Source organism: Gilliamella sp. Nev6-6, assembly GCF_001690605.1.
Taxonomy (GTDB): Bacteria; Pseudomonadota; Gammaproteobacteria; order Enterobacterales; family Orbaceae; genus Gilliamella; species Gilliamella apicola_C.
Genome location: NZ_LZHP01000100.1, coordinates 1 through 57,671, shown reverse-complemented (window position 1 = coordinate 57,671; position 57,671 = coordinate 1). Strand labels below are relative to the sequence as shown.

Genomic DNA, 57,671 nt, shown 5'->3' with positions numbered 1-57,671 from the left:
TTCTTTTAGCGTTTTACAACGTTCGCCAAATAGCTTAATGATTGTAATGAGATCGGGACCGTTAGCTAAATCATAGCCTTGTTGATTCATATGCCAAACTAAATGCTGAGCAACATAATCTGCATCTAAATGATTAATATAATGGTGATTTAACCAAAGTAGTTTTTCAGTATTAAATGCACTGGCTGATTTACTCACCGCATCTAATGAAAAATAACTAATCATTTCGGGTACTGAAAATATCTCTTGATCGCCATGAGACCAACCAAGGCGCACTAAATAGTTAAGTAGAGCTTCAGGCAAATAGCCATCATCACGATATTGCATTACACTTACCGCACCATGACGCTTAGATAATTTTTGTCCATCATCTCCTAAGATCATCGATACATGTCCATATTCAGGAATCGGTGCACCTAACGCTTTTAGAATATTAATCTGACGAGGTGTGTTATTAATATGATCTTCTCCACGAATAACGTGAGTAATTTCCATATCCCAATCATCAACAACCACACAGAAATTATAAGTTGGTGAACCGTCAGTGCGACGAATAATAAGATCATCAAGCTCTTTATTGGCAATCTCAATCGGTCCACGAATTAAATCATTAAAGATAACGGTACCATCAATAGGATTAGCAAAACGAACAACATGAGGTTCATCATGAGAATGTTCTTTTTGTACCGAATCACAACGGCAATGGCCATCGTAACGCGCCTTTTCACCTTTTGCCATTTGTTCTTCACGCAATTTTTCAAGGCGTTCTTTAGAACAATAACAACGATAAGCGGTACCTTTGGCTAACATTTCATCAATGACCTGATGGTAACGATCAAAACGTTTAGTTTGATAATAAGGACCTTCATCCCATGATAATTTTAACCAATTCATACCCTCCATAATCGCTTCAATCGCTTCGGGTGTTGAACGCTCAAGATCGGTATCTTCAATACGTAATACAAATGTACCTTTTGCATGGCGAGTATAAAGCCAAGAATAAAGTGCAGTACGAGCACCACCTACGTGTAAATAGCCTGTTGGGCTGGGTGCAAAACGGGTTTTGATTTTCATGAAATAATCCTAAAAATAACAAAAACGAGCGCCTCATTAACCAGACTGTGGCTTACGCTCCCTTTTCTTATTCTGCCTGTTGCTCTGACAGAATAACATTTTGATATAAATTTGATTTAGTTACCTATTCTAACACGCCGAAAGGTTTCGGCAATAGTGCCATTAATGTTAGAAAGTTAAACCATGCTGTGTAAAAAAGTTTCAGAAAAGCATGTGTTTCAGTATAAAATTAACATTTAGCCATTTTATTTAAGTTAAAGCTAATTTATTTAGTACTGATCTAGCCTCATTAGTGTGCTTCATCCCAATTATCGCCCACGCCGACATCCACTTTTAATGGTATAGATAGCTGATAACAATTTTCCATAATTGATTTTATTTGAGTTTGATACTGTTCAATCAATTCCTCTTTTACTTCAAATACGAGTTCATCGTGGACTTGCATCACCATCCTAATATTACCTATAGGCAGGCTTTTAATCCATTCACTTACTTTAATCATCGCTGTTTTGATGATATCAGCCGCCGTACCTTGCATTGGCGCATTAATGGCGGCTCGTTCAGCTCCTCGGCGTTCAATGCCACTTCCTGATTTAATTTTAGGTAGATATAATCGTCGACCAGATAGCGTTTCAATATAACCTTGTTCTGTCGCTTGTTGGCGGATTTCGTCCATATACGTTTGAACACTTGGATAGCGTTCAAAATAGCGATCGATATAAAATTGGGCTTCTTTTCGAGCAATATTAATTTGTTTTGATAAGCCATATGCACTCATACCATAAATTAGCCCAAAGTTAACGGCTTTTGCTCGTCTTCGCTCTTCAGAAGTTACTTCAGATTCAGATTTTCCCAAAATTTCGCTAGCTGTGACACGATGAATATCTTTGTTGTGAGAAAAAGCATCAAGTAAACTTTTATCTTGCGATAAGTGTGCCATGATACGCAATTCGATTTGTGAGTAGTCGGCAGAAATAATCTTATAACCTGTTGGTGCAATAAATGCCTGTCGAATTCGACGACCTTCTTCATTGCGAACAGGAATATTCTGTAAATTAGGCTCATTTGAAGACAATCGTCCTGTTATCGTACCAATTTGGTTATAATTAGTGTGTATCCGATGATCAACTGGGCTAAGCATTAATGGTAATTTATCAGTATACGTATTTTTCAACTTAGCTAAGCTACGATAAAGTAAAATCATGCGTGGTAGCTCATATTGATTAGCTAGCTCTCTCAAAACCTCTTCACTAGTTGAAGGATCGCCTTTGGGCGTTTTTTTGAGTACTGGTAATTGATGCTTATCAAATAAAAGGACTTGAATTTGCTTAGGTGATGCTGGGTTAAATTTTTCACCTGCTAACAATTGTAACGTTTCTTGAATTTCGTTCAATTTGTTATTCAACTCAGCTGAATGCTTATTTAATAATTTAGCATCCACCAGAACGCCTGTTCTTTCCATTTCAGCTATTACAATAGCAAGTGGCATTTCAATATCAGTGAATAGTTTTTTTAATTTTTGGTTTTTTTCAAGAGTTGGCCATAACTTATGATGCAATTGCAATGTAATATCGGCATCTTCCGCAGCATATTGTGTGGTTTTTTCTACCTCAATAGCATCAATAGTAACTTGAATTTTATCAAATTTAGTTAATTCATCATAAGTAATCGTCTTGTGGTTCAAATAGCGATTGGCCAAACTATCCATATCATAACGTTCAGTACTGTTTAGTACATAAGATTCAAGCATAGTGTCAAATGCGATACCTTGAACGGTTATGCCATAGTTGGCCAATACGCTGTAATCAAATTTTGCATTTTGAGCGATTTTTTTTATTTCTGGATTTTCAAGTATTGGTTTCAATTTAGCCAGAACATCATTGAGAGGAAGCTGTTTTGGAACACCTAAATATTGGTGAGCAAGTGGAATATAAGCCGCTTGGTAAGGTTCAACACTCAATGAGATACCAACTAATTTAGCGTGCACATGATCAACATTATCCGTTTCGGTATCAAAAGCAAATTGCTTGCTGTTGCTTAATTTGGTTATCCATTCATCGAGTTGTTCATTGGTTAATATACACTGGTAATCGGTTTCATTTTTTTGCAAAGTTGCTGTAGGTTGTTCTTGAGAAAATAAATCATCTTCAATCTCGACAACCATATTTTTTTGTTGCTTTAGGAAGGTACCTGCAATTAATTCTTTTTGCCAACGATGAAAACCATAATAACTAAATAACTCAATTAACGCATTAACGTCAATATTTCCGATCAATAATTGTTCATTGGTAAAATCTAATTTAACATCCGTTTTGATTGTTGCTAATAGATAAGAAAGTTCAGCATCATTCTGATTATCAATCAATTTTTGTTTTAAGGATTTAGCTCCTCGAATAGCCAATTTTTCAACATCATCTAATCGATTATAAATATCTTTTACGCCATCAAATTGGGATAATAAACTTTGTGCTGTTTTTTCACCTACTCCAGGCACACCAGGAATATTATCGGAAGAATCACCTCTTAACGCTAAATAATCAATCATCTTTTCTGGTGGAACACCAAATTTTTCCATGACACCTTTTGAATCAAGAATGGTATTATTCATGGTATTAATAAGTGTAATTTTATCGCTTACTAACTGCGCCATATCTTTATCGCCAGTACTAATCAAGACTTCAAGATTTGCCTTTTCTGCTTGCCTAGCCAATGTACCAATTACATCATCTGCTTCAACACCTTCAACACAAAGCAGTGGTAGTCCCATCGCTTTTAAAATGGTATGAATAGGCTCAATTTGTGGGCGAAGATTTTCAGGCATCGCTTCACGAGTAGCTTTATATTCACTATAAATTTCGTTACGAAACGATCCGCCTTTAGCATCAAATACAACAGCAATATGTGTCGGATCGTATTGATTTAACAAGCTACGAATCATATTAATGACGCCAAAAATAGCGCCTGTTGGTTCACCTTTGGCATTAGTTAACGGAGGGCATGCAAAAAAAGCACGGTAAAGATAAGAAGATCCATCAATTAAAATAATTGGTGTGTTATTTGGCATTATAGTTACCTAAACGTTATGCTATATAATAACTGACAGTATAACCTAATTAGTCATAATATTCTTATCATCATAGATAATATAATGTAAAGATATTTCAGGTTAGTTAGACGTTTCAGCAAAAAACTATGTATTGCACAACAAGTGTTATATAATATTGTATTCAATTTCACCTGAGTATTTGATAAATGACAGTATTAAGTCTTGCCGCGCAAAAAGTCAAAGATGCACTAGCAGCCAAAAATCTTGAAACTCCATCATGCCATCTAGCTATGAATAATAATGAGCGTAAAGCAAAAATCGAGGCTCATTTTCGTGAAATTATGAAATTAATGGAACTTGATTTGATAGATGACAGCCTTGCTCAGACCCCTCATCGTGTGTCAAAAATGTATGTTGATGAGATTTTTTCTGGCCTTTATTATGAAAATTTTCCGAAAATTACGTTAATCGACAATAAAATGCAAGTGGATGAGATGATTACCGTTCGTGACATTACATTAACTAGTGTATGTGAGCACCATTTTGTAACAATAGACGGTAAAGCAACGGTTTCTTATATTCCAAAAGATAAAGTAATTGGCCTGTCTAAAATCAATCGCATTGTTGAGTTTTTTTCACAGCGTCCCCAAGTACAAGAACGGTTAACCCAGCAAATTTTAGTGGCTCTACAAACTTTGCTTGGTACGGTCAATGTTGCTGTTTCAATTGACGCCACCCACTACTGTGTAAAAGCAAGAGGAATTAAAGACTCTAGTAGCATCACAACAACTACTGCGCTTGGTGGTGGATTTAAAACTAATCCAAGCACAAGACAAGAGTTTTTACGGGCACTTAATCATTACTGATCTTACTAATGGTTATATTTGGCTAATTAAGTTTTAGACACTGGTCAACAATCAAGCTGTTGCCAAAACTAGTACAAAAAGCTCGATAGAAAACCGCAATACCTAGCTTTATATTTCGTGCATCTTCAATAAAGATTGGTATAATTCTTGGTTACTTAATATAAATAACATTGTTTTCATGAAGATTATCCGTGGTATAACTAATTTAAAAAATCAATTCTCTCAATGTGTTTTAACCTTGGGAAATTTTGATGGCGTTCATTTAGGGCACCAACAGTTAATTAACCATATTATTAAACAAGGTAAAAAACGAAACTTGCCTACAGTTGTGATGTTGTTTGAGCCACAACCGTTAGAGTTTTTTACACAAAATAATGCGCCCTCACGGTTAACTTCATTTCAGGAAAAAGTCATTTTTATTGAAAAATTTGGTGTTGACTATATTCTCGCAATTCCATTTACAAAAAAATTTGCTCACATGTCAGCGAATCATTTTATTCAAGATTGGTTGATTAATGAGCTACAAGCTAAATATATCGCCATTGGTGATGATTTTCGATTTGGATTTGACCGTAAAGGAGATATAAACCTTTTACAGCAATATGCACATACCAACGATTTTATCGTCGAAAGTATGCCAACATTCGTTTGGAATAATTTTCGTATTAGTAGCACTGCTGTGCGCCAAGCACTTTTAAATAACGACTTTAAATTGGCTCATTGTCTTTTAGGTCGAGATTATACCATTCAAGGTCGCGTAATACATGGTAATGCTTTGGCAAGACAATTAGGTTTTCCAACCGCAAATATTCACTTACACCGAAAAAAGCCTGCACTACAAGGCGTCTATTTTGTTAAAGTTAGAAATATTTGTAATAATCAACTTTATGATGGCGTTGCCAATATTGGTTTAAGACCAACCATTAATGGAAAAAAGGCGATTTTAGAAGTGAATATATTTGACTTTTCGGATGATATTTATGGACAATATTTAGACATAACATTCATCGAAAAATTACGCGATGAGAAAAAATTTGATTCATTAGCAGAATTAAAACAACAAATTACACAAGATGTTTGCACTGCGAAAAATATCAGTGCACAATTAACCAATTAAAAGTAGTATCAACAAATTTAACTGGAATAAATCAGCATGACAGACTATAAAAATACATTGAATCTACCTGAAACAGGGTTTCCTATGCGAGGCGATCTTGCTAAGCGCGAACCAGCAATGTTACAAAATTGGTACGATAAAGAACTTTATCGCAAAATTCGCTCTGCGAAAAAAGGCAAAAAAAGCTTTATTTTGCATGATGGTCCTCCTTATGCCAATGGGAAATTACATATTGGTCATGCCGTTAATAAAATCCTTAAAGACATTATTATCAAATCAAAAGGATTGAGTGGCTATAATTCACCTTATATCCCTGGGTGGGACTGTCATGGTTTACCGATTGAGCAAAAAGTTGAGGAGCAAGTTGGTAAACCTGGGGTTAAAGTTTCGTCTGCTGAATTTCGCCAAATTTGCCGTGATTATGCGGCTTCACAAGTTGAACTACAAAAGGCGGATTTTATCCGTATGGGTGTATTGGGTGATTGGCAAAATCCTTACCGTACAATGGACTATAATACGGAAGCAAATATTATCCGCACTTTAGGTAACGTTATAAAAAATGGCCATTTAGTAAAAGGTGCCAAACCCGTCTATTGGTGTACGGATTGTATGTCATCTTTGGCTGAAGCTGAGGTGGAATATTATGATAAATCATCGCCTGCCATTGATGTGAGATTTAAAGCTGTTGATAATCAAGCCGTAGCAAATAAATTTGGTATCAATACTAATTTAACCATTTATGCTGTTATTTGGACAACCACCCCTTGGACATTACCAGCTAGCCGAGGGATAGCTTTAAATGCTGATTTTGAATATCAACTTGTTCAAATCAATGATAAAGAGTGCTTAATTTTAGCAACTGATTTAGTTGAGTCTGTGATGCAACGCGCCAATATCAGAGAATGGAAAGTGTTAGGTAACTGTCATGGTGATGCCCTTGAGTTATTGCGTTTTAAACATCCATTTCTTGATTTTGATGAGCCAGTTGTACTTGGTGATCACGTTACTATTGATGCTGGTACTGGTGCAGTACACACCGCACCCGGACATGGTACAGAAGACTTTATGGTCGGTCAAAAATATGGTCTTGAAGTGGCAAATCCAGTTGGTGGTAATGGTTGTTACTTGCCAGGAACAGGTGCAGGCTTAGACGGGTTATTTGTATTTAAAGCGAATAAAGCCGTTGTTGAGATCTTAAAAGAACATAATGCATTATTACACTTTGAAAATATTGAACATAGCTATCCATGTTGTTGGCGCCATAAAACACCCGTTATTTTTCGTGCGACACCGCAATGGTTTATTAGCATGGAAAAACAAGATTTGCGCTTGCAATCATTAAAAGAAATTAAACAAGTGCGTTGGATCCCGGATTGGGGGCAAGCGCGCATTGAAACTATGGTTGCTAATCGCCCAGACTGGTGTATTTCTCGTCAGCGTACGTGGGGTGTACCTATGACATTGTTTGTACACAAAGAGACTGAGGAACTTCACCCAGACACATTAGCTTTAATTGAAAAAATAGCTAAGCTAGTGGAAAAAGATGGCATTCAAGCTTGGTGGGATGCGGACATTAAAGATCTTCTCGGTCCAGATGCTGATGATTATCGTAAAGTTCCTGATACGTTAGATGTTTGGTTTGATTCGGGATCTACTTTTTCATCGGTGGTTCGCGCTCGTCCAGAATTCGAAGGTCATGATACCGATATATATTTAGAAGGTTCAGATCAACATCGTGGTTGGTTTATGTCTTCGTTAATGTTATCTACTGCAATTGATAACAAAGCACCTTATAAGCAAGTACTTACTCATGGTTTTGTGGTTGATGGGCAAGGCCGTAAGATGTCTAAATCTCTCGGTAATATCGTTACCCCACAAGAAGTGATGAATAAGCTTGGTGCTGATATTTTACGTTTATGGATTGCATCTACCGATTATTCGGGTGAAATGAGTTATTCAGATGAAATTATCAAACGAGCGGCGGATAGCTATCGTCGTATTCGTAATACTGCTCGCTTTTTGCTAGCGAATTTAAATGGATTTGATCCAGTGACCGATATGGTTAAGCCAGATGATATGGTTGTACTTGATCGCTGGGCGGTGAGCATGGCGAAAGAAGCACAAGAACACATTATTCAGGCATATGAAAATTATGATTTCCATAAAGTTGTACAACGCATTATGCAATTTTGTTCAATCGAAATGGGATCATTTTATTTAGATATCATTAAAGATCGTCAGTACACAGCCAAAAGTGATAGTATTGCACGCCATAGTTGTCAAACCGCTTTATATCATATTGCTCAAGCGATGGTTCGCTGGATTGCTCCGATCTTATCATTTACTGCAGATGAAATCTGGCAATACTTACCAGCAGCAGAAAAACAAGAATTCGTTTTTGAAGATGAATGGTATAGCGCATTATTTGCATTATCGGATAATGAAATCTTGAATAGTGAATACTGGTCGAAAATTTTAACAATTCGTAGCGAAGTGAATAAAGTACTTGAGCAAGGTCGTAATGATAAAGTAATCGGTGGTGCTCTTGAAGCGGCTGTTACTCTTTATGCTGATGAAGAGATTGCTACAACATTAGCTAAATTAGAAAACGAGTTACGTTTTGTTTTACTTACATCACAAGCTAGTGTTAAACCATTACAAACAGCACCAGAAAACGCGGTACAAAGTGATATTCAAGGACTGAAAATTGAGTTGGCCAAAGCACAAGGCGATAAATGCCCTCGTTGTTGGCACTACACAACAGATAATGAACCAACAACACATTTATGTAAGCGTTGTGAGGAAAACATCCATGGCAATGGCGAGATAAGGTATTTTGCATAAGCAATAATAAAGCCATTTAACGCACAAAATCAGCTATAGCGATCCCTATAGCAACTTAGTACCTTTCCCGTCGACGATTGTCGGCGGAAATATAATAATGAGCATAAATTATATGAAAAAAGATAACGGACTTTACTGGTTATTATTTGCAATCATTGTTTTTATCATTGATATAACAAGTAAATTTTGGATTATAAATAACTTCTCGTTATTTGAATCAGTGAACCTTCTACCCTTCTTCTCGATCACTTATGTCCGCAACATTGGGGCTGCCTTTAGCATTTTTGAAGGTCAACGTACAATGCTTGCTGTTTTTGCTTTGATAATCAGTGCCGTAGTTATGCACATGTTATACCGCAATAGTCGTAAACAAAAATTAGAAAACCTTTCATTATCACTGATTCTGGGAGGAGCATTTGGTAATTTATTTGATCGTATTTACCATGGTTTTGTGGTTGACTTTTTAGATGTCAACTTTGGTAATTGGCATTATCCAACCTTTAATATTGCTGACTGTGCAATTTGTGCTGGTATTGGCTTATTTATTTTCTGTAGTTACAAAAAACCGAAGAAGACGGCATAAAATGCAAATTATTTTAGCTAACCCGCGTGGATTTTGTGCAGGTGTTGATCGTGCTATCACCATTGTTGAACGTGCACTAGAATTATTTGGCGCACCCGTTTATGTCCGCCACGAGGTTGTACATAATCGTTACGTTGTCAATCGCCTAAAAGAATTAGGTGCTATTTTTATTGAAGATATTAATGAAGTCCCCGATAACACGATTCTTATATTTTCAGCGCATGGTGTATCTAAAGCCGTTCGAGAAGAAGCAAAACAACGTAAATTGCGTGTTTTTGATGCGACTTGCCCACTTGTGACTAAGGTACATATGGAAGTTGCTCGATCTAGTTATCGTGGCGAAGAAGTTATTTTAATCGGTCATGCTGGTCACATTGAGGTTGATGGGACAATGGGGCAGTATAATAATCCTGAAGGTGGTATTTATTTAGTCGAATCGATCGATGATGTACAAAAACTACAAGTAAAAAACGAAAATAACCTTTGCTTTACCACTCAAACAACTTTATCGGTTGATGATACTGCCGAGATCATTGTCGCTTTAAAAAAACGTTTTCCTGATATTCGTAGTCCACGTAAAAATGATATTTGCTATGCCACAACCAATCGCCAACAAGCGGTAAAACAACTATCCTCATGCGCAGATATTGTTTTGGTCGTCGGTTCTAAAAATTCATCTAATTCAAATCGTCTAGCAGAGCTTGCTAGACGCAACAGTAAACAGGCTTATTTAATTGATTTTGCTTCAGACATCCAAAAAGAGTGGTTAGTAAATGCGCATACGATAGGGGTAACCGCTGGTGCTTCTGCCCCCGATATCTTAGTGCAGCAAGTTATTGATCACTTAAAAATTCTTGGTTGTACATCACTCATTGAAACGGATGGCATTTTAGAAAATATCACGTTTGAAATTCCTAAAGAATTACGCATCGATGTTAAATCTAGCTGATTATTTAGTAATAGCTTTAAGCCGCTCAAATTTTACGAGTAATTGCTCTTGTGTTTCAACGTGTTGAGGATCGGCAATAATTGCATTTTGAATAGGGCAAACACACTGGCATGTAGAATGATCATAATAACCCACACATTCCGTACATTTATTCGGATCGATTTCATATGTGTCAAAGCCCATTGAGATAGCCTCGTTTGGGCACTCAGGCTCACACATATCACAATTGATACATTTTGATGTTATTTTTAGTGCCATTGCTTTGTTATCTTCATCAACTCTAGAAATTTGCGCCATTATAGCGCAATCGCGAATAAATCAGAATAAAGATCACATTATGGCTGATTGGGTCGTTTAATTATTGTAAAAAAGTTTCAGAAAAATATGCGTTATAGTATAAAATAGATAATTTATATTAGATAATTTTCATAATTATTACAATTTATTAAGAATAGTTATCAATTTCATTTTTATTTATTGCGATACAATGGTTAAAAAATAATAACAAAACATAAGGATGAAAAAGATTGTTAAAGTTTTTTAAAAAAAAGTATTTATTCATAGCCGTCATTACTTTTGCAATTATTTATATTACAAAAATAATTTTTTTCTCTTCGCAAACGACAGTTAATTATATTACGTCACCAGCAACAAAAGGCAATATTGAAAAAACAGTCCTAGCAGATGGGACAATTAGTGCATTTAAACAAGTCAGTGTTGGTGCTCAAGTTTCGGGTCAAATTAAAAAGCTTTATGTTGAATTGGGTGATGAAGTTAAACAAGGCGATATGATTGCCGAGATTGACGATCTTAAACAAAGTAATGATTTAAAACAATCAGAAGCATCACTCAATAGTTTAGAAGCACAGCGTGAAGCTAAAAAAGCGAAATTAATTAACTATCAATTAACTTATGATCGCCATCGCAAGTTAGTTAATAAAGGCGTTGGTGCTCAATCTGATTTGGATGCAGCAAAAGCCGAGCTTGATGTAATTAAAGCCGATATTGCAGCACTTGATGCCGATATTGTTAAAGCACAAGTTGCTGTAGATACAGCGAAAGTGAACTTAGGATATACTAAAATTCGCTCACCTATTGATGGTGTAATTGTCGCAATTCCAGTCGATGAAGGGCAAACAGTTAACTCCGTGCAAAGTGCACCAACCATAGTTAAAGTAGCTCAGCTTGATAAAATGACCATTGAGGCACAAATTTCTGAAGCTGATGTGGTTAATGTTAAAAAAGGAATGCCAGTTTATTTTACTATTTTAGGTCAACCTAATAGGCGTTTTGATGGTTTAACTCTGCGCGCAATCGAGCCTGCGCCAGACTCGATTAATACAGAGGCAACCTCGTCAAGCTCATCATCCACAAAAAGTGCAATTTATTACAATGGGTTATTTGATGTGGATAATCCCGATCATATTTTAAGAATTTCAATGACAGCGCAAGTTTATATCGTTTTGTCCGAAGCAAAAGATGTGCTAACTATTCCTTCTCAAGCAATCCAAAAAAAATTAGACAAAAACAAAGCGGTTATTTATCTGTTAAATAAATATAAAGAAATTGAAGAGCGTGAGGTTATTTTGGGTGCCGATAACAATATCAATGTTGAAATAAAATCAGGTATTAAAGAAGGTGATATTGTTGTGGTCAGTAGTGCTAATGGCGCTTCAATAGGCAATAATGCAAGATCACCAAGGATTCGATTCTAACATGGGGAATAATATACCGCTTATCAAGCTTGAGAATATTGTTCGTGAGTTTCCTGCAGGAGATTCAACCATACAAGTTCTTAAAGGCATCAATCTGACAATTAATGCTGGTGAAATGGTAGCTATTATTGGGGCTTCAGGATCTGGAAAGTCCACTTTGATGAATATTTTAGGCTGCCTAGATAAACCAACCTCAGGGACTTACTCTATTAGTGGACGCGCAACAAGGAAGTTATCCCTTGATGAGCTAGCTGAATTACGTCGTGAGCATTTTGGCTTTATCTTTCAACGTTATCATTTATTAAATGCACTAACCGCACGTGGAAATGTAGAAATTCCTGCTATTTATGCGGGTATTACCAGCGAGCAACGACAAAAAAGAGCGAATGAAATTTTAACCCGTTTAGGGCTTGCCGACAAAATAGATAATAAACCTAGCCAGTTATCGGGAGGACAGCAACAACGAGTCAGTATTGGTCGAGCTCTAATTAATGGTGGACAAATTATTTTAGCTGATGAACCAACAGGAGCCCTCGATCGTAAAAGTGGTTTAGAAGTGATGGCAATATTACAAGAATTACACCAACAAGGTCACACGGTTATTATTGTTACTCACGATACAAATATTGCTAAAAGTGCCCAGCGAGTTGTTGAAATTAGTGACGGGAATATTGTTTCTGATTCAATTAACCAAAATTACCAATCTGAACAAAATTGCAATGCTAATCGCCAAGTTAAGCAGATCGAAGCGACTAAAACGCAAGATAATTTCTGGGCAAAATATTATCGTTTTCGTGATGCGTTTAAAATGGCTATTTTATCGATGGTCTCACAACGGTTACGAACTATTTTAACTATGTTAGGTATTATAATTGGTATTGCCTCTGTGGTGTCAGTTGTTGCGTTAGGTCAAGGTACCAAACAAAAAATTTTATCTAATATTAATTCATTAGGAACGAGTACTTTAGAAATTTATGCCGGATCGGGATTTGGTGATCGCAATGCGGATAAAATCACTACATTGCGCTCATCTGATGCGGATTTTTTAGCTCAACAAAGCTTTGTTCATAGTACGACCCCAAACCTTGCAACCAGTGTCTATTTTCGAATTAACAACCTTGCTGTAATAGGAACTGTAAATGGTGTTGGTGAGCAATTTTTTGCCGTTCGTGGCTATAATATTACACAGGGGAAATCTTTCGATGAAACAAGTATTATTGCTTCCACACAAGATGCGGTAATCGATGAAAATACGGTTAAACGATTATTTGCCAATCAAAATCCTATTGGAAAAATTTTAATGGTGGGACAATTACCAGTAAGAATAATTGGTATTGCTACCAAACAACAACAAGGGTTTGGTAGCAATGAGAGTTTAAATATTTGGTTACCTTATACCACAGTTATTAATCGTATGGTTGGGCAAACGTCATTAAAAAGTATTACGGTACGCGTTAACGATAATGTTGATCTATCGGTTGCTGAGCAAGCTATTAATCAAATTATGTTAAAAAGGCATGGCACAAAAGACTTTTATATTTTTAACTCAGACAATATACGAGAAACAATTAATTCCTCAACTTGGGTAATGACTCTATTGGTTTCAGCTATTGCGCTAATTTCACTTATTGTTGGCGGTATTGGGGTGATGAATATCATGTTAGTCTCGGTCACCGAAAGAACTCGCGAAATTGGTGTACGTATGGCGGTTGGTGCTCGTTCAAGTGATATACTACAACAATTTTTGATCGAAGCAGTATTAGTTTGCCTAATTGGTGGAACAATAGGTATTTTACTTTCATTTGCTATTGGGTTTGTTTTTAATGCTGTTGTTACGTCATTTGCTATGAGTTTTTCCATTCTTGCCATTATTGCCGCATTTAGTTGCTCCAGTATAATTGGCATTATCTTTGGCTACTTTCCAGCAAGACGAGCTGCTAAGCTTGATCCTATTCATGCTTTAGAAAGAGAATAATCATATTCTTATAATAAAAAATCCCTTTGCATAAAATAGCTATGCAAAGGGATGGTAATATTAGTACTAAACGCTTAACTTATCTATTAAAAATAATAAGTTATACTTTTAGTAAAAAATGATAACAATGATATATCATCACATTATTTTTTATCGGAATTTGTTTTTTGCTCTACTTTTGCATTAGGATCTAACCCAGCAACAAATGCAGTCACTCTTGCATAGTCATTAATAAATGCTTCATCACTAGTTATATTAAGTTGATTTGCTATGATAAAAAACTTACGATTAACAATAACAGTAGGAATAGACTCTGGTTTCATCTCTTTAATTGCACTTGCTTGTTGCGCCATAAAGGCTTTAACTAAAAAGCCATCTTTGGTTTTATCATACACTTCACCACTGATACCTAATTTTTCAAAAACCACTTTAATATCATCAGCTGTTTTTATTGTTTTATCTTTTTGAACTGCATTATAAAGTGCAACTGAAGCTTTATCTTCAATACCAAGGACATTCGCTACAGCCCACGCTTGCGCAAGCTCTTTAGCTAGTGGTCCAAAATCCTCTAAATGATAACGTTTAAATTTGACTCCCTCAGGTAAAGCTTTACCAATGGTGTGCGAACCTTGATTTTGAATTTCAAATCTAAAACAGCTTGGACAATTAAACGAAAAAAACTCTATAACTTCTTTGTCAGGTGAAGGGTTTGTTGGCAATGCAGCATATTGTTTGCCTAATTCGATCGGCTCTGGCGCAGTTGTGGTTGTTGATACTTCGGATTTAGTTGTTGTTTTACCTTCATCTGCAAAACAGTTTACAGAAAAAAGTGCAATACTAATTGCTATCAGCGTTTTTTTCATATTCATAATCCTCCTTATTCTTTTATAATTCCACGTGCTTTTAACAACGCAGATTTAAAATCTTCTTCATAATCTTTTTTTAGGCCTGGAATAGCTTCGCTCTTATCTGAGCCTCGCATTTTTAAATGATAAATTAAAACTTCGTCACTCAAGTCCTTTAATTCACCTTCAAACCCCGCTTCTTGACCCAATTTAGCTAAAAATTGTAATAGGTTAAGATCTGAATCACTTTCCCAAGCGGGTTGTAATAATTCCATTACTTCATCAATACGATGACATTTCATAATTAATACCTTTTTTAATCCTCAAAGCAATTGAAGATGATGATATAAAATTTAATTTACATATTAAAAACAGGCTGGTATATACTCAATTTCATGAATAATTGAGCTGCTATGTTTAAAATATGTATGCTAAAACTTAAAACAACTTTGTTATATAGTAATGTTATTTTGTTTTTTGGCAATGCAAAAGAGAAATAATTTATGAAAAGTGTACCAATTACTGCAATTATTCTAGCAGGAGGGCAAAGTTTACGAATGAATGGTGATGATAAAGGATTACTGTTGTTAAACGGAAAACCGCTTTACCAACATGTCATTAACCATATCAAACCTCAAGTTGACTCAATTATGATTAACTGCAATCGTAATACTAATCAATATCGAAAAGCTCAATACCCAGTATTTAGCGATGATCTAACTGGCTATTTAGGGCCATTATCTGGCATTTACAGTGGGTTATTACGTAGTGAAACAGATTGGAATTTATTTGTTAGTTGTGATACCCCTTTCCTACCAAATGATTTAATCGCGCGTTTAGCAATACATACTTCAAACAGCAAAGCAATCTACCCGTGTGATGGTCAGTATAATCACCCAACTATTTTGCTTATTCATAAAACAGTTATCCAAAAACTTAAATTGTATTTGGAACAAGGTAATCGTAAATTAATGTCATTTTTAGAACAAATTGATGCAAAATCCGTTGATTTTAATGATCAGACTTTTTGTTTTATTAATATCAATACGCCTGAAGAACTTAAACAAGCAAATCAAATAAAAAACTACTGAGATAGAAATAAGATAAGTATATCATCGGTATTAAGGCTATTTATCAATAGATAATATAGCCTTAATCATGGGGGCAGGTTATTTTATTTAAAGTAGTTCATATCAACGCCTAATCGCTATTTATTTGTTATGCCAACCATTTCTGAAATTGCTCAGCAAATAATTCTATTTCTTCATCTTGTGTGGACCATGAGGTGCAAAAACGCAAACCAATGTGTTTAGCATCAGTTTGTCCAAGATTATCTACGGCGTAATGAGCAAGAATTTTTTCAGCCAGTTGGATTGGACAATTAACAAATAGCTGATTACTTTGTGGTTTGGCGATAAATGTTAACCCTGCTTTCTCAAATAGTGTTTTTAATTTATCAGCCATCTCATTACTGTGCTTCCCTAACTCAAAATAAAGATTATTTTGCATTAATGCTTTAATTTGTATGGCAATAATCCAGCTTTTGGCTAAGATTGCTCCTTTTTGCTTCATGCTAAAACGAAAATCTTGATTAATGGAAAGATTATTAAATATCACCGCTTCACCAGCAAAAGCCCCCACTTTAGTTCCACCAATATAAAATACATCAGTATATTTTGCTAAATCAGGAAAAGTAATATCATTATCTTTTGCCGTTAATGCCATCGCTAATCTTGCACCATCTAAATAAAGATAAAGGTGATTTTTTTGGCAAAATTGATATAGTTTTTTGAGTTCTTGCTTGGTATATACCGTACCGAGTTCTGTCGTATTTGAGATATAGACAAGTTTAGGTTGTACCATATGCTCATCGCAATGATGAGTTAAAACAGGCTTAATCAATTCTGGTGTCAGTTTCCCATCTTCCGTTTGCACTGTTAACACTTTATGCCCTGTCGCCTCAATAGCGCCAGTTTCATGCACATTAATATGCCCTGTGTCAGTTGCAATAACCGCTTGATAAGGTCTTAATATATGTGAAATTACTGTTAAATTAGTAATAGTTCCTCCAGGCATAAAATGAATATCAGCCTTTGGTGATTTCAATTGTTTTTTTATGCTTTCTATTGCATGATCACAGATATCATCTAAACCATAACCACTCAATTTTTTATCAGCAATATCAATAAAATTTTTTAGTAAATGAGGGTGAACCGTTTGATTATAATCATTCAAAAAATCGTACATATAACGCTCCTTCTCCAACAGGCATTGTATAAAATAGTGTAATATTACCTAATCTTCAATATAGCACATTAGAGTAAAGAATCGATGAACAACCGGAAAATTATTGGGATTTGTGGTTATAGTGGTAACGGCAAAACAACTTTACTAAAAAAGATCATTGAATTATTCGTTGAACAAGGTTTTACTATTGGTTCATTAAAACATGCGCACCATAACATTGAGTTTGATATTCCTGGTAAAGATAGTTATGAATTGCGAAAAGCTGGATCTTTGCAAACAATTATTGCATGTAATAATCGTTATGCAATGATTCAAGAAACACCGAATAAACCAGCAGATTTAATCACGCTCATTAATCAATTTAATGATGTTGATATTATATTGATTGAAGGATTTAAAGACGAAAATATTCCTAAAATCATTTGTCATCGTCAAGCAAATAAAAAGCCCCTCTATATAGATGAGTTTACAATAGCGATAGCCAGTGATGAACCATTAGATGTTTCTGTGCCTATTTTTGATATCAATCAACCAATTCAAATTGTTGATTTTATAAAAAGATATTTATTTAAACAATAATATATCGTATCTTATCTACCTTTTTACTTTATATTATATAAAATTAGCATGATTCGTTTATTAAAAAAAATTCTAGCCATTGCCAAAAAGGTAATAATCGGACTAATGCTACTATCTGTTTTTTCAACTTTAGTTATGCGTTGGTGGAATCCTCCATATGGGTCTATGTTAATGATAGAACGTAAAGTCATGCATTGGAATATACCTCAACAACGAGTTTGGAAAGATTGGAATGAAATTTCGGACAATATTAAAATTGCCGTAATAGCCTCAGAAGATCAAAATTTTGCTGTGCATTGGGGATTTGATTTTAATGCTATTCGCATCGCCTTAGATCATAATCAAAATAGCAAAAAAATCAAAGGAGCTAGCACAATCACTCAGCAAGTTGCTAAAAATATCTTTTTATGGCCATCTCGTAGCTGGATTCGCAAAGGTGTTGAGTCTTGGTTTACATTGTGGATAGAACTATTTTGGCCCAAAAAACGTATACTGGAAATCTATTTAAATTGTGCTGAATGGGGAGAGGGTATTTTTGGTATTGAAGCCGCCGCTCAGCACTATTTTAATGTTAGTGCTAATCAGTTAACTGCAAAGCAAGCAAGTTTACTTGCAGCAATATTACCTAACCCAAGGCGTTGGAGTCCAACAATAGCAAGTGAACGGGTACAAAAAAGAGCTAAATGGATTTATAACCAAATGAATAATTTGGGTAATAAAAATTATCTAAAAAAGCTAAAATAGCGTTTATTGTTAGATAAATGTCTTAATAAATTCAGGAACAATTTTACTTGCAGGTCCATAAATTTTTGTTTGGAATAAATTTTGTTTAAAGCTAGGCTCTAAATTCAGTTCAATGGTTTTAGCACCAGATTGATTTGCAATCTGAACAAACCCCGCTGCTGGATAAACATTCCCTGATGTACCTATTGAAATAAAATAATCTGTTTGTAACAGTGCGTCATGGATAGCATCCATTTGTAATGGAATCTCTCCAAACCAAACAATATGTGGGCGGATTAATGTATTTTGTGCATAATCGATATCTTTATTACAATCAATAATCTGCCCTGTTTTTTCATTACGAACTTTTAATAACTCACCATGCATGTGAATAATATTTTTTGATCCAGCTTGTTCATGCAAATTATCTACATTTTGTGTCACAATTAATACGTTATCAAAACCTAACTTTTGTTCTAGTTCTGCCAATGCAAAATGTGCAGCATTGGGTTTTACATTAGGATCTTGTAATTTATTACGCAACATATTATAAAATTGATGAACAGCAATCGGATCTCGAATATATCCCTCATAGGTTGCAACATCATCTACATTATACCCTTCCCACAATCCATTTTGTGCACGGAACGTTGATAATCCAGATTCAGCTGAAATACCTGCGCCAGTTAAAATGACAATTTTAGGTGCTTTCATAATTGTATATATACCTTCGCTATTTAATTATTTTGCTATAAATTAAACATCTATAGTGCTTATCGTGTGATTAAAAAAATAATTAGGATTATTGCTTATATTCAGTTGTAAAAATCTGTAATGCTGGCTTATTTAGTTTTTGATATTGGCTATAAGCGCTTGCTACCTTTTGGCGGGTAACTTCTTTTGGTTCAACTTTTAGCCAGCTATCAATCATTGCATAAACGCTATATGCTTCAGGTGCCATTCGGTGCATAGTTAAAATCAGTGGCGTAATACCTAAACGAGATAGCGGTGGTGAAAAATATTGCTGACTTTTGCATGCAAATACTGCTGCATAACGCGATTTTTGTTTTGCCTGTTGCTCTTTTGAGAGTGTTTCCCATCGCCAGCTATCAGGTAAATATTTACGCCATGACCATTCCATTAACGAATCATGACCAATATAAACAACTAAGTCAGCCTTGCCTCCAACAATAACTTTTTTATCACCAAACAAATAGGATTGCTCTTTTTTACCAGCAGCATAATCTAGAAAATCATTGACAGTATCATCTATATATTTACCATTATATGCTTGCGCTATGATATAAACATCTTGATTTTGATGTTTATAAATTATTTCTTCTAATATTTTATCATTGCTTGGCCGATTAATTTTTATAACTTGCCACTCTTTTTGTTTTGCAAAATAGGTTTTAAAACCATAAGCGGCTCCCCAATAAAGATTACTTTTTGGATCTTGTCCATTACCTATAGCTTTTGGAACAGGAACAATCTTTTGGTATTTGTTATCACATAGTGCAACAAGAACATGGATAACTTTTGGTTTAGCTAAACATGAAAAAGAAAACATTAACCATATAATGGGTATAAAAAATAAGAAGGAAGTAATTTTCTTCATTAAAAAATCACATCTTTATTAATAATCAAAAATTAATCTTTCATACTATATCATTTTTTTTATTATAAAAATCCATAATATTATTTTATTTAATAAGTTATGTAAGATTAAATCTCAATACTTTATATGATCCTAGCCAAAATATTAAATAGTATCCGCCTTTACAATAGACTTAATGTATTAACCCGTACACCATAAGGTATAGCTTGCAGCAAAAGGATTCATGTTATTATTTCTTATCATTTTTTCAAAATAAAAACTTCAATAAAATCAATGGTTTTTCTGACTGATTTTTATTGTACTAGAACTTAATTTGAATGGACATACCGTATTGGTTGTCTCTATACGGTTTAAGATGACCTAATCATATGAATAATTTTATTATATATTTTTTCAATCCAAACAATTGAGTAATGACAACACAATAAGTTTACTGGAAATATGGCGAAATTAAGGGTAATAGCTGATGGTATAAATAGATAGATTATAATAATATCTACATTCAGGGCTGATGATCTATGATAATTTTCCACAATGAATGGACAGGTAATCCATAAGATAAAACTTATTAAAATACCAACAATCATCCCACAAAAAACTAAACCTGATGGTCGTTTTATTTAATATAACGATTGAAATAATAATAAAACAGCAATAACACAAACCATAAAATAGTAAATAATAAGACTCAGGTGTACCGTGTTTCCTGATAAAGTGATAACACTATCGATAACTTAGTAATCCCCCTATAAAATTAACCAACAATATAACAACTAGCTTAATCATTTTCATTGGTTTAGCCTTTTTTATCATCAATTTCTTTGACTTGTTTATCTAAACCAGAAGGCCAAATATGAAGCTCTTGCTTCCCCCCTTTTTATTGATATCACAGCGGTGGCATTTATCCATTTTGGGGGCGAGGATTAATATAACAAATAGTGTATTAACAATACACGTTTATGATAAGCTAACTCACTATAAAATAATTAAATTAAATAATTATGTGAAAACAATAAGTTTAATTGAAGAGGTAAGTTGGGCAAGGGCAAAAACTTATTAGCCAGTTATCAATCGAACTATTGTTAAATTATTAAGTGGTTATATTCTGCCAAAGATAAGAAATGAATGAATTGAGGTAATAAGATGAAAAAGTTTTCTATACTAATATTGTTAATGTTGTGCCCATTAGCCTCTTTTGCTAAAGGACCTAATTGTTATTCTTGGCCGATGAATATGACTTTGGCTTGGATGAAAAACGAGAACATAGTCGATATTCGAAAGTTAGATGAATCTAAAACTAAAATAACACAGTTGGTATCAGAAGAAATAAAAAAAGGGGTGTATACGCAAATATATAACTTTGTTTTTTATGATACACATGGTAATAGCTACCAAGTTATTACCAAAAGCCAAGCATCATATGAAGAATGTTCAATCAGTGATGTGAATAAATATCTAATATCCAAAAGTCAAGTTCATTAGTAGCTTATCTAATAATAGGCAAGTAAATTTGGCATTTTAGCGTGTTTTTAGTCAATGATAAAAATAATATAATTTAAAAAAAGAATAATTTAAGGTAATTATATGAAAAAGCTTTCTTTAGTAATATTGTTAATATTATGCCCAATGCTATCTTTTGCTAAAGGGCCAGATTGCCATACTCGCGCTTTGGATAAGGCTAAGGAGTGGTTGAAAAATAGTAATATAGTGGAGATTGAAAACTTGAATCAATCAAAATTGAGAATAACCCTTTTAGCATCTGAACAGAAAAGTAAGGATTTATATACGCAAATTTACCATTTTGTTTTTTATGATAATAAAAATAAAGCTTATGAAGTTATCACCAAAAGTGAAGCTTCTAATAAAGACTGCTCAATAGGTGAAGTTGATAGTTATTTAGTATCAAAACGCCAAATTGATTATTTTGATTAATGGATCAGATTGCCAAAGATTTCAAAATTTATTTAATGAATTGATACTGTAGCTTTACAAGTTAGCTATACAGAATAAGGAAAACAAAATTAAGGTTATAACATGAAAAAAATTATTTTAATTATTGGGCTAATATTACCAGCTATCTCTTTTGCTAAAGTACCTAATTGTTCAAATCAGTTTATGAACGATGCACTAAGGCAGATGCAATATGTTGGTATCGTTGATATGGGAAATTTAGATCCGTCCAAAACCAAAGTCACCTTATTGGCTTCAGAAAAGAAGAAAAATACAAATACTACAATAAAAAAACAGTATATATATACACAAGTTTATCATTTTGTTTTCTATGATGATGATGGTAACAGTTATCAAGCCATAACGAAAAATGACGCTGTAGAGGCTAATGAAAATGATATTTATGATTCTTGCTCTGCTGGATTGGGTGTAGTTTACTTTGTTTCAAAAACTGTTGAATAACTACCCTTGTTACTTTACGAAAACAGCTAAGTAGTAGGTATAACCCTAATTTTCCTATATTTAAATAAAAAAGAAATTTTAAGTTATTGCGAGTTTTCTATTAAAAAGTTTTAGAAAAATGTAGGTTTCAGTATCAATTTAATAAGAAAATAATACTGAAGAGTATTGAAAGAAAACTAACGCTTAACATTTGGAACGCTAAAATTAAAAAGGTTACTCAGCAATTCTATCCAGTAACCTTTTTCGTGCACTACAACATAAAAAGCAAATTATTGGCCGACACGGCGAGTTAATTCAATAACACGAATTTTTGCTAATGCCTTAGATAGTTCGGCAGATGCTTGAGCAAATGACACATCATCACTTAGGTGATTAATATGTTCCTGCGCTTGCCTTACCGCTTCTTGTGCTCTTGCTTCATCTAAGTCTTCACCGCGAATAGCAGTATCTGCTAAGATGGTTACGATGTTAGGTTGAACTTCTAAAATACCACCAGACAGATAGATAAACTCTTCTTCGCCATTCGTTTTCACAATACCAACCATACCCGGTTTTATTGTTGTGAGTAAAGGTGTATGACCAGGATAAATCCCGAGCTCGCCTTCTTGACCAGTTACTCTGATTCGCTGAACATCACCTGAAAATAGGTGAGATTCAGCACTAACAACTTCTAATTGATAGGAAGTTAGTGCCATATTACTATCTCCGTTAATACGATCTGCTCAATGAATCTCCTAGAGAGATTTTGCTTTCTCAATCGCTTCATCAATTGAACCAACCATATAGAACGCTTGTTCTGGTATATGGTCATAATCGCCTTTCATGATACCCGTAAATGCACTTATCGTATCTTTCAATGATACATATTTACCTGGTGAACCAGTAAATACTTCTGCAACAAAGAATGGTTGAGATAAGAAGCGTTGAATCTTACGCGCACGAGCAACAATTAATTTATCTTCTTCTGATAACTCGTCCATGCCAAGAATCGCAATAATATCTTTTAATTCTTGATAACGTTGCAAAATCGATTGAACACCACGGGCACAATCATAGTGCTCTTGACCAACCACTAAAGGATCTAATTGACGGCTGGTTGAATCCAATGGATCCACCGCTGGATAGATACCTAATGAGGCGATTTGTCGGCTCAATACGATTGTTGCATCTAAGTGAGCAAATGTTGTTGCTGGTGATGGGTCAGTCAAGTCATCTGCTGGTACATATACAGCTTGGATTGAAGTAATTGAACCAGTTTTAGTTGAAGTGATACGCTCTTGTAGTAAGCCCATTTCTTCGGCTAATGTCGGTTGATAACCTACAGCCGATGGCATACGACCTAATAATGCAGATACTTCGGTACCAGCTAAGGTATAACGATAAATATTATCGATGAATAATAATACATCTTTACCTTCATCGCGGAATTTTTCTGCCATGGTTAAACCAGTTAACGCAACGCGCAAACGGTTTCCTGGTGGCTCATTCATCTGACCATAAACTAACGATACTTTATCAAGCACGTTTGATTCTTTCATTTCGTGATAAAAGTCATTACCTTCACGAGTACGTTCACCTACACCTGTAAATACTGAGTAACCAGAGTGTTCGATAGCGATGTTACGGATTAACTCCATCATATTAACGGTTTTACCCACACCAGCACCACCGAATAGACCCACTTTACCCCCTTTAGCAAATGGGCAAATTAAATCAATAACTTTAATACCTGTTTCAAGTAATTCAGTTGAGTTTGCAAGTTCTTCATAAGTCGGTGCTGCGCGGTGGATAGCCCAACGCTCTTCTTCCCCAATTGGACCTGCTTTATCAACCGGATCACCAAGTACGTTCATGATACGCCCCAGTGTTTTAGTCCCCACTGGTACTTCAATGCCGTGACCAGTGTTTACCACTTTAAGTCCACGTCTTAAACCATCAGATGATCCCATCGCAATACAACAAACAACGCCACCACCTAATTGTTGTTGAACTTCCAGAACTAATTTTTCAGTGCCAGTTTCCACTTCTAATGCGTCATATACCTTTGGTACTGCATCTTCGGGGAATTCGACATCAACCACCGCACCGATGATCTGGACAATCTTTCCAGTAGCCATTTTTAATCCTCTACGTCTTTTTCTTAACTATAAGCCAATATTTAGCACTAACCTGAAACCGCGGCTGCACCGGATACAATATCAATCAATTCATTAGTAATCGCACCTTGGCGCGCTTTGTTATACACAATTTGCAATTCATTAATTAGGTTTGCACCGTTATCTGTTGCCGCTTTCATGGCTACCATTCTTGCTGCTTGTTCACTCGCTAAATTATCAACCACTGCTTGGTAGACTTGTGATTCAATATAGCGACGTAAAATCACATCTAATAGTGATTTAGCGTCAGGCTCATAAATATAATCCCATGATGAAGCTTTGAGCTCTTTATCTTCTGATGGTGGTAATGGTAATAATTGCTGTATTGTTGGCTTTTGCGACATCGTATTAATAAATTTATTGGTAACAATATATAATTTATCAATTTTACCGCTGTCATATGCCTCAAGCATTGTTTTTACCGGACCAATTAAATTGGATAAAGTTGGCTCGTCTCCCAAGTTAGTGACTTGGGTTAAGATGTTTGTTTTCAATGATGAAAAAAATGAAACACCTCGAGAGCCAATTAAAGCAACATCAGTTTCCACCCCTTTTTCTTGCCATGCTGACATATCGGCAATAACACTTTTAAAAAGGTTGATATTTAAACCACCACATAAACCACGATCGGTTGAAATGATAAGGTAGCCAATTCGCTTTACATCTCTTTGTTCTAAATAAGGATGTTTGGCGCCTATCTGAGCTAACGCTAAATGTCCAATTACTTCACGGATCATCTCTGCATATGGTCGGCTAGCGGCCATTCTATCTTGCGTTTTACGCATTTTAGAGTTAGCAACCATTTCCATCGCTTTAGTGATCTTTTGCGTACTTTGGATACTGGCAATTTTGGTTCTAATTTCTTTTGCATTAGCCATTTTTTACCCCCACCCTTACCAAGTTTGAGTTGATTTAAAGCTTTCAAGTAATGCTTTTAGCTTACTTTCAATCTCATCATTGTAATTACCGGTCTCATCAATTTGTTTAACAAAATCGCCATGTTGACTATGAGCATAAGCAAGTAGTGCGGTTTCAAATGGTAACACTTTAGCAAGTTCAACATCTTCTAAATAACCACGCTCAGCGGCGTAAAGTACAATTGATTGTTCAGCAACAGTCATTGGTGAGTATTGCTTTTGTTTTAACAATTCGGTTACTTTTTCACCGTGGCTTAATTGATTTCTTGTTGCTTCATCTAAGTCAGATGCAAACTGTGAGAACGCAGCTAATTCACGATATTGTGCAAGCGCAGTACGGATACCACCTGATAATTTTTTCATTATCTTAGTTTGCGCTGCACCACCTACACGTGAAACTGAAATTCCTGGGTTAACCGCTGGGCGAATTCCTGAGTTAAATAGGCTAGTTTCAAGGAATATCTGACCATCAGTAATCGAAATTACGTTAGTTGGTACGAATGCCGAAACGTCACCAGCTTGAGTTTCAATAATTGGTAATGCAGTTAAAGAACCTGTTTTACCTTTAACTTCGCCTTTAGTGTACTCTTCAACATAGGCTTCGTTGACACGCGCAGCACGTTCAAGTAAACGCGAGTGAAGATAAAATACATCACCAGGGTAAGCTTCACGTCCAGGTGGGCGACGAAGTAATAACGAAATTTGACGGTAAGCAACCGCTTGTTTAGATAAATCATCATAAACAATTAATGCATCTTGACCACGATCGCGAAAGTATTCGCCCATTGCACAACCTGCATATGGTGCTAAATATTGTAATGCTGCTGATTCAGATGCAGAGGCAACAACAACAATCGTATTTTTTAATGCACCATGTTCTTCAAGTTTACGCACAACATTGGCAATAGTTGATTGTTTTTGTCCAATAGCGACATAGATACATTTTACGCCAGAGTCACGTTGGTTGATGATCGCATCAATAGCAAGTGCTGTTTTACCGGTTTGACGGTCACCGATGATAAGTTCACGCTGACCTCGGCCAATTGGAATCATTGAGTCAACGGCTTTATAGCCAGTTTGTAATGCTTGATCAACGGATTTACGATCGATAACACCAGGGGCAACAACTTCAACTGGTGAAAATCCATCATGTTGAAGTGAACCTTTACCATCAATTGGCTCACCTAGTGTGTTAATAACGCGACCTAATAAACCTTCACCGACTGGTACTTGTAATATACGACCAGTACATTGGACTTTCATTCCTTCAGACAAATCTTCGTATGGTCCCATGACCACTGCACCGACAGAGTCTCTTTCAAGGTTGAGAGCCATTGCATAGCGACCTCCTGGTAATGCAATCATTTCACCTTGCATTACATCAGTTAGTCCATGGATTCGAAGGATACCATCACTTACAGATATGATAGTTCCTTCATTGTGAGCATCACTCACAATATTGAACTGAGCTATCCGCTCTTTAATTAGTTCACTTATTTCAGTTGAATTTAGCTGCATTATCAGTCCCCTTAAGACTGTAGAGCGTCATTTAAACGATTTAAACGCCCTCTGATACTACTATCAATAACCATATCGCCCGTACGAATAATAAAACCAGAAATGAGCGATTTATCTATGTGACATTTTAGTTTTACTTTTCGTGATAAACGTTTTTCGACAGCGACAGAAATCTTATTAAGTTGTTCATTGGTTAGCTCACTAGCAGAAATCACATCTACATCTGCTTGGGCATCTTTCTCTAAACAATATTGCTCAAACAAAGTTAGTACTTCGGGAAGAAGTGATAACCGTTTGTTTTCAGCCATAATCTTAATAAAGTTAGTGCTAAACTCATCTAACACATCTTTGCAGATATTGATGAGTAAATTAGCCACCGAATCGGCTTTCATGTCAGATGTTAAAACACTCTTTATTTGAGCATCTTTGCTTACTTCTGATGTCAACACTAGCATTTTATGCCATGATTCGATGCTGTTTTTTTCTACCGCAAACTCGAAAGCGGCTTTAGCATAAGGGCGAGCAATCGTAATTAAGTCAGCCATTGCTCATATCTCCTTATAGTTCAGCTACGAGTTTATCAATGATGTCGCTATTTGCGGCTTCATTAACAGAACGTTGAATAATTTTTTCTGCACCAGCAATAGCGAGTGTAGCGACTTGTTGTTTGAGCTCTTCTTTAGCTCGTTTGCGTTCGGCCTCTACTTCGGCAAGCCCTTGAGCAACAATTCGTTCTTTTTCACGAGAAGCTTCTTGCTTTGCTTCTTCAAGAATGGCTGCTTTGCGTTTGTTTGCTTGCTCAATAATTGCATTGGCCTCAACCTTAGCCTGTTGCATTATGTCAGATGTATTTGCTTTGGCTAATTCCAAATCTTTTTTTGCTGTTTCTGCTGAAGCAAGTCCTTCGGCTATCTCTTTTTGACGCTTTTCAATTGCGCCAATAACTGGAGGCCAAACAAACTTCATACAGAACCAAACAAACAATACAAATGTAATTGCTTGGCCGAGGAGCGTTGCGTTCATATTCATGACACGATTCCTCTTAAATTTTTATTAGCCAGCGACAGCAAAAATAACATAAAGCGCAATACCCACACAAATCATTGGGATCGCATCAACTAAGCCCATAACGATAAAGAATTGAGTACGTAACATAGGCATTAATTCTGGTTGGCGAGCAGCACCTTCTAAAAATTTACCACCTAATAAACCAATACCAACTGCACCACCAATTGCAGCTAATCCCATCATTATACCTGCGGCTACAAATAACATACTAATATCCATTATATACTCCAGTTTATTATCAAAAAAATATTAAAATTAATGATCTTCCGTTGCCGACGCCATAGCTAAATAAACGATCGTCAACACCATAAAAATAAATGCTTGTAATGTAATAATTAAAATATGGAAGATGGCCCAAGGTAATGACAATACCCACTGTGACCACCAAGGTAATAATGCAGCAATTAAGATGAAGATAAGTTCACCAGCATACATATTTCCGAAAAGTCGAAGTCCTAAAGAAACAGGTTTAGCTAAAAGGCTAACTAATTCAAGCACTAAATTAATAGGCGCAAATGCCCAGTGATTGAAAGGGTGAAGTGTATATTCTTTAATGAAACCACTAATCCCTTTATATTTAATAGAATAAATAATAATAAGGGCAAACACGCCTAAAGACATTGACATAGTGATGCTAACATCAGCTGTTGGAACAACCCTTAAATGTGATAGACCTAGGTATTGGCCTGCATAAGGTAGAAAGTCAACCGGGATAAGATCCATAAAATTCATTAAAAAAACCCAAATAAACACTGTTAAAGCTAATGGTGCAATGAGTTTATTTTGACCTGTGAACATATCTTTAACGGTATTGTTTACAAATTCAAAAATCATCTCAACAGCACATTGTAATTTACTTGGCACTCCACTAGTTGCTTTTTTAGCAACGCGGTGAAAAATCCATAAAAAGATTACACCAAGTAGAATTGAAAAGAACAGTGAGTCAAGGTTTAAGGTCCAAAAACCCGAACCTACTTGCAAGTTCTCAAGATGATGCTTGATGTAAGCTTGTGGTGAAGCTGGAGAGGAAACAGACATATAACCCTCTTACTTATTTCTAAAAACAAAGAATACTGCTTATTTACCAAGAAAAGGTATAAGCAATCGTTGTAATAATTGAAGCCACTATTTTAAACCCAATTACCTATATTAAGTCAACCTTTGATTAACGAAATTAAAAATTTAGACACTTTTTACTAATTTTGTGTAAATATGCGCAACTTTACCCATTATTTTAAACCAAATATTGTTCAATCAATGGCTTAATTAATGGGCATAAATGAGGCTATTTTTAATTTTTAACCGCTATGGCAATAGTTTCTGCTAATTTTTGTGCTTCCATTTCATTGTTTCCCTCAACCATGACGCGAATAAGTGGTTCTGTACCCGATTTACGGAGCAAAACTCGCCCATGATTGCCAAGCTGTTTTTCTGCTTGTTCAATAGCTGATTTTACTACATTGCTATTTAGTGGATCTTCTTTGCCTGAAAAATGGATATTAATTAAGACTTGCGGTAGCATTGTCATGCCACTGCATAAATCAGCTAATGACATATCATTACGCACCATTGCCGCTAGTACTTGTAAGCCCGCAACGATACCATCACCGGTGGTGGTTTTATCTAATAATAACACATGACCTGAATTTTCAGCACCTAAGCGCCAGTTTTTTTCTACTAATTTTTCAAGCACATAACGATCACCCACTTTGGCTCGGACAAAAGGAATTCCAAGATTTCTAAGTGCAATTTCAAGCCCCATATTGCTCATTAATGTGCCAACAACTCCACCTTTGAGTTGACCTTGTCTCAGTGCCTCGCGAGCAATGATGTAAATAATTTGATCACCATCAATTTTGCGTCCTTTATGATCAACCATGATGATACGATCGCCATCACCATCTAATGCAAAGCCTAAATCTGCTTTTTCATCAATAACACATTTAGCGAGAGCCTTAACGTCAGTTGCACCACAGTTTTCATTGATATTAACACCATCAGGTTCACAACCAATTTTGATCACTTGCGCGCCAAGCTCTCGTAATACTTTAGGAGCGATGTGGTAAGTCGCACCATTAGCGCAATCGACAACAATTTTTAATGTAGCTAGACTTAAATCATGATCGAATGTGCTTTTACAAAATTCGATATAGCGTCCCGCTGCATCGGTGATACGGCTTGCTCGACCAAGTTGTTTTGATTCTACACAATCGATCTCTTTTTCAAGCTCAGCCTCAATTTCTAATTCAATAGCATCATCAAGCTTTTTCCCTTCGGCTGAAAAGAACTTAATACCATTATCATAAAAAGGGTTATGTGAAGCAGAAATGACCACCCCAGCATCAGCCCGAAAAGTACGAGTTAAATAGGCTATGGCGGGGGTTGGCATAGGGCCTGTAAAAGCAGCGGCAACGCCAGCGGAGGCAAAACCTGCTTCCAGTGCTGACTCAAGCATATAGCCTGAAATGCGAGTATCTTTACCGATTAATACTTTTTTCACCCCATCTTTGGCAAGCACACGACCCGCTGCCCAGCCTAATTTGAGCGCAAAATCTGGTGTGATAGGATACATTCCAACTTTACCGCGGATCCCATCTGTACCAAAATATTTCCGATTAGACATTTTGTTCCCTTACACTAATATTTGTTATTTTGGACAACATTTAATTAACTATACTTTACTTTAAAGTTGTATGCGATTATTTTTTGATAAAACGCATACCCCAAGTTGTAAAAAAACTCAATAAAATATACGTTTCAGTATAAAGCTATTCTCGACTATCATTGGCAAATTTTAATAATACTTGGCTCTCTTTGATAAAGCGTTCTGCATAATTGCCAAACCAGGCGGTGACTTCATTAAAATTATCAATAAATTTAGTTTTATTACGTTGTTCAATTAATCTCACCATTTGCCCAAAGCGCTCGTAATAGCGCTTGATTAATTCGATATTATCATCTGATGCCATAATGATATCGGCATAAAGAGCCGGATCTTGAGCAAACAACCGTCCAACCATCATCAGCTCAAGCCGATAGATAGGAGATGATAGTGCAATTAGTTGCTCTAAATCAGCCTGTTCACGTTGTAAATTTACGCCGTATGAAAAAGAGGTAAAATGGCGTAATGCTTGAATGAACGACATGCATTTATCATGCTCTTTGGCATCAATAGCGCATAAATTAGCACCCCATATACGCATTTGCTCAATTAACCATTGATACTTAGTAGGTTCGCGACCTTCACAATAAACGATGATTTGTTTGGCTAAATTAGGCACATCAGGGCCAAACATAGGATGCAATCCGACAACGGGTCCTTGATGCTTTTCTAGCATTGTTTCAAGTGGTTTAGCTTTGATAGAAGTAAAATCCGTTAAGATACAATCTGTTGGCAATTGCGGTAATTGCTTTATGATTTCACAAGTTTTATTTATTGGCACTGTGACAATAACCGCAGCAGCATCAGCAACTATTTCAGTAGCTTGATGCATAGTTTTAGAGCCTAACGTTTTAACTTGGTAGCCTGATAATGTAAATAACCGAGCAAACAACCGCCCCATTTGTCCATTACCACCAACAATAACTATAGAACCTTGGCCTGTATAAACTTTTTTGAAACCTTTGTCATTTTCGCTAATATACGATTCACGCATCAAACGACGTAAAATATCTTCAATTAATGCGGGAGGTATACCCGCATTTTCAGCTTCTTGTCTCCTTTTATTTAGCATCTCTGCTTCACGTTTAGGATCATAAATAGGAATACCATGTTTACTTTTTACTTCACCAACTTCGGTAACTAATGCTAATCGTTTGGTAATTAATGATAAAATTGATTTATCAACTTCATCAATTTTATCGCGCAAGGCAGTTAATTCCGTAGACATATTCGGCTATTCCTTTTATCACAAATGACAACTCTTTATGTAATAGCTTAACAGTATAACGTATTTTTGGTAGGATGGGGCAACTACAACATTAAATGTAACACAATAAAATAATCATGAAAGTCATCTCTTTTAATATTAACAGCCTTCGAGCCCGAATTCATCAGCTAGCGGCAATTATTGATATCCACCAACCAGATATTATTGGTCTTCAAGAAACCAAAGTACATAATGACCAATTTCCCGTTGAAGAGCTTGCTCAGTTTGGTTATCACTTATATTATCACGGGCAAAAAAGTCACTATGGTGTGGCATTGTTAACTAAACAAAAACCCATTTCAGTACAGTGTGGTTTTCCAACCGATAACGAAGACGCACAATGCCGTTTGATTATTGCTGAGTTACCAACTAGCCAAGGCAATTTGATGGTAATTAATGGTTATTTTCCGCAAGGTGAAAGTTTACATCATGAAATAAAATATCCTGCTAAGCGTAAATTCTATCAAGATCTAATAACTTATATCGAACAGCAACAATTAAATAGCCAATTATCATTAATAATGGGGGATATGAATATTTGCCCAACCGATTTAGATATAGGTCTTGCCGAAGAAAACCGAAAACGTTGGTTACGTACAGGTAAATGTTCATTTTTGCCAGAAGAGCGTGAATGGATAAAAAATTTAATGTCACTTGGTTTTACTGATACTTACCGTAATGCTTATCCAAAAGAAAAAACATATTCTTGGTTTGATTATCGTTCTAAAGGTTTTGATACCCATATTGGGCTACGTATCGATTTGATTTTAGCTAGCAAAAAAATGATGAATTACTACCTGCAAACAGGTATTGATTATGATATTAGAGCGATGGAAAAACCATCTGATCATGCACCAATTTGGGCTCAATTTGATTTAGCATAACCATAAATATAGTTACCATAAGGATAATAGCATGCAAGGTAGTTCAATTTTATCGATTAAAGATCTCAATCAAATGGTGAAAGAGTTGCTTTGTGATGCTATTGGCCAAGTTTGGTTGATAGGCGAAATCTCAAACTTTTCTCGTCCATCGTCGGGTCATTGGTATTTCTCATTAAAAGACGACAGTGCACAGGTGCGCTGTGCAATGTTTCGCAATAGTAATTTCCGTGCTGGCTTTACACCACAAAATGGACAGCAAGTTTTAGTTCGAGCAACAGTTACACTGTATGAAGCTCGTGGTGAGTATCAATTAGTTATTGATAAAATTCAACCCGCAGGAGCAGGATTACTACAGCAAAAGTTTGAGCAGTTAAAACAAAAACTGTCAGACGAAGGTTTATTTGATCCCATGTATAAACAGCCACTGCCTGAAAATATTCGTACCATTGGCATTATCACTTCATCAACGGGTGCTGCGCTACATGATATTTGCCAGATATTAAAGCGCCGTGATCCTAGCTTACATTTAATCATCTACCCAACTCAAGTACAAGGCAATGAGGCCGCGGGACAAATTGCTAAGATGATTCAAATTGCCAATATTCGGCAAGAATGTGATGTGTTAATTATTGGGCGAGGCGGAGGTTCGCTTGAAGACTTATGGTCATTTAATGAAGAAATAGTAGCAAGAGCCATTTTTTCAAGCAAAATACCGACGGTTAGTGCGGTTGGACATGAAATTGATTTTACCATTGCAGATTTTGTTGCTGATGTCAGAGCGGCTACACCATCTGCTGCTGCCGAGCTAGTAAGTCATGATAATTTAGATCAGATAAAACGTATTCAAGCAAAAGAACAGCATTTATCCATGGCAATGGATTATTATTTAATGCAGTGTCGAGCAAGACTCAATAAATGGCGACATCAATTACAAACTCAACATCCACAAACAAAGCTAGAAAAACAATTAAATCAACTTCTAGCTTATCGCCATTCATTATCTGAAAATATTCAGCAATATTTACTCAGACTATCAAATCGCTATAATTTTTTGGATAAGCGATTATTACGTGTATCACCACAAAATAATATTACCTATATACAACAAGTAGTTGAACAAAAACAGCAAAGACTTATTAATTTAATTAAACAAAAGTTAACAAAATCACAACATCAATTCGTTTTACAAACCTCTCAACTTAACAACGTTAGTCCGCTAGCTACGCTTGAGCGAGGTTATTCAGTCACCACCGACCAAAACAATGCAGTGGTTCGTCGTTCTGAGCAAGTCACGGTGGGCGACATTATCGTAACAAGACTGAAAAAAGGTAAACTTGTTAGCCAAATTACCAAAATCAATAAATAAAATAATTATATTTAAAGATGATAGATAAACCTATTTTACTCATTTTTAGTATCATTTTTGCAATTCTGGTGATCGCTAGTATATAATCTAAACAATAAGGAATTATTATATTATTTAGAGAGTTTATGCATTATCCAATCGGTATTGATTTAGGTACTACCAATAGTTTAATTTGTGTTTGGCAAAATGGTCAGCCGACACTTATTCCCAACTCAATAGGCGAAGTTGTTACACCTTCGGCAGTCAGCCTTGATGAAGATAATTCGATTTTAGTTGGTCACGCAGCTTTATCTCGTTTAACCACTCATCCTAGTCGTAGTGTGGCGGCATTTAAACGTTTTTTAGGATCAAATAAAGTTTTTGAATTAGGTGATCAAAAATTTACACCAACTGAGCTTTCAGCATTAGTTTTAAAATCACTAAAGGCTGATGCTGAGGCTTTTCTACAACAAGAAATTCATGATGTCGTCATATCTGTTCCAGCTTATTTTAATGACGAACAGCGTAAACAGACCTGCTTTGCTGCCGAACTTGCTGGACTAAATGCTGTGCGTTTAATTAATGAGCCAACAGCGGCCTCAATGGCGTATGGATTACATGAAGAACAGTCTGGTAACACTTTAGTTTTTGACTTAGGTGGCGGCACGTTTGATGTGACTGTACTAGAATATGCCATGCCGATAATTGAGGTGCATGCATCAGCAGGTGATAATTACTTAGGTGGTGAAGATTTTACGGATGAAATTGTCGAAGCATGCTTAAGAGAATGGAAACTTAAACAACCAGATATCCCAGTTGATGATTATGCGCGTTTATTGGATTTAGCTGAACAACTAAAATGTAAGCTCAGTGGTGACCAAGTACATAATTTGACCTGGTTATGGCAAGACAAACAATGGCAATTTTCATTAAACGAAGTAAAAGCTAAATCAATTTGGTTATCATTACTTAATCGATTACGAGCCCCAGTTGAACAAGCTTTAAGTGATGCTCGCTTAAAACCCAACGAACTCGAACATATTGTTTTAGTCGGTGGTTCATCACAATTGGGTGTAGTTCGAGAGCTAGTGACAAAATTATTTGCAAAACTACCTTATCGCCACATAAATCCGACAACAATCGTGGCACAAGGTGCCGCAGTTCAAGCAGCTTGTCGATTGCGAAATGCTGATGTTGAAGAAGTTATTTTAACTGATGTGTGCCCTTATACTCTTGGGATCGAAAGTTGTTCAAATAATGCTAGTGGGTTATTTTCCCCCATTATTGAACGTAATACCATTGTACCAACTTCGAAAGTCAAAACATTTTACACAACTTACCCTCAACAAAAAGTAATATGTATTTCGGTTTATCAAGGTGAAAACCCACGCGTTGAAAATAATGTTTTTATTGATGAGTTTGAGGTGCCTCTAACGCCAATGGAAAGAACACAAGGAATTGATGTCCGCTTTAGTTATGATCTAAATGGCTTATTAGAAGTTGATGTGGTTTTACTTGAGACAGGCAAACAACATGGCAAAGTGATTGATCATAGTCCAATTGGATTAACAGACAAACAAAAACAAGACAGTCATGATCGCTTAAAAGCACTTAAAATTCACCCTCGCGACGAAATGCCGAATCGTACTTTATTAGCAAGGCTGGAACGTGCATGGGCACAATCATTGGGAAATGAACGGCTATTAATTGGATCATATATTGAAGCTTTTATGGAAGTACTAAATAGACAAAATTCTGAAGAAATTAACGAAATTCGTGGTGAAATTGAATCTAATCTACAAGATCTGAATCGATAACTAATAAAGATATTTAAAAATATTAGCAACCCCCTTTTATGATAAGTATAAAAGGGGTTTTTTATACGGCTTACTTTTTCTTGATAGTTTTTTCTACTGGCGGTCCAAAATGGTTAGTGTGTTTGATGCCAGAAACCCAAAATGGCGCAAAAAATAAGAGATAAGCCAATATTTCGCCCACAAAATCACAGAGAGGCTCACCTTTATTAATATCATTAAAACGTCGTTTCATAGCAAAAACGGTGTTGGTTACAACAACAAAATAACAAATCATAGAGAAAGTAGGACTATCCAATTCAAAATTATTGTTAAGTACGGTCATCAATCCTAACACTATGAAGCTACAACATAATTGTATAATAAAACCTTTTATATTAGTTCGTCCTTTCCAACGCCAAAACTGCCACCATTTATTTTTAGGTAATGGCTGTGATTCCAGTTTTTGTTGATTTTCACGATGTTTTGCTATAAGTAATGACGCACAAAGCCGTAAGACTAAATCATTGTCACAGCTGTTTTTAAACTTGTCTAACATTTCAAGTTCATATTCATCGCATATACCGTAATAGTTAGATAAACGTTTAGCAAGTGTTCTTATTTCATCAACTTGTTTGGTATAACTGTATGTTTTTTTGATATCAGAAGATAGTGTAATCCAATTATTTTGCAGATCTTTGGCTATGTTTATTAACTCTTTATTATCACCAGTAATATCTTGTAATATCGTATCTAATTTATTTTTTTGCTCAGTTTTATTTAATACAATTATGTATAACAACATTAAATAAATTGGATTTCGATTCGCCAGTTTTTGTGTCCATATTTGCTCCAGTTTTTGCTCAATATCGTCAAAATCAATAAGGTGAGGTGCATCAATAAACCATTCAATTGAATTTGGATAATTAATTAAAACATTATTAATTAGCCCACTATCATTATTAATTAGGTTATACAGCTCGGTTTCATTTTGCCAGTTGCCATGCTTAAATATCGCTATTAATGGTTTAAATGGGTTATTTTCATCAATAATAAAAGTATTATTTTCTTGTCGAAGATATTTTGCAGTTTCTATTGGTTTACAAGCAATTGCAATTACTAACAAATAACAACGATACCATTGCCAATAAGCTTCTTTATTATCAGCGGTTCCAGAAGGATCTGGAGATTTTGGTAGTTGATAATAAACATTAAATTTTAAGAACGTAACCCCGTCAAACATTTTCATATTTGGATAAGAAAAACTTTGATATAAATGTGATTTAGCAATATCAGGAATATCGCTGAATCTATCTAGCCATAAACGAGCATATACAGCTAGCTTACCATTCTCGTCGGGATCGAATTGAGGTGGAAGTTGAGCATTTTCATTATTATCAAATAACCATGTTTTAAATTCTTGCACGGGTGAAAGCTCTGCAAGCCATGCAAGATGTTGTCGTGCTTGGCGTTGTAAATGTTGTAAAATAAATTGTTCAAATGGATCATCGCTTCGATCGTCTAAAATTTCTTGTAATAATATTTCATTGCCGTGACGCAACATAATGGCATGTCGGTATAAACGATATAATCGATTATTGCCGTCATCCAGTAACAATATTGATATGACTTGTTTGTAATTCCAGCTTATATCTAAAGCCCAATTAACAAAATCGATAATTTCTTTTGGATACTCATCAATATTCTCTAATGAGGCTAATCGTGATGTTGTAGTTACCGTTATTTGCGGAATAGTATACAAATAATTTTCTGTTTTATCGGCAGCGACACAATAACTATTATTTAGCGCCATAACTAATAATGGGAAGTGATTTTTTTCAAAATAAGCACACCAACCTGCTATCCAGCTTTCTGCTTTTTGTTGATAATGACCTGAATAATACAATTCTAACCAAGCCTGTAAGGCATTTTGTTTATCTTCAAGCAAAGTATATTGGATGGCAGCAATATATTTCCACTCGATAGTCATATTTTCGTCTTGATCGCCTTCGGCAATACATTTTAAAGCGTAATTCAAAATAGATTGATTTTTTAGGCTAGCAGCACTGTGCCAATGAGCAAATTCGAGCATGAATTTTTTATCATTAGGAAGGTAAATAACGGTATCTTGGCATAAAAATTCATAAACGTCTTCCGAACTAGTTTCCCAAAATAACCATTTGGCATTATATATATAATCGATAGTTACATTTTGTAGTGTTTTATTTGTTGTTGGTAAGCATGTGTAATCAAATAAATCACCACGATCAATGTGATTTAAATAATTATCATATTTTTCAAGTTCATCAGTGTATTGTGTCATGAGTTGCTGACGCCAGCGCAAATTATCGGCTAAAACTTTGACACATGATTCAGAGATATTTGTTGTTTCGTAACTTAATTCTAATAGTCGCCATTTTACCGAATCAATAACCTCCATTGGATAGTCATAGAATGAACCGATAAATTTTTGCCACTCATCAATGTTATAGCATCGCAGTGGATCTTCTAACAGGGCTTGATAAGCATCGTAAATTTCATTCGCTTTAATTTGTTCTTTTGTTAGTTGTGGCGTTGATTTTTCTGAATTCTGTGTAGTTTCATCAATAGCTGTTTCGGGCAATTTGGCATAATTCATTGCCAATTCATACGCTTTGCGCAGAGCTTTAAATCCATCGGGATCTGTTTCAGGATGATATAATGGTAACTTTACACGATATGCTTGACGAATAACCGTGGTATCTGTTGTTTTTTCGATGCCCAATAATTGCCAAAAATTTGTATTCATGACCAATCATACTCCGCTAATGATTCTGGTTTTTCTAGTTCGTCGATTTCAGTATACCAAGGTAGGCGATTACAAGGTGAATCCTTATCGCTAATTAATATTTTCATGGTATGTGTTTGTGATGCTCTGGTTAATTCACAGCGTAATGCCTCCAGATCTTCTTTATTATTGAGTGTTTCCCAATATTGAAATCCAATCGCCCAACCAGCGCAGTAATGGTGCCAAGATCTATAAAAATATTGAGAACGAGTGGCAATTCTTGAAAAAATCCATAGCGCTTCTTCTTCGCTAATATATTTATTGGTCGTGCCATTGCGTAGCAAATATCCCATACGGGCATAATCCCAACTACGAATGCCACCATAGCCACATACACAAAAAGTTTGTTCAACAAACGCCAGAAATACTTTTTGATAATCATCTTGTGCTTGGCAATAATCACGCCATTCTGATTCAGAAAATCGAGAGTACACTGAATAATATCGAGATAATATTGGCGCATGCCCATCATCAACCATATTAAACACACAGTTTAGTAATGCTTGGCGAGAGTCTATTCCCCAATCATCCTCCATATCAACAAATGTTCTGTCAGGAAAAAAAGATGGCGAAGTGTAACTTGCACCATATCTCTTATTTAAAGCAACCATCGGTGCAGATAAACCATATAGCCAATCGACACAATCTTGATTCATATTTTTATTCCAATCATCTGATTTATTTTATTTATTATACAAAGATAGCAGATTTCACACTAAAATAACACTTGAAATTCAAACAGAAATTTATGATATAGTTTCATAAAATAGAAATACTGCTATAAGCTAGCATAAATCATAAAATTATTTGCAAATCAATATCTACAAGGCATAATACAAACAATCTATTAGAATTTGATTATTACAGAGCAATAAATCATAAGGAGCTATAATGAAAAAGATCGCCATAATGGCAATGTTAATCTCTTGCACATTAATATTGCAAGGCTGCGTTGCTGCTGTTATAGGAATTGGTGCAGGGGCTACGGCAAAAGTTGCCTCTGATCCTCGCACTACTGGTACCCAAGTTGATGATACAACGCTCAGTTCACGTATGGGGATAAAAATTAAAGACCATGGACCTTTGTTTATTGGTTCGCGTATTGTTTCGAGTGCTTATGGTGGTAATATCCTTTTGGTTGGACAAGCAAATAGTCAACAAGTTGAACAAGCAGAAAAGCTTGCTTATCAAGTTGACGGAGTAAAAAAAGTTTATAACCAAATTCGTATTGGGGAGCCCGTTGGGGCAGTAACTATTACTAATGATACTTGGATAACAACTCAAGTTAAATCTCGGTTAGTTTTAGATGCTAAAACAAAAGCTCGCAAAATTAAAGTGGTAACCGAAAATAGCGAAGTGTTTTTAATTGGAATGGTTACCCCAGAAGAAGGTAAAGCAGCAGCTGAAATTGCAAGTAAAGTCAGTGGTGTAAAAAAAGTCATTACACTTTACACTTATACTGAAAATTAACGGTAACTATATAAAAGACAGGGGGCGCATTAGCCCCTTTTTTATGCAACCGATTTTATGCGCTCAATTAATTTAGCAAGCCCTTGCAAACGTGATTGGCTTAGCTCATCAGAAATTTTTAACTGACTTAATAGGGATCGAAAATCGATAGCTGCAATTTCTTGTGCTGTTTTGTGATTGGCAATGATGATTAAAATGGCCAACAAGCCTTTGACGATCCTTCCCTCACTATCACCTTGAAAAATATACTTATTATCTTGTTGTTTTTGATAAGTTAGCCATACACGGTTTTCGCATCCGTGGACTTGGTTCTGCTCAGTTTTTTCATTTTCAGGGAAATCAGGTAATTGCTTTGCTAGCATTACTAATTGTCGATAACGATCTTGCCAAGTACGTTGCTTTGCAAATAATTCGGTTAAGCTTTGCTGTGATAGCATAATATTGACCTATTTACGGTTAACTGCTTGTAAAAAAGTTTCAGGAAACTATACGTTTCAGTATAAAATCACACTAATATTTCAATTGCATTTTGCAACTCTGAAATAAATTTATCCACATCTTGCTGATTATTATATGGCATCAATGAAACACGAACCGCTCCGTGGCATCCTAATTTATTCATCAAAGGCTGGGCACAAAGCTCACCAGTGCGGATCGCAATATTTTGTTCACTTAATAAGATAGCAATATCATTATGATGAATCTCATTGATATTAAACGTAATAATCGGGCTACTATCCACACTATAAAATTGAATATCCGCAAATTGGTTTAGTTGTGATTTTGCGTAGTCAGCGAGTCGCTTTGTGTAGTTTTCTGCTTGCTGCTTATTATCCCAACTTTTTAACCATTCAAGTGTTGCGTTAAAGCCAAGAATGCCAGCAATATTGGGTGTGCCTGCTTCAAATTTATAGGGAAGATCTTCAGGAATAAAATCATCAAATGAAGCGCTTTTTAGCATTTTTCCGCCACCATGCCAAACCGACATTTGTTCAAGTAAGGACTTTTTACCATATAAAACACCAAGACCCGTTGGTCCATACAATTTATGGGCTGAAAAAGCATAAAAATCGATATTTAATTGCTGGACATCAAGCGCATGATGAACAATGCCTTGCGCACCATCAACAACTAAAACCGCATTATGTTGATGAACAATGTGGCTAATTGTAGCTAAATCAGGGCAAAAACCCGTTACATTCGACATTTGCGTTATTGCAACAATTCTTGTTTTAGCAGACATTAATAAAGATAGCTCATTAACATCTGACGACCATTGAATGACTTTAGCGCCTGTTTGCTCCGCAACAATCAACCAAGGCAATAAATTGCTATGATGCTCCAACTCGCTCACAATAATTTCATCGCCAGATTGTAGTAACGGACGAGCGTAACTTTGCGCAATTAAATTAAATGACTCAGTCGCACCACGAGTCCAAATAATTTCAGTGCTACTTTGAGCGTGAATTAAATTAGCAACATTTTGTCTTGCTTTATCAATCGTTGCGGTGACTTGCAGTGCGGTATTATACAAACTACGCTGGGCTGTTGCGGTATTTTCTAAATAGTAGGCAAGCGTTGCATCAACCATCACTTGTGGTTTAAGTGCGGTTGCTGCCGAATCAAGATAGACACTTTCACTATTAAGCGCAGGAAAATCCGCCCTAAATTGCTCAGGCACAAAATGCTTATTGGGTAAGTTCAAGTCCGGCAATACCATTCCAGTAACCATTACAATCTCGTTTATGTTCAATTTGTAGCGGATTTAATCCATCTTCATTAGCTTTGAACCGTTTGACAATATCGAGCGTTTCAAGACCAAGTGGTGAAATTCTAACAATATCCACTAATCCTTTCATCTCTTTAAGATTATTGCCTAAGTTATAACAATAACCACTTTGAGTCTGAATACCGTTTAACACAAATACTTTTTGCTGTTCTTGCGAGAACACTTCACGCCCAGCGGGATAATTAATGCAACATGTTTCACATTTATCTTTAGGCTTGTCTTCTGATCTAGCGGTAAAACAACGCGCTGAATAAGCTAAAGGTAAATAACCATAACTGAATATTTCAACTTCAAAATTTCGCTTAATATTTAAATTTTCAAATTGATTAAGTACATTGGTTAACCAGTCACGAGAAAGCTCAACTGGCATACACCAACGCACCATCCCTTGTTTTTGTAATAATTTTAAAGTTAATGCGTTATAACAGTTAATAGCAGGGCCTGCAACAAATGGTAATTTATGCTCTTGCGCAATATTAATGGCAGCTAAATCATTTGCTTCGACTAAAAAATCGCCGTTATTAACTAATTGTCGTAAATCGTTTAATTCTGATGGCGCTTCAAGTAATGCTAGGGTTGAAAGCACTACTTGTTTACCCGATTTAGCAATTTCTTTTGCCAGTTCAATCCAATTGGCAACTTTCATTTCACGGCGTTTGGTACATACTGTTTCGCCCATATAAATAATATCCGCTTGACTCTCTCTAGCGGCGTAATAGAACGCTTCTGTTGTGGTTTTAGGCCAATAATAAAGCACTGGTCCTAATGCGTATTTCATAGTTTTGCTCACAATATTGTTTATATTAAATGAATTAAATTATTAAAGATAATACCTTATCACCTGTATTTATTTACAAAAAACAGAAGATATAAAAAGCGAAATATTACATTTAAAATGTATATTTTTTAATTATTTGTTTTAATAAAAAAATTAAATTATTGCCATTTACGGTGATAAGCGCCTAATGTTGTCTGTGTTCCCTCTGAAACTGATCCAAGCGTATCCATCCAGCTTTTTTCTGTTTGGAATGATTGCGGATTGGCTTTATAGCGATCGATGGCTTGTCGCCATACTTTGGTTACTTGTTCAACATAAGCAGGGCTACGCTGACGCCCCTCAATTTTAACCGAGGCAATATTAGCAGCAAATAGTTCAGGTAATAGCTCAATGGTATTTAAGCTGGTTGGCTCCTCGATTGGATGATAAAGCTTATCGCCAACAAAATAACGCCCTTTGCATAGCGTTGGGTAACCCGCATTTTCACCTTTTTTATGGCAATCAATTAACACATTATTGAGTCGTGACTCAAGCCCTTTTTCGGTCTCTTCCCAGCGAACAAATTTAGCTGGCGAACAAGCCCCAACTGTATTGGGTGATTCACCAGTTAAATAGGATGATAAATAACAACGTCCTTCCGCCATAATGCACAGGCTGCCGAAAGCAAATACTTCTAGCGGAACAGGAGAAACTTGTGATAGTTGTTTAACTTGATGCATCGAAAGTACACGCGGTAACACAATACGATGTACCTGAAAGTTGTTATAGTAAAACTTAATCGATTCTTCATTGGTTGAAGACGCTTGCACAGAAACATGACGCTCAAGATCAGGGTACTTTCCAGCCGCATAATCAAGCATGGCAAGATCAGCAATAATTAACGCATCAGCACCAATATTTGCAGCTGTATCGACAGCATGTTGCCAACGTTGGAAATTTTCAGGATGAGCAAAAGTATTAATGGCAATATGTAACTTTTTACCGCGTTTATGTACATAATCTGAAGCTTCTAACAACCGTTTTTCATTAAAATTTAAACCAGCAAAATGGCGGGCATTGGTATCATCTTTCAAACCAATATAAACGGCATCAGCACCATGATCGATTGCTACTTTAAGAGCGGGCAACGATCCAGCTGGACAAAGAAGTTCCATAATTATTCCTAACTTAATTTCGGTAATTTATACGCTGTGTATTATGCAATAATTTCGAGAGTAATGCGAATAGAAAGCGGTTATTCTGCTTAATAAATGGGTAAGGCTTTGTTTATCGCCTTTATCAGCGATATATTTTGGCGCCGAATAAGGTATGGCGTCAGCATTTGGGTGTAATCTAGAAAAATAAAATCAGTATTTTTCCTGACCTGTTTTTTAAGTGAAAAAATATCTTATTTTTAGCCATCTAACGCCATACGTGGCGTTGTAAAATATTGGGCACAAATCTCCTAAATCGGGCAATATCATCAATGGCTTATTTTTTATGCGAAAACCAAACACTCGAAACAAAGCCATTTTAAAACAACAAAATAAATAAAAAATAGAGAGAAAACATTACCTGCTGATTTTTACAATAAAAATTGAGCTTGTTTTATTAAAAATTTTTACGATTTTTTATCAAGATCAATTAAATCTATTTTTGTCATCAATGCAGGTATAGTCTGGTAATAAGGTTGTAAAACCTTTATACTATACTCCAATTTTTAGTAAGGCTAATTGCTTTGCTAAATCAACCCGTTCTTTAACATCATCAATTGGAAGAAAATTATGCATCCGATGCTGAATATCGCTATCCGTGCTGCTCGTAAAGCAGGGAATGTTGCCATTAAGGCTTATGAAAACCCAAGTTCAATCGAGATTGAAGCCAAAGGCACTAATGATTTTGCTACTAATGCTGATCGTGCAGCTGAAGCTTTGATTATTGAGACAATCAAAAAAGCTTACCCTGATCATACTATTATTGCTGAAGAAAGTGGTTTGGCGAAAGGGAATGATGCTGATACACAGTGGATAATCGATCCAATTGATGGTACGACTAATTTTATCAAAAATATTCCGCATTTTGCTGTGTCAATCGCTGCCCGAGTTAAAGGTAAAACCGAAATTGCTGTGGTTTATAACCCAATGAGTAATGAGCTGTTTACCGCCGCTCGTGGTAAAGGTGCTCAGCTTAATGGTTATCGTATTCGTGTTAGTAATGCCAAGGGTTTGGAGGGAAGTGTGCTTGCTACTGCGCTCCCATTTAAAGCGAAACAATACAGCGATAGTTATTTTACTGTTTTACAAAAATTGTTTGTTAAATGCGGTGATTTTCGCCGTGCTGGCTCGGCTGCGTTAGATCTTGCTTATGTTGCTGCTGGTCGTTTAGATGGTTTTTTTGAAATTGGCCTAAAACCGTGGGATATCGCAGCTGGTGAGCTTATTTTGCGCGAAGCTGGTGGGGTTGTTACTGATTTTGCTGGCGGTAATAACTATATGGTTTCTGGTAATATTGTGGCGGGTAACCCTCGTGTTGTTAAAGATTTATTGGTTTCTACCCAAAACGAATGGCCAGAAAATCTTCGTAATTAACCTTCCTTTTTTTCCTAAGGCAGGGTTAATCTTACCCTGCTGTTTTATGCTTATTTTCGTGAACCCTTTTTTATTTTGGGTATATACTAATTGCCAACAACATAAATAATAAGTGGGGGATGCTTTGAATGAAAACTGTCCAATACAATTTTATTGTCGAAGAAATGAGCTGTGCATCTTGCGTTGGGCGCGTTGAGAAGGCAATCAAGAAAGTAGATGGAGTGATTGATGTTAGTGTTAACCTTGCTACCGAAATAGCAATGGTTAATGCTAATGCTTCTGTTAAGCTGGAAGCATTAATGTCGGCAGTGGATAAAGCTGGTTATCATGCGGTTGAAATTACCGAATCAACGGATAATCAAAGAAAATCTAAAAGGCAATCATCTATATATCCAATTATTGTTGCTATTATTTTTGCCATTCCTTTTGTCTTCCCTATGTTATTAGCTTTGTTTGGTTTGAATTTGATGATGCCTGCTTGGTTGCAATTGGTTATTGCATCTATAGTGCAATTTGGTTTGGGGGCAAAATTTTATCGAAGTGCTTTTAATGCGGTTAAAGCGTTGTCAGGCAATATGGATTTACTGGTTGCTATCGGCACGAGTGCGGCGTATGGGCTTTCAGTTTATCAATTTATAACGGGAAATACTGAACATCTTTATTTTGAGTCTTCAGTGGTGATTATCACCTTAATTTTGGTGGGAAAATGGCTAGAGTCAAGCGCTAAACATCAGACCACACAAGCGATTGAAGCACTTTGTGCTTTAAGGCCGGATATCGCCTTAGTTAGGCGAGGTGATCAGGAAGTAAGTTTACCAATAAGCCAAGTTAAAGTTGGTGATATTGTTATTGTTAAACCTGGTGATCGTATCGCGGTTGATGGCATTGTGATAGAAGGTCAATCAAGTAGCGATGAGTCGATGTTAACTGGTGAGAGTTTGCCTGTCAATAAAATGGTTAACGATGTGGTTACTGGTGGCACGATTAACGGTGAAGGATTATTGATTGTTAAAGCGACCGCCATTCAGGCCGACTCAACACTATCGAAGATTATCGGAATGGTTGAATCAGCTCAGGAAAAAAAAGCGCCGATTCAACGCATTGTTGATCGCATTAGTGCGATTTTTGTACCGATGATTTTATTAATTGCACTTGTTACGTTATTGGTGTGGGGAATAATATCGCATGATTGGCAACAAGCATTACTTTATTGTATTGCGGTGTTAGTGATTGCTTGCCCATGTGCTTTAGGGTTGGCAACGCCAACAGCCATTATGGTTGGTACTGGAGTAGCTGCTCGTCATGGTATTTTATTTAAAGATGCCGAAGCATTAGAAACACTGCACAGTATTAATACGGTCGCATTTGATAAAACAGGTACTTTAACCATGGGCAAACCTGAATTAGTCGAAATGGATATTATAAGTAGCGAGACGCCTGAGCAAATTTTGTCGATTGCTGCGTCATTACAAGCGGGTAGTGAGCATCCACTTGCTAAGGCGATTTTAAGTAAAGCAGGGCAGTTTCGTTATGCGCAAAATATGACTTCAGTAACAGGTTCAGGTGTAATGGCTACCCTTGATAATACCGAATATTATTTAGGAAGTTTGCGTTGGATGAAGTCATTAAACGCTTATGTTATGAATATGGATGATAAAATTAGCGAATTAACTAACAAAGGTTATACCGTTTCATTTTTAGCTAAACAACAGTTAGAAGGCAATGTGGTGATTTTGGCGATATTAGGCTTTGCTGATATGATTAAAGATGAAGCAAAAAGTGCAATTGATGCGCTTCATCAACTACATGTTAATACGGTAATGTTAACTGGTGATAATCAGAAAGCAGCAAATTATGTCGGTGATCAGTTAGCTATTGATCGAGTTATTGCTGAAGTATTGCCTCAAGACAAAGCAAATTATATCTATCAATTACAGAAAGAAAGCTATACACAAGCCAATAATCAAGTGGCTATGGTCGGGGATGGTATTAATGATGCGCCCGCTTTAGCTGCTGCCGATATCGGTATTGCTATGGGAACGGGCACCGATGTGGCAATGCATGCAGCAAGTATTACGTTGATGCGAGGCAATTTATTTTTAATCGCTGATGCGATTGATATTTCGCGTCGAACTTATAATAAAATCAGGCAGAATTTATTCTGGGCGTTTGTCTATAATTTGATTGGTATTCCATTAGCGGCGCTAGGTTATTTAAACCCAATGATTGCTGGCGCAGCGATGGCGTTAAGTAGTGTGAGTGTGGTTACCAATGCATTGTTACTCAAACGTTGGAAGGCCAAGAGCGGAAAATAAATCGTATAAAGTTGGTGGTAGCATAAGGAGGCTAATGGCCTCCTTTATTATTCGTTATCATTAATCAATTCAATAAATTCGTATAAATGTTGTTAAAATATTTTAGCTTATGTCTATGTTTAAGCATCAATACCGCAATAGGCTATTTGGCTTTTGTCAGTTGCTTACTCAGCTTTTTTAGGGTGATATTTATCTAACATCATATTGCTGAATTTATTGTTTGGATCTAACTGTGCTTTGAGCTTAAAAAAACGTGCTGCTTGTGGGTAGGCACGCTGAAACTGTTCAGCCGTGGCATGCAACTGATAAGGTAAATAATAGCTACCATTGTTTGCTAGTGCGGCGTCTATTAGTTCCCGAGTCCAGATGCCTACTTGTTTTTTGCTGTTTTCATCAGTTGCTTGCTGATAATAAATAACAAAAGCGAACACTTCAGTTTTAGCCCATGCTAGTAGCGAGCCACTATCTGGCTTAGCATGACGAATCGAAATATTGATGACATTAGCTTGATGTTTTTTCAAAATAGCAATGAGTTCTGGATAAAAATCATCAAATCGTTCTATTGGGATAAAATATTCTTCTAGTGCGTAACTTTTGTCTTTATTTGCAATAGGCTCTAAATTAGATACATCGTAACTTGCTTCATAGTTACGCCACATGACAGGTTGTTTTGTGTAATCAACTTCATCATATAATTTACGCAACTGTTTGCCCAAAGTTGATGAGGTGACGATTTTTATTTTTTGTTCCTGAGTCCGTGAGTATTGTGTATTAGGTTTTAACCTGTCTAAAATAGTTAATGGCTCTTGGGTTTGTTTAAATGTAACGGCGCGAACTGTTTCAAAATCAGGTGGATACATTACCGAGTTATGGAATATTGCACTTTTATCAGAACGAATATGTTGAGTAAAATACGAGTAATATTTTGTTATTGGCATGACTTCACTGAGGCGCTTAACTTTAACATTATCAACAAGTTGTAATGTGACTTCAGTAATAATTCCTAAACCGCCATAACCACCAATTGCGCCATAAAATATATTTGAGTTTTCTTTTGGGCTAGCGATGACTATTGAGCCGTCAGCCAGTACAATTTTGAATTTTTCTACTGATAGTATTATAGGGCCTTCCCCAATATAGCGACCATGCACATTAACACTGAGTGATCCACCAATGCTAAAATTGGCATAACTTTGCATAATTTTCACTGATAAGTTGTAAGGATCAATCAATTCTTGCACTTGGCGCCAGTTGGCACCTGATTCAATGGTTAAAAGTTTTTGTTCAGGATTAAAATCAATCACATGGTTAAGTTTTTTGGTATCTATCTGGATTGCCCCTGTTATTGCAGTTTGTCCACCCATGCTGTATTTGCCACCAGCTATACTGATTGGTCCAGAGGCGTTTTTAACCAGCTCAGCAACTTGTTGGGTGGATTCAGGCTGAACAATAGCCGCGACTTGTACTGGTGTCATGCCTGTCACATCATTGACAACAACAGCTTGCGTTTTTAATGGTAGTAACAGGCAAAGACAGCAGCTTAATAAATGTAATTTTTTCATCATAATTTAATATCTAATTGATATATAATCAAATAATTGATTCTATCTGATTACAAAGAATTCATCAACAAAGGTAAGGTCTAATGTTGTCAAATAGTGATAATAACCAAGATACATTTCATCTTTATAAATTTTTAAGCACATTTGAAAAACAGGTTCAGTATAATCTCCCGTTAAAATTACACTTAGACTTTCTTGAAAAGTTAGTGTTTTGATATCTTGCTTCGTATTAAGCTCTAATTCGGTGTAGTTATTATTAAGAATGTGCGTTAAGCTTGTCATGGCCAGTTTTTTTAACTTACTATGGATTAATTCAATATCTGTAGATTTTAGATAATCAGATAGAAGCATCATGATGATAAATCCTAATATTTTCTGATAATCATATTAACCTTAATTGCTGTTATTTAACTAAGCTATATTGGCTTTAACAAATATGATTATTTTAGCTAATCTTTTAAATATATTATTGTTTTGCGTATCAAACTTTATCGATAAAACCTATAAGCCATTATTGATGAGTTTGAAACCGATTTGTGCGCCTTTTCCTTGTTCTGTGACAAAAGCGCCCACCGCACAGATAAGCTGTTCATTATAGTAAACCATTGGGATTCGTGTTCGCATCCACGGTGGAATATGATGTTCTTGCCATAGTTTTTTTATCGCTCTTGAGCCTTTTCTATTAACAATCTGTAGTTGCCCTTGAGCATGAAATCGAACGGTCACTTGCTCATCTGCATGGGGTAAACGGCAAGGTAAAGGGGGTTGATAATTCACCTGTAATTGCCCCACATTATCAGGGAGTGTTAACGGCAACGTTAAATCCCAATTAAGCATTTGCGATTCAATGTTTTGGTATAATGGCAATAGATAAAGCTGGTTTTGATAACGACGGATTTGTTTGTTATGTAATATAAATTGGGGATTGGCATCTTCTTTAGCTAAAGCAACGGTTTGCCAAATTAAGGCGAGTTGCTGTTGGCTTGGCATGTTGATTTGTTGCGATCGAAACCACATGCGTAAAATGGCATTACGTTTATATTCTGAATAGCCAAATAATGGTGTTAAACACAATTGCCCTTGCTCGGTTGTGGCTTGTTTAAAATCAGCCAATAATAATTCATTAATTAATGCTTCTTGTTGCTGGCATAATTCAGCGCTGCGAGCCACCATTTGCGAAAAATGTGGCCAACGTTGGTTAAGGTGTGGTAATACCTTTAAGCGTAAAAAATTGCGGTCGTAGTGATCATCTTGGTTACTTTCATCTTCTATCCAGTTAAGCTGATGATGTTTAGCATAAGCTTCAATTTGTGCGCGTGTAATGGTTAGTAGTGGTCGAAGATGGTTTCCGTTTTCAATCGGCATTGCAGATAAGCCAGTTGGGCCACTGCCACGTTTTAGCGCTAAAAAAAAGGTTTCGCACTGATCATCAAGATGTTGTGCGGTGCACAAGGTTTCATCATGATGTAAATGGTGATAAATGGCTTGGTAGCGTGCATTTCTGGCTTGTTCTTCAATATTGCCTGCTTGTTGATCAAGTTTGACTTTTTCAATAATTAATGGCACTTGCCAAATTTGGCATTGTTGTTGACAATGTGCCGCCCAGTTATCAGCGTTTGCACTTAAACCATGATGAATATAAATTGCTCTAAGTTGTAGATGTGGTAACTGTTGCTTTAAATTGACTAATGCTTGCATTAATACGGTCGAATCGACGCCACCACTAAAGGCAACGAGTAGCGATTGTCGGCCATTTAGGTGTGGTAAAATAGTTTGTTCAACCATGCTGTCGATTTGTGTTTGGCTTTGATGGCTCATCTGCTATCCATTTCTACTAATTTATGCTTATTTATACCAAGCTTTGTAACGCATTCACTTTATTTTTATGTCGTTCGATTCTATCTAGGCCTGCGGCAAGATCAGCAATTAAGTCATCAGGATCCTCAAGACCAATATGTAATCGGATTAATGTACCTTTAAAATCAATCCCCGATACTGGACGTATTTTGGCAAGATCTTCAGGTTGATTAGCTAAAATTAATGATTCAAATCCGCCCCATGAATAAGCCATGGAAAAGTGGGTCATGTTATCTAAAAAATCAGATAATTGGACATCGCTTAAATGTTCTTGAAGGACAAATGAAAATAGACCACTGGCACCACTAAAATCGCGTTTAAAAAATTCATGCCCTTTGCAACTTTCTAATGCTGGATGATTGACGGTTGCCACTTTAGGATGATTGGCTAACCAATTTGCCACTTTTAAGCTGCTTTCGTGATGTTGCTTGAGCCTAATTGCTAGGGTTCGTAATCCACGCGTTGCCATATAGGCTGTATCGGCATCACACATCTGTCCCATTAAATAAGATCGTTCACGTAACTTATCCCAACAACGTTGGTTGGTAACCGCGGTACCTAACATGGCGTCTGAGTGACCAATTAAATATTTAGTGCCAGCTTGAATTGAGATATCAATGCCGTGCGCTAACGCTTTGAATAACACGCCGGCTCCCCAAGTGTTGTCCATCATAATGACGATTTCAGGATTCACACTGCGAATGGCTTTAACGATTGCTGGCACATCTTGGACTTCCATCGTAATTGAGCTTGGTGATTCTAAAAATACAACTTTAGTATTGGGTTTGATATATTTGATAATATCACTCCCCACTAGTGGCGAAAAGTAATCGGTTTCTACTCCAAAATCTTTTAATATATGTTCACAAAATTCTTGAGTAGGTTCATAACTGGCTTCAGATACAAGGATATGATCGCCATTTTTCACAAAAGCTAAAATGGCATTAGCAATTGCTGCGGCCCCACAAGGATAAAGGTAGCAACCTGCACCGCCTTCAATTTCGGTCATGGCTTCTTGTAGGGCAAAATGGGTTAATGTGCCACGGCGCCCATAGAATAGAGCCCCTTTTGCTCGATTTTCTGTGGCTTCTTTTTTGGCTTCTATTGAGTTAAAAACCAGCGATGAAGCTCGCTGAATAACAGAATTTACCGCTCCTTGGGTGTAGCGAGTTTTTCGACCAGCATGAACTAATTTTGTTTGTAAAGACATGACGCATCCTTAGTGATCTGATAAATTTCGATAACAGTTAGCATAGCATGCTGTTAAAATAGTAAAAAATAATTTTTGTTTAAACTGGCTTATCCAACATGTTAATTGCCCAACTTGCCCATTTAGATACAGCAGAAGTGAATTATTCACTACTGTCACCACAAGTCATTAATGATGCTCAATTATTAAATGGTGCACGGAAAAAACAGTTTTTAGTTTGTCGATCAATTTTAGCGAATTTACTTAAACAATATTGTCAAATTGCTAATTTGCCGATGATGATCATTGGCGATAATCGCCGTCCCTGCTTTTTAGCGCCGCATCTTCCTGATTTTAACATCAGCCATAGCCAAGATTGGGTCGCGGTTGCGATATCGTTAAATGGCAAGGTAGGGCTTGATATCGAAGTTGCTCGGCCGCGTCACAATTATGTAAATGTCGCCAAAAATTTTTTTGCTGATGAAGAATATCAATGGATGCTAAAACAAAGCGATACATTAACCGCCTTTTGGCAACTTTGGACATTAAAGGAATCTGCGCTGAAATTATATGCTAAAGGCGTTTGGCAAATAAGATCGGTAAAAGTAGATATTGAAAACCAGTTAATTAACGCCCCATTTGGACAGGACTTTTATTATCAGTATCAACAAATTGGCGATATTCATCTTTCTGTTAATTGCGATGTGCCGATTAGGCAATTGGTGGTGCAATCGTAAAGGCTAGAATGTTGCCACGAGGTTAGTATGGCAAATAGATATCATCATTGTTATACCTTAAATTTTATTTGATGGGCTATCCCAAAATGGACAAATATCACTTCTATGATATAAATAACAATCATAGAACAACTCATTATAGTCAAAACACTTAGTAGAGCTTAAACAATAGGTGGGGGATTATGCCTTATCTCATGCCCCTCTTTCATTAACTGAAAATCGCTAACCATTTTGGTGCACGTATAGTCGCATTAAGCTTAGTGCACGATATCAGGAATATAGGGCTATGATGTGTCAGAAAGAACGATAAATCGACATGGTAAAAAAATCAGTCAGAAAACCCATTGATTTTATTGAAGTTTTTATTTTTACCTATTTTAGACTCCAATATTACGCCAGAATTTGAAAAATATTTCAAGTTAGATAACGATAGTGGGTTTTTAATCTGCATCTTCAAAGTAATCGCCATCAATTTGTTTCATTTCATAAACCTGTCTCGTTGAAACACCCACATTGTAATCAATCATTAATTCAGCCAATCTAGCACCATTAATTAAAATGATTTTTACATCTAAATGTTTAACGTAATTGATTGCCTCACAGCTAAAATCAGAAGTCGTGATAAATACGCCTTTTTTGGCTCTTTCGCCTTGTAGCGCACCAGCAAACTTTTGTATATCAGGTCGGCCAACGGTTGCTTCCCACCTTTTAGCCTGTAGATAGATCATATCTAACCCTAGTTTATCTTCTTGGATGATGCCATCAATCCCGCCGTCTTTGGTTAAACGTGTTGCCTTTCCTGTATCATGGCGAGAGCCACCGTAACCCAATGCTAACATAACATCAACAACTAAACGTTCAAAGAACGCTGGTGAACAAGCTTTAATGCAATTAAGTAATTCTGCGGCTAATGTTTCTCGTATTTTTTGATAAGAAGAATCCATTAATTCTGTTGGTGTATTTTCATCCGTATTGACTTCAGTTTGTTTGGTTTGATTTTCTGATGAGTGCGATAGCTGTTTAAATGATAAAAATTCAGGAATATTTAATAACTCTTGATTGGTTAACTTAGTGGGATTAGTTTGTAACAACCTTGAGCCTTGCTCACTTATTTGCCAAATACCTCGCTGGGTATTATTAATCAACCCTGCTTTTTTAAGATACGTTTTCGCCCAGCCAATTCGATTTTCAATAATAGGTTGATTGCTATTGGGTAGTTCCTGACTCATCTCATCAGCGGTTAATTTAAATAACCGACTTAAGTGATTATAGGTTTCTCTCGCTGTGTGAGGTTTTCCATCAGATAACCATTTTAAAAGTGGTAACATCAATGTTTGATAATCAGGAATGGCCATTTACTCTCCTTAATAATAAGATATTCAAATAATACCTAAATTGAGCCAAAATAAATTGTTTCAAAGATTGTTGAATACGCATATTCAGCATTATTTTTACCTATCCATCATAGAATTTTCTCTTAATATGGTAAATAGTGTGAGTAAATCCGACAATTAATAACCCTAACTTATTTATCTTTTTAGATTAAATAAATGTCTTGTAAGATTTTTCTATTGCTGTTATCCAATTGATATTCTTGTGCGAGCCAATTATCAATCGTGCTATAACGTTGTTTGATTGCGTTAATGGCGGCGTTTAAGTACTCTTTTTTAGCCGCAAAAATCACTTTATGGTTTTCAAACTCTTCAGGCGTTACTTTATGTTTGTATTTACTTAATAGATTTTCTCGATAATCTGATAAAAGCTCTTCAGTCAATAAGTAATCTTGCATGATAGTTTCTTCACTCACACCTAAAGCAAATAACGTTAGCGCAACGCCAACACCCGTGCGATCTTTACCTACGGCACAATGTTGTACTAATGGTTTTCCTTGTGCGTTAAGTAATGTTGATGCAAGTTTTTGATAGGCAAGATTATTAAAAGGAAGTAGCTGATAAAGTTTAATCATAAAATCAAATGGTGAGCTTTTTTTAAGCGTTATTGGATTATTTCCTATTTCACTTGTTAAACTTGCTGTGACGGTATCGTTTAAAGGGTTAGCGGGTACATTAATGTAATGAGTATTTTGCCATAATTTATCGGGATTCCGCACAATTTCGTCATTATCGCGATAGTCCAAAATATAATGCAGATTTAATTCATCACATAAAAAATTTTGCTCTTCTGGTGTAATAAGTGAGAAGGCACCTGAACGGTATAACATGCCAGAGCGAATTTGGCGACCGTCGATTGTTTTAATACCGCCTAAATCGCGAAAATTAATTCCATTTTTTATTGGTACAATACAATTCATGACTAATCCTTATTTATGCTTAACTTTACTTGCTATATTAACATGTTTCTGATTAGAATTAATCCATTGTTTCTGATTCATAAATGATTAAGGTACTTACTATGTCAATGTTATCGATTTTGCTTTCTAATCAAGAGGCTCCAACCCAGTGGGGAAAAGACGCACTGCTGAGCTTCTCAGATAAAACTATTACTATTCACTATAAAGCTGAACGTCGTTTGGATATGATTCAACGTGCAGGGCGAAAGTTAGATAGCCAAGAAATCAATTCGGTTAAGTTAGTTGGCGAAGATTGGGATCTTGAAGCTTGTTGGCATTTTTGGTTAGGTTATCGTAATGCCAAAAAAAGCGCTGAAGTAATTGGACCAAAACTTGATACTAAAGACGAACAAGAATTGGGACATCGCTTAGCGATTATTGATTGGTGTCGGGATATTGTTAATGAGCAAGCCGAGACATTAAGCCCTGTTGAGTTAGCGGCAAGATCTGCTAATTTAATTAGCACTTACTCGTCTGATGTGGCTCATAAAATTATTTCAGGCGAAGCTTTAAAAGAACACAATTATATGGGGATCTATACGGTAGGTAAGGGATCAGATAGACCTGCCGCTTTTCTTGAACTTGATTATAATCCGACTAAAAACCCTAAAGCGCCAATTGTTGCTTGTTTAGTGGGTAAAGGCATTACCTTTGATTCTGGTGGCTATAGCTTAAAACCAAGTAGCTTTATGGAATCAATGCGCGCTGATATGGGGGGCGCTGCGCTAGTAACGGGCGCTTTAGCATTGGCAATTGCAAGAGGGTTAAATCAGCGTATCAAGCTTTATTTGTGTTGTGCCGATAATTTAGTGAGCGGTAATGCATTTAAATTAGGCGATATTATTCATTACCGTAACGGTAAAACGGTAGAAGTTAATAACACCGATGCTGAAGGACGCCTTGTGTTAGCTGATGGTTTAATTCGTGCCGATAATGATAAACCACATTATATTATTGACTGCGCAACCCTTACAGGTGCGGCAAAAATTGCGGTGGGTAATGATTATCAATCATTACTTACATTTGATGATAACTTTGCTAACCAATTGTTAGCTAGTAGCAATATTGAAAATGAAGCATTCTGGCGATTACCATTAACAGAATTTCACCGTTCTCAATTCCCATCATCGTTTGCCGATATGGCAAACTCAGGATTGCCTAATACTGCAGGAGCCAGTACCGCTGCGGCCTTTTTATCACATTTCATTGAAAATTATCAGAAAAATTGGCTACATATCGATTGTTCAGCAACATTCCGTAAAAGCGCCACCGCCTTATGGGCAGCAGGGGCAACAGGAGTTGGGATTAGGACGGTTGCTAATTTGCTTAGTCACCTTAAATAATCCCTAAATTTATCAGAAAGTTAAAAAAGCCACTGTAAAAGTGGCTTTCCAGATTGATGACAAAGAACTCGCTTTTTGGCGAGTTCTTTGATCTAATAGAGAGGAGTCCACTATAAGAGAAGTTCTTCTATGCTAAAAAAACCAACTCCAGCGACACCAGAAAAAATAGAGCAAATCTCACTAGATGCGCTTGTCCCCCAAAATCATCTTGTTCGTAAAATAGCTAAAGTCATTGATTTTGAATTTATTCGAGAAGCGGTAGCACCACTTTATTGCCCGAATAACGGTCGTCCGGCAGAAGATCCGGTCAGACTGTTTAAAATCATGCTATTGGGGTATCTTTTCGGTATCCCCAGTGAACGTCGTCTGGTTCAGGAAATTCAGGTCAATTTAGCTTACCGCTGGTTTCTGGGAATGGGATTAACCGAAAAAGTGATTGACGCCTCAACACTTAGTCAAAATCGTCGCCGTCGGTTTAATGACAGTGAAATCTATCAACAGATTTTTGATAATATTGTTGAGCAGGCCATTGCCAAAGGGTTGATAAGTGGTCGGGTATTATATACGGACAGTACTCACCTAAAAGCAAATGCCAATAAAGGCAAAGCACGTAATGAGCAGCGTATTGTTGAGCCCAGTCAATATATTGATGCGCTTAATCAAGCCATCAACGCAGAAAGAGAA

The 57,671-nt window shown here is 36.1% G+C and carries 52 protein-coding genes (1 of these 52 running past the window's edge); 22 read left to right on the top strand and 30 right to left on the bottom strand.

The window, feature by feature from the left end; translation table 11 throughout:
• Together gltX and polA are read right to left on the bottom strand one after the other, a co-directional pair.
• Nucleotides 1-1,074: the 5' portion of a glutamate--tRNA ligase gene (gene gltX, locus A9G42_RS12535; RefSeq protein WP_065583224.1), read on the bottom strand. Its footprint begins 357 nt before the window's first position; the window shows 1,074 of its 1,431 coding nt (coding positions 1-1,074); it begins with the start codon at nucleotides 1,072-1,074; its stop codon lies off the left edge, out of view.
• 289 nt (nucleotides 1,075-1,363) lie between these two features.
• Complete coding sequence (gene polA / locus A9G42_RS12530) at nucleotides 1,364-4,138, bottom strand: DNA polymerase I (protein WP_065583225.1); 2,775 nt, start codon at nucleotides 4,136-4,138, stop codon at nucleotides 1,364-1,366.
• A 188-nt stretch (nucleotides 4,139-4,326) separates the two neighbouring features.
• Here polA and folE point away from each other — a divergent pair, with 188 nt between their 5' ends.
• The 5 genes from folE (at nucleotide 4,327) to ispH (ending at nucleotide 10,479) form a co-directional block, all read left to right on the top strand.
• Complete coding sequence (gene folE, locus A9G42_RS12525) at nucleotides 4,327-4,986, top strand: GTP cyclohydrolase I FolE (protein ID WP_065653580.1); 660 nt, start codon at nucleotides 4,327-4,329, stop codon at nucleotides 4,984-4,986.
• A gap of 178 nt (nucleotides 4,987-5,164) precedes the next feature.
• A complete protein-coding gene (gene ribF, locus A9G42_RS12520; RefSeq protein WP_065583226.1) occupies nucleotides 5,165-6,103 on the top strand; it encodes a bifunctional riboflavin kinase/FAD synthetase in 939 nt (312 codons plus the stop codon).
• A gap of 36 nt (nucleotides 6,104-6,139) precedes the next feature.
• On the top strand, nucleotides 6,140-8,947 hold the full coding sequence (ileS, locus tag A9G42_RS12515) for an isoleucine--tRNA ligase (RefSeq protein ID WP_065653579.1): 2,808 nt from the start codon (nucleotides 6,140-6,142) through the stop codon (nucleotides 8,945-8,947).
• A 112-nt stretch (nucleotides 8,948-9,059) separates the two neighbouring features.
• On the top strand, nucleotides 9,060-9,530 hold the full coding sequence (gene lspA / locus A9G42_RS12510) for a signal peptidase II (protein WP_065653578.1): 471 nt from the start codon (nucleotides 9,060-9,062) through the stop codon (nucleotides 9,528-9,530).
• 1 nt (nucleotide 9,531) lies between these two features.
• Entirely contained in the window at nucleotides 9,532-10,479 is a 948-nt protein-coding gene (ispH, locus tag A9G42_RS12505; RefSeq protein WP_065583229.1) for a 4-hydroxy-3-methylbut-2-enyl diphosphate reductase, read from the top strand.
• Here the strand turns inward: ispH and A9G42_RS12500 are convergent, their stop codons facing one another.
• Nucleotides 10,480-10,737 (bottom strand): YfhL family 4Fe-4S dicluster ferredoxin, encoded by a 258-nt coding sequence (locus tag A9G42_RS12500; protein WP_065583331.1) that lies wholly within the window; start codon nucleotides 10,735-10,737, stop codon nucleotides 10,480-10,482.
• 269 nt (nucleotides 10,738-11,006) lie between these two features.
• On the opposite strand from A9G42_RS12500, the gene A9G42_RS12495 reads away from it, so the two are divergent.
• Nucleotides 11,007-12,194 carry an efflux RND transporter periplasmic adaptor subunit gene (locus A9G42_RS12495; protein ID WP_065583230.1) on the top strand — a complete coding sequence of 396 codons (1,188 nt, stop codon included), beginning with the start codon at nucleotides 11,007-11,009 and terminating at the stop codon, nucleotides 12,192-12,194.
• A 1-nt stretch (nucleotide 12,195) separates the two neighbouring features.
• On the top strand, nucleotides 12,196-14,169 hold the full coding sequence (locus A9G42_RS12490; protein ID WP_065653577.1) for a MacB family efflux pump subunit: 1,974 nt from the start codon (nucleotides 12,196-12,198) through the stop codon (nucleotides 14,167-14,169).
• A 143-nt stretch (nucleotides 14,170-14,312) separates the two neighbouring features.
• Here the strand turns inward: A9G42_RS12490 and A9G42_RS12485 are convergent, their stop codons facing one another.
• The gene (locus A9G42_RS12485; protein WP_065583232.1) at nucleotides 14,313-15,038 is read right to left on the bottom strand and encodes a thioredoxin domain-containing protein; all 726 of its coding nucleotides are present in this window, start codon (nucleotides 15,036-15,038) and stop codon (nucleotides 14,313-14,315) included.
• An 8-nt stretch (nucleotides 15,039-15,046) separates the two neighbouring features.
• Nucleotides 15,047-15,316 (bottom strand): YihD family protein, encoded by a 270-nt coding sequence (locus A9G42_RS12480; protein ID WP_065568369.1) that lies wholly within the window; start codon nucleotides 15,314-15,316, stop codon nucleotides 15,047-15,049.
• A gap of 201 nt (nucleotides 15,317-15,517) precedes the next feature.
• Between A9G42_RS12480 and mobA the strand changes: the two genes are divergently transcribed.
• Nucleotides 15,518-16,105 (top strand): molybdenum cofactor guanylyltransferase MobA, encoded by a 588-nt coding sequence (gene mobA / locus A9G42_RS12475; protein ID WP_065653576.1) that lies wholly within the window; start codon nucleotides 15,518-15,520, stop codon nucleotides 16,103-16,105.
• 127 nt (nucleotides 16,106-16,232) lie between these two features.
• Here the strand turns inward: mobA and A9G42_RS12470 are convergent, their stop codons facing one another.
• A complete protein-coding gene (locus A9G42_RS12470) occupies nucleotides 16,233-17,261 on the bottom strand; it encodes a threonine aldolase family protein (protein ID WP_065583234.1) in 1,029 nt (342 codons plus the stop codon).
• An 84-nt stretch (nucleotides 17,262-17,345) separates the two neighbouring features.
• Between A9G42_RS12470 and mobB the strand changes: the two genes are divergently transcribed.
• Nucleotides 17,346-17,840: a molybdopterin-guanine dinucleotide biosynthesis protein B gene (mobB, locus tag A9G42_RS12465; protein ID WP_065568366.1), complete on the top strand. Its 495-nt coding sequence runs from the start codon at nucleotides 17,346-17,348 to the stop codon at nucleotides 17,838-17,840.
• Between the two features lie 48 nt (nucleotides 17,841-17,888).
• Complete coding sequence (mtgA, locus tag A9G42_RS12460) at nucleotides 17,889-18,584, top strand: monofunctional biosynthetic peptidoglycan transglycosylase (protein WP_065583235.1); 696 nt, start codon at nucleotides 17,889-17,891, stop codon at nucleotides 18,582-18,584.
• 9 nt (nucleotides 18,585-18,593) lie between these two features.
• Here mtgA and cobB read toward each other — a convergent pair whose 3' ends face one another.
• Nucleotides 18,594-19,277 carry a Sir2 family NAD+-dependent deacetylase gene (cobB, locus tag A9G42_RS12455; protein WP_065583236.1) on the bottom strand — a complete coding sequence of 228 codons (684 nt, stop codon included), beginning with the start codon at nucleotides 19,275-19,277 and terminating at the stop codon, nucleotides 18,594-18,596.
• A gap of 88 nt (nucleotides 19,278-19,365) precedes the next feature.
• Nucleotides 19,366-20,181 (bottom strand): hypothetical protein, encoded by an 816-nt coding sequence (locus tag A9G42_RS12450; RefSeq protein WP_141675264.1) that lies wholly within the window; start codon nucleotides 20,179-20,181, stop codon nucleotides 19,366-19,368.
• Between the two features lie 1,143 nt (nucleotides 20,182-21,324).
• Between A9G42_RS12450 and A9G42_RS12445 the strand changes: the two genes are divergently transcribed.
• From A9G42_RS12445 to A9G42_RS12435, 3 genes are all read left to right on the top strand, one after another.
• Nucleotides 21,325-21,663, top strand: coding sequence for a hypothetical protein (locus A9G42_RS12445; RefSeq protein WP_065568362.1), 339 nt, complete (start codon nucleotides 21,325-21,327; stop codon nucleotides 21,661-21,663).
• A gap of 102 nt (nucleotides 21,664-21,765) precedes the next feature.
• Nucleotides 21,766-22,113: a hypothetical protein gene (locus A9G42_RS12440; protein WP_065579508.1), complete on the top strand. Its 348-nt coding sequence runs from the start codon at nucleotides 21,766-21,768 to the stop codon at nucleotides 22,111-22,113.
• Between the two features lie 102 nt (nucleotides 22,114-22,215).
• Nucleotides 22,216-22,593, top strand: coding sequence for a hypothetical protein (locus A9G42_RS12435; RefSeq protein WP_065583238.1), 378 nt, complete (start codon nucleotides 22,216-22,218; stop codon nucleotides 22,591-22,593).
• A gap of 269 nt (nucleotides 22,594-22,862) precedes the next feature.
• On the opposite strand, the gene A9G42_RS12430 is transcribed toward A9G42_RS12435, so the two are convergent.
• The 10 genes from A9G42_RS12430 to tyrA all read right to left on the bottom strand — a co-directional run bounded on the left by A9G42_RS12430 (nucleotide 22,863) and on the right by tyrA (nucleotide 32,142).
• Entirely contained in the window at nucleotides 22,863-23,288 is a 426-nt protein-coding gene (locus tag A9G42_RS12430; protein ID WP_065568359.1) for a F0F1 ATP synthase subunit epsilon, read from the bottom strand.
• A gap of 39 nt (nucleotides 23,289-23,327) precedes the next feature.
• Entirely contained in the window at nucleotides 23,328-24,710 is a 1,383-nt protein-coding gene (atpD, locus tag A9G42_RS12425; RefSeq protein WP_065653575.1) for a F0F1 ATP synthase subunit beta, read from the bottom strand.
• 47 nt (nucleotides 24,711-24,757) lie between these two features.
• Nucleotides 24,758-25,627, bottom strand: coding sequence for a F0F1 ATP synthase subunit gamma (gene atpG, locus A9G42_RS12420; protein WP_065583240.1), 870 nt, complete (start codon nucleotides 25,625-25,627; stop codon nucleotides 24,758-24,760).
• Between the two features lie 15 nt (nucleotides 25,628-25,642).
• The gene (atpA, locus tag A9G42_RS12415) at nucleotides 25,643-27,184 is read right to left on the bottom strand and encodes a F0F1 ATP synthase subunit alpha (RefSeq protein WP_065583241.1); all 1,542 of its coding nucleotides are present in this window, start codon (nucleotides 27,182-27,184) and stop codon (nucleotides 25,643-25,645) included.
• Nucleotides 27,185-27,195: 11 nt separating this feature from the next.
• On the bottom strand, nucleotides 27,196-27,729 hold the full coding sequence (gene atpH, locus A9G42_RS12410) for a F0F1 ATP synthase subunit delta (RefSeq protein WP_065583242.1): 534 nt from the start codon (nucleotides 27,727-27,729) through the stop codon (nucleotides 27,196-27,198).
• 13 nt (nucleotides 27,730-27,742) lie between these two features.
• Nucleotides 27,743-28,213, bottom strand: coding sequence for a F0F1 ATP synthase subunit B (gene atpF / locus A9G42_RS12405; RefSeq protein ID WP_065568354.1), 471 nt, complete (start codon nucleotides 28,211-28,213; stop codon nucleotides 27,743-27,745).
• Between the two features lie 24 nt (nucleotides 28,214-28,237).
• Nucleotides 28,238-28,471: a F0F1 ATP synthase subunit C gene (gene atpE / locus A9G42_RS12400; RefSeq protein ID WP_442902731.1), complete on the bottom strand. Its 234-nt coding sequence runs from the start codon at nucleotides 28,469-28,471 to the stop codon at nucleotides 28,238-28,240.
• Nucleotides 28,472-28,507: 36 nt separating this feature from the next.
• Nucleotides 28,508-29,290 (bottom strand): F0F1 ATP synthase subunit A, encoded by a 783-nt coding sequence (atpB, locus tag A9G42_RS12395; protein WP_065583243.1) that lies wholly within the window; start codon nucleotides 29,288-29,290, stop codon nucleotides 28,508-28,510.
• Nucleotides 29,291-29,543: 253 nt separating this feature from the next.
• Entirely contained in the window at nucleotides 29,544-30,875 is a 1,332-nt protein-coding gene (glmM, locus tag A9G42_RS12390) for a phosphoglucosamine mutase (RefSeq protein ID WP_065583244.1), read from the bottom strand.
• A gap of 145 nt (nucleotides 30,876-31,020) precedes the next feature.
• On the bottom strand, nucleotides 31,021-32,142 hold the full coding sequence (tyrA, locus tag A9G42_RS12385; RefSeq protein ID WP_065583245.1) for a bifunctional chorismate mutase/prephenate dehydrogenase: 1,122 nt from the start codon (nucleotides 32,140-32,142) through the stop codon (nucleotides 31,021-31,023).
• Nucleotides 32,143-32,258: 116 nt separating this feature from the next.
• Between tyrA and xthA the strand changes: the two genes are divergently transcribed.
• From xthA to A9G42_RS12370, 3 genes are all read left to right on the top strand, one after another.
• Nucleotides 32,259-33,065, top strand: a complete 807-nt coding sequence (gene xthA, locus A9G42_RS12380; protein ID WP_065653574.1) for an exodeoxyribonuclease III — start codon at nucleotides 32,259-32,261, stop codon at nucleotides 33,063-33,065.
• A gap of 31 nt (nucleotides 33,066-33,096) precedes the next feature.
• Entirely contained in the window at nucleotides 33,097-34,431 is a 1,335-nt protein-coding gene (xseA, locus tag A9G42_RS12375; protein ID WP_065653573.1) for an exodeoxyribonuclease VII large subunit, read from the top strand.
• Nucleotides 34,432-34,556: 125 nt separating this feature from the next.
• Nucleotides 34,557-36,227: a molecular chaperone HscC gene (locus tag A9G42_RS12370; RefSeq protein ID WP_065653572.1), complete on the top strand. Its 1,671-nt coding sequence runs from the start codon at nucleotides 34,557-34,559 to the stop codon at nucleotides 36,225-36,227.
• Between the two features lie 70 nt (nucleotides 36,228-36,297).
• Here A9G42_RS12370 and A9G42_RS12365 read toward each other — a convergent pair whose 3' ends face one another.
• Both A9G42_RS12365 and A9G42_RS12360 read right to left on the bottom strand, forming a co-directional pair.
• Nucleotides 36,298-38,991, bottom strand: coding sequence for a J domain-containing protein (locus A9G42_RS12365; protein ID WP_065653571.1), 2,694 nt, complete (start codon nucleotides 38,989-38,991; stop codon nucleotides 36,298-36,300).
• Complete coding sequence (locus A9G42_RS12360) at nucleotides 38,988-39,686, bottom strand: DUF1266 domain-containing protein (RefSeq protein WP_065653570.1); 699 nt, start codon at nucleotides 39,684-39,686, stop codon at nucleotides 38,988-38,990. The genes A9G42_RS12365 and A9G42_RS12360 overlap by 4 nt, the downstream gene beginning before the upstream one ends.
• A 235-nt stretch (nucleotides 39,687-39,921) precedes the next feature.
• On the opposite strand from A9G42_RS12360, the gene dolP reads away from it, so the two are divergent.
• On the top strand, nucleotides 39,922-40,500 hold the full coding sequence (gene dolP / locus A9G42_RS12355) for a division/outer membrane stress-associated lipid-binding lipoprotein (protein ID WP_065583251.1): 579 nt from the start codon (nucleotides 39,922-39,924) through the stop codon (nucleotides 40,498-40,500).
• A gap of 41 nt (nucleotides 40,501-40,541) precedes the next feature.
• Here dolP and csdE read toward each other — a convergent pair whose 3' ends face one another.
• From csdE to ubiU, 4 genes are all read right to left on the bottom strand, one after another.
• Nucleotides 40,542-40,937, bottom strand: coding sequence for a cysteine desulfurase sulfur acceptor subunit CsdE (gene csdE, locus A9G42_RS12350; protein WP_065653569.1), 396 nt, complete (start codon nucleotides 40,935-40,937; stop codon nucleotides 40,542-40,544).
• Nucleotides 40,938-41,005: 68 nt separating this feature from the next.
• On the bottom strand, nucleotides 41,006-42,232 hold the full coding sequence (gene csdA / locus A9G42_RS12345; RefSeq protein WP_255305750.1) for a cysteine desulfurase CsdA: 1,227 nt from the start codon (nucleotides 42,230-42,232) through the stop codon (nucleotides 41,006-41,008).
• Complete coding sequence (locus tag A9G42_RS12340; protein WP_065583254.1) at nucleotides 42,189-43,067, bottom strand: U32 family peptidase; 879 nt, start codon at nucleotides 43,065-43,067, stop codon at nucleotides 42,189-42,191. The genes csdA and A9G42_RS12340 overlap by 44 nt, the downstream gene beginning before the upstream one ends.
• A 158-nt stretch (nucleotides 43,068-43,225) precedes the next feature.
• Nucleotides 43,226-44,221: a ubiquinone anaerobic biosynthesis protein UbiU gene (gene ubiU / locus A9G42_RS12335; protein WP_065583255.1), complete on the bottom strand. Its 996-nt coding sequence runs from the start codon at nucleotides 44,219-44,221 to the stop codon at nucleotides 43,226-43,228.
• 609 nt (nucleotides 44,222-44,830) lie between these two features.
• Here ubiU and suhB point away from each other — a divergent pair.
• Complete coding sequence (gene suhB, locus A9G42_RS12330; protein WP_065583256.1) at nucleotides 44,831-45,634, top strand: inositol-1-monophosphatase; 804 nt, start codon at nucleotides 44,831-44,833, stop codon at nucleotides 45,632-45,634.
• Nucleotides 45,635-45,762: 128 nt separating this feature from the next.
• Nucleotides 45,763-47,949 carry a heavy metal translocating P-type ATPase gene (locus A9G42_RS12325; protein WP_065583257.1) on the top strand — a complete coding sequence of 729 codons (2,187 nt, stop codon included), beginning with the start codon at nucleotides 45,763-45,765 and terminating at the stop codon, nucleotides 47,947-47,949.
• A gap of 164 nt (nucleotides 47,950-48,113) precedes the next feature.
• Here the strand turns inward: A9G42_RS12325 and A9G42_RS12320 are convergent, their stop codons facing one another.
• From A9G42_RS12320 to metC, 4 genes are all read right to left on the bottom strand, one after another.
• Nucleotides 48,114-49,514, bottom strand: coding sequence for an FAD-binding oxidoreductase (locus tag A9G42_RS12320; protein WP_141675265.1), 1,401 nt, complete (start codon nucleotides 49,512-49,514; stop codon nucleotides 48,114-48,116).
• Nucleotides 49,515-49,553: 39 nt separating this feature from the next.
• Nucleotides 49,554-49,865, bottom strand: a complete 312-nt coding sequence (locus A9G42_RS12315) for a hypothetical protein (RefSeq protein WP_065583258.1) — start codon at nucleotides 49,863-49,865, stop codon at nucleotides 49,554-49,556.
• A gap of 147 nt (nucleotides 49,866-50,012) precedes the next feature.
• Nucleotides 50,013-51,329, bottom strand: coding sequence for a tRNA lysidine(34) synthetase TilS (tilS, locus tag A9G42_RS12310; RefSeq protein WP_176700495.1), 1,317 nt, complete (start codon nucleotides 51,327-51,329; stop codon nucleotides 50,013-50,015).
• A gap of 31 nt (nucleotides 51,330-51,360) precedes the next feature.
• Entirely contained in the window at nucleotides 51,361-52,578 is a 1,218-nt protein-coding gene (metC, locus tag A9G42_RS12305) for a cystathionine beta-lyase (RefSeq protein WP_065583259.1), read from the bottom strand.
• A gap of 98 nt (nucleotides 52,579-52,676) precedes the next feature.
• On the opposite strand from metC, the gene A9G42_RS12300 reads away from it, so the two are divergent.
• Nucleotides 52,677-53,294 carry a 4'-phosphopantetheinyl transferase family protein gene (locus tag A9G42_RS12300; protein ID WP_065583260.1) on the top strand — a complete coding sequence of 206 codons (618 nt, stop codon included), beginning with the start codon at nucleotides 52,677-52,679 and terminating at the stop codon, nucleotides 53,292-53,294.
• A 440-nt stretch (nucleotides 53,295-53,734) separates the two neighbouring features.
• On the opposite strand, the gene A9G42_RS12295 is transcribed toward A9G42_RS12300, so the two are convergent.
• A complete protein-coding gene (locus tag A9G42_RS12295; protein WP_065583261.1) occupies nucleotides 53,735-54,649 on the bottom strand; it encodes a restriction endonuclease in 915 nt (304 codons plus the stop codon).
• A 182-nt stretch (nucleotides 54,650-54,831) separates the two neighbouring features.
• A complete protein-coding gene (locus A9G42_RS12290) occupies nucleotides 54,832-55,605 on the bottom strand; it encodes a tyrosine-protein phosphatase (protein WP_065588522.1) in 774 nt (257 codons plus the stop codon).
• Between the two features lie 101 nt (nucleotides 55,606-55,706).
• Between A9G42_RS12290 and pepB the strand changes: the two genes are divergently transcribed.
• Nucleotides 55,707-56,987 (top strand): aminopeptidase PepB, encoded by a 1,281-nt coding sequence (pepB, locus tag A9G42_RS12285; RefSeq protein ID WP_218837645.1) that lies wholly within the window; start codon nucleotides 55,707-55,709, stop codon nucleotides 56,985-56,987.
• A gap of 129 nt (nucleotides 56,988-57,116) precedes the next feature.
• The coding region (locus A9G42_RS12280) for a transposase (RefSeq protein WP_143426170.1) at nucleotides 57,117-57,671 on the top strand (555 nt) is incomplete at its 3' end.

Bases quoted from the DNA above. Each gene is read 5' to 3' on its own strand.
- A9G42_RS12295 (WP_065583261.1), bottom strand. From the start codon at position 54,649: ATGGCCATTCCTGATTATCAAACATTGATGTTACCACTTTTAAAATGG.
- ispH (WP_065583229.1), top strand. From the start codon at position 9,532: ATGCAAATTATTTTAGCTAACCCGCGTGGATTTTGTGCAGGTGTTGAT.
- A9G42_RS12435 (WP_065583238.1), top strand. From the start codon at position 22,216: ATGAAAAAAATTATTTTAATTATTGGGCTAATATTACCAGCTATCTCT.
- A9G42_RS12370 (WP_065653572.1), top strand. From the start codon at position 34,557: ATGCATTATCCAATCGGTATTGATTTAGGTACTACCAATAGTTTAATT.
- metC (WP_065583259.1), bottom strand. From the start codon at position 52,578: ATGTCTTTACAAACAAAATTAGTTCATGCTGGTCGAAAAACTCGCTAC.
- mobA (WP_065653576.1), top strand. From the start codon at position 15,518: ATGAAAAGTGTACCAATTACTGCAATTATTCTAGCAGGAGGGCAAAGT.
- A9G42_RS12290 (WP_065588522.1), bottom strand. From the start codon at position 55,605: ATGAATTGTATTGTACCAATAAAAAATGGAATTAATTTTCGCGATTTA.
- A9G42_RS12485 (WP_065583232.1), bottom strand. From the start codon at position 15,038: ATGAATATGAAAAAAACGCTGATAGCAATTAGTATTGCACTTTTTTCT.
- A9G42_RS12440 (WP_065579508.1), top strand. From the start codon at position 21,766: ATGAAAAAGCTTTCTTTAGTAATATTGTTAATATTATGCCCAATGCTA.
- atpD (WP_065653575.1), bottom strand. From the start codon at position 24,710: ATGGCTACTGGAAAGATTGTCCAGATCATCGGTGCGGTGGTTGATGTC.
- A9G42_RS12480 (WP_065568369.1), bottom strand. From the start codon at position 15,316: ATGAAATGTCATCGTATTGATGAAGTAATGGAATTATTACAACCCGCT.
- xseA (WP_065653573.1), top strand. From the start codon at position 33,097: ATGCAAGGTAGTTCAATTTTATCGATTAAAGATCTCAATCAAATGGTG.
- atpG (WP_065583240.1), bottom strand. From the start codon at position 25,627: ATGGCTAATGCAAAAGAAATTAGAACCAAAATTGCCAGTATCCAAAGT.
- csdE (WP_065653569.1), bottom strand. From the start codon at position 40,937: ATGCTATCACAGCAAAGCTTAACCGAATTATTTGCAAAGCAACGTACT.
- cobB (WP_065583236.1), bottom strand. From the start codon at position 19,277: ATGAAAGCACCTAAAATTGTCATTTTAACTGGCGCAGGTATTTCAGCT.
- ribF (WP_065583226.1), top strand. From the start codon at position 5,165: ATGAAGATTATCCGTGGTATAACTAATTTAAAAAATCAATTCTCTCAA.
- A9G42_RS12315 (WP_065583258.1), bottom strand. From the start codon at position 49,865: ATGATGCTTCTATCTGATTATCTAAAATCTACAGATATTGAATTAATC.
- A9G42_RS12445 (WP_065568362.1), top strand. From the start codon at position 21,325: ATGAAAAAGTTTTCTATACTAATATTGTTAATGTTGTGCCCATTAGCC.
- suhB (WP_065583256.1), top strand. From the start codon at position 44,831: ATGCATCCGATGCTGAATATCGCTATCCGTGCTGCTCGTAAAGCAGGG.
- A9G42_RS12450 (WP_141675264.1), bottom strand. From the start codon at position 20,181: ATGAAGAAAATTACTTCCTTCTTATTTTTTATACCCATTATATGGTTA.
- A9G42_RS12470 (WP_065583234.1), bottom strand. From the start codon at position 17,261: ATGTACGATTTTTTGAATGATTATAATCAAACGGTTCACCCTCATTTA.
- A9G42_RS12360 (WP_065653570.1), bottom strand. From the start codon at position 39,686: ATGAATCAAGATTGTGTCGATTGGCTATATGGTTTATCTGCACCGATG.
- A9G42_RS12430 (WP_065568359.1), bottom strand. From the start codon at position 23,288: ATGGCACTAACTTCCTATCAATTAGAAGTTGTTAGTGCTGAATCTCAC.
- A9G42_RS12325 (WP_065583257.1), top strand. From the start codon at position 45,763: ATGAAAACTGTCCAATACAATTTTATTGTCGAAGAAATGAGCTGTGCA.
- atpF (WP_065568354.1), bottom strand. From the start codon at position 28,213: ATGAATATGAACGCAACGCTCCTCGGCCAAGCAATTACATTTGTATTG.
- A9G42_RS12300 (WP_065583260.1), top strand. From the start codon at position 52,677: ATGTTAATTGCCCAACTTGCCCATTTAGATACAGCAGAAGTGAATTAT.
- A9G42_RS12490 (WP_065653577.1), top strand. From the start codon at position 12,196: ATGGGGAATAATATACCGCTTATCAAGCTTGAGAATATTGTTCGTGAG.
- ubiU (WP_065583255.1), bottom strand. From the start codon at position 44,221: ATGGAACTTCTTTGTCCAGCTGGATCGTTGCCCGCTCTTAAAGTAGCA.
- mtgA (WP_065583235.1), top strand. From the start codon at position 17,889: ATGATTCGTTTATTAAAAAAAATTCTAGCCATTGCCAAAAAGGTAATA.
- ileS (WP_065653579.1), top strand. From the start codon at position 6,140: ATGACAGACTATAAAAATACATTGAATCTACCTGAAACAGGGTTTCCT.
- A9G42_RS12340 (WP_065583254.1), bottom strand. From the start codon at position 43,067: ATGAAATACGCATTAGGACCAGTGCTTTATTATTGGCCTAAAACCACA.
- xthA (WP_065653574.1), top strand. From the start codon at position 32,259: ATGAAAGTCATCTCTTTTAATATTAACAGCCTTCGAGCCCGAATTCAT.
- atpA (WP_065583241.1), bottom strand. From the start codon at position 27,184: ATGCAGCTAAATTCAACTGAAATAAGTGAACTAATTAAAGAGCGGATA.
- A9G42_RS12365 (WP_065653571.1), bottom strand. From the start codon at position 38,991: ATGAATACAAATTTTTGGCAATTATTGGGCATCGAAAAAACAACAGAT.
- tilS (WP_176700495.1), bottom strand. From the start codon at position 51,329: ATGAGCCATCAAAGCCAAACACAAATCGACAGCATGGTTGAACAAACT.
- A9G42_RS12320 (WP_141675265.1), bottom strand. From the start codon at position 49,514: ATGATGAAAAAATTACATTTATTAAGCTGCTGTCTTTGCCTGTTACTA.
- polA (WP_065583225.1), bottom strand. From the start codon at position 4,138: ATGCCAAATAACACACCAATTATTTTAATTGATGGATCTTCTTATCTT.
- dolP (WP_065583251.1), top strand. From the start codon at position 39,922: ATGAAAAAGATCGCCATAATGGCAATGTTAATCTCTTGCACATTAATA.
- atpE (WP_442902731.1), bottom strand. From the start codon at position 28,471: ATGGATATTAGTATGTTATTTGTAGCCGCAGGTATAATGATGGGATTA.
- atpH (WP_065583242.1), bottom strand. From the start codon at position 27,729: ATGGCTGACTTAATTACGATTGCTCGCCCTTATGCTAAAGCCGCTTTC.
- mobB (WP_065568366.1), top strand. From the start codon at position 17,346: ATGAACAACCGGAAAATTATTGGGATTTGTGGTTATAGTGGTAACGGC.
- csdA (WP_255305750.1), bottom strand. From the start codon at position 42,232: ATGGTTACTGGAATGGTATTGCCGGACTTGAACTTACCCAATAAGCAT.
- glmM (WP_065583244.1), bottom strand. From the start codon at position 30,875: ATGTCTAATCGGAAATATTTTGGTACAGATGGGATCCGCGGTAAAGTT.
- lspA (WP_065653578.1), top strand. From the start codon at position 9,060: ATGAAAAAAGATAACGGACTTTACTGGTTATTATTTGCAATCATTGTT.
- A9G42_RS12500 (WP_065583331.1), bottom strand. From the start codon at position 10,737: ATGGCACTAAAAATAACATCAAAATGTATCAATTGTGATATGTGTGAG.
- pepB (WP_218837645.1), top strand. From the start codon at position 55,707: ATGTCAATGTTATCGATTTTGCTTTCTAATCAAGAGGCTCCAACCCAG.
- folE (WP_065653580.1), top strand. From the start codon at position 4,327: ATGACAGTATTAAGTCTTGCCGCGCAAAAAGTCAAAGATGCACTAGCA.
- atpB (WP_065583243.1), bottom strand. From the start codon at position 29,290: ATGTCTGTTTCCTCTCCAGCTTCACCACAAGCTTACATCAAGCATCAT.
- tyrA (WP_065583245.1), bottom strand. From the start codon at position 32,142: ATGTCTACGGAATTAACTGCCTTGCGCGATAAAATTGATGAAGTTGAT.